The 50395-nt window shown below is 74.2% G+C and carries 46 protein-coding genes and 1 riboswitch; of the genes, 22 read left to right on the forward strand and 24 right to left on the reverse strand.

The genetic code is table 11. The annotated features are described in order from the left end of the window. Positions 1-357: pyridoxamine 5'-phosphate oxidase family protein (locus ACFXPX_RS26175; RefSeq protein WP_380643545.1), on the reverse strand; the 357-nt coding region annotated here is incomplete at its 3' end. 34 nt (positions 358-391) lie between these two features. Between ACFXPX_RS26175 and ACFXPX_RS26180 the strand changes: the two genes are divergently transcribed. Together ACFXPX_RS26180 and ACFXPX_RS26185 are read left to right on the forward strand one after the other, a co-directional pair. Continuing rightward, a complete protein-coding gene (locus tag ACFXPX_RS26180) occupies positions 392-1723 on the forward strand; it encodes an aminotransferase class I/II-fold pyridoxal phosphate-dependent enzyme (protein WP_380643548.1) in 1332 nt (443 codons plus the stop codon). A 158-nt stretch (positions 1724-1881) separates the two neighbouring features. Then, positions 1882-3084, forward strand: a complete 1203-nt coding sequence (locus ACFXPX_RS26185) for a GDSL-type esterase/lipase family protein (RefSeq protein ID WP_375893612.1) — start codon at positions 1882-1884, stop codon at positions 3082-3084. Between the two features lie 101 nt (positions 3085-3185). Here ACFXPX_RS26185 and ACFXPX_RS26190 read toward each other — a convergent pair whose 3' ends face one another. Next, positions 3186-4544 carry an NAD(P)/FAD-dependent oxidoreductase gene (locus tag ACFXPX_RS26190; RefSeq protein WP_380528719.1) on the reverse strand — a complete coding sequence of 453 codons (1359 nt, stop codon included), beginning with the start codon at positions 4542-4544 and terminating at the stop codon, positions 3186-3188. A 183-nt stretch (positions 4545-4727) separates the two neighbouring features. On the opposite strand from ACFXPX_RS26190, the gene ACFXPX_RS26195 reads away from it, so the two are divergent. The 4 genes from ACFXPX_RS26195 (at position 4728) to purB (ending at position 8041) form a co-directional block, all read left to right on the forward strand. Beyond that, positions 4728-5483 carry a HipA family kinase gene (locus tag ACFXPX_RS26195; RefSeq protein WP_380592457.1) on the forward strand — a complete coding sequence of 252 codons (756 nt, stop codon included), beginning with the start codon at positions 4728-4730 and terminating at the stop codon, positions 5481-5483. Beyond that, positions 5480-5896, forward strand: a complete 417-nt coding sequence (locus ACFXPX_RS26200; protein WP_375893616.1) for a DUF3037 domain-containing protein — start codon at positions 5480-5482, stop codon at positions 5894-5896. The genes ACFXPX_RS26195 and ACFXPX_RS26200 overlap by 4 nt, the downstream gene beginning before the upstream one ends. Before the next feature lie 152 nt (positions 5897-6048). Next, entirely contained in the window at positions 6049-6507 is a 459-nt protein-coding gene (locus tag ACFXPX_RS26205) for a MarR family winged helix-turn-helix transcriptional regulator (RefSeq protein ID WP_375893617.1), read from the forward strand. A gap of 103 nt (positions 6508-6610) precedes the next feature. Further along, positions 6611-8041: an adenylosuccinate lyase gene (gene purB, locus ACFXPX_RS26210; protein ID WP_380592455.1), complete on the forward strand. Its 1431-nt coding sequence runs from the start codon at positions 6611-6613 to the stop codon at positions 8039-8041. A gap of 7 nt (positions 8042-8048) precedes the next feature. Here purB and ACFXPX_RS26215 read toward each other — a convergent pair whose 3' ends face one another. Then, on the reverse strand, positions 8049-9590 hold the full coding sequence (locus ACFXPX_RS26215) for an MFS transporter (RefSeq protein ID WP_380643551.1): 1542 nt from the start codon (positions 9588-9590) through the stop codon (positions 8049-8051). A gap of 312 nt (positions 9591-9902) precedes the next feature. Beyond that, positions 9903-10085: riboswitch (cyclic di-AMP (ydaO/yuaA leader) on the forward strand. Between the two features lie 2 nt (positions 10086-10087). On the opposite strand from ACFXPX_RS26215, the gene ACFXPX_RS26220 reads away from it, so the two are divergent. After that, the gene (locus ACFXPX_RS26220) at positions 10088-11053 is read left to right on the forward strand and encodes a peptidoglycan DD-metalloendopeptidase family protein (RefSeq protein ID WP_380526637.1); all 966 of its coding nucleotides are present in this window, start codon (positions 10088-10090) and stop codon (positions 11051-11053) included. Positions 11054-11312: 259 nt separating this feature from the next. On the opposite strand, the gene ACFXPX_RS26225 is transcribed toward ACFXPX_RS26220, so the two are convergent. The 4 genes from ACFXPX_RS26225 to ACFXPX_RS26240 form a co-directional block, all read right to left on the reverse strand. Then, complete coding sequence (locus tag ACFXPX_RS26225) at positions 11313-12038, reverse strand: DUF2470 domain-containing protein (RefSeq protein ID WP_380643554.1); 726 nt, start codon at positions 12036-12038, stop codon at positions 11313-11315. A 190-nt stretch (positions 12039-12228) separates the two neighbouring features. Further along, on the reverse strand, positions 12229-12639 hold the full coding sequence (locus tag ACFXPX_RS26230; protein ID WP_375893625.1) for a RidA family protein: 411 nt from the start codon (positions 12637-12639) through the stop codon (positions 12229-12231). Between the two features lie 46 nt (positions 12640-12685). Then, positions 12686-13435: an IclR family transcriptional regulator gene (locus tag ACFXPX_RS26235; RefSeq protein ID WP_380643557.1), complete on the reverse strand. Its 750-nt coding sequence runs from the start codon at positions 13433-13435 to the stop codon at positions 12686-12688. A gap of 37 nt (positions 13436-13472) precedes the next feature. Then, positions 13473-14669, reverse strand: a complete 1197-nt coding sequence (locus ACFXPX_RS26240; protein WP_380643561.1) for a sugar kinase — start codon at positions 14667-14669, stop codon at positions 13473-13475. A gap of 153 nt (positions 14670-14822) precedes the next feature. Between ACFXPX_RS26240 and ACFXPX_RS26245 the strand changes: the two genes are divergently transcribed. The 5 genes from ACFXPX_RS26245 (at position 14823) to ACFXPX_RS26265 (ending at position 21497) form a co-directional block, all read left to right on the forward strand. Further along, on the forward strand, positions 14823-16160 hold the full coding sequence (locus ACFXPX_RS26245) for an amino acid deaminase (protein ID WP_380643563.1): 1338 nt from the start codon (positions 14823-14825) through the stop codon (positions 16158-16160). Beyond that, positions 16160-17794, forward strand: coding sequence for an amidohydrolase family protein (locus tag ACFXPX_RS26250; RefSeq protein WP_380643565.1), 1635 nt, complete (start codon positions 16160-16162; stop codon positions 17792-17794). Before ACFXPX_RS26245 ends, ACFXPX_RS26250 begins: the two co-directional genes overlap by 1 nt. Before the next feature lie 26 nt (positions 17795-17820). Further along, positions 17821-18498 carry a bifunctional 4-hydroxy-2-oxoglutarate aldolase/2-dehydro-3-deoxy-phosphogluconate aldolase gene (locus tag ACFXPX_RS26255; RefSeq protein WP_380643568.1) on the forward strand — a complete coding sequence of 226 codons (678 nt, stop codon included), beginning with the start codon at positions 17821-17823 and terminating at the stop codon, positions 18496-18498. A 176-nt stretch (positions 18499-18674) separates the two neighbouring features. Continuing rightward, the gene (locus tag ACFXPX_RS26260) at positions 18675-20267 is read left to right on the forward strand and encodes an alpha-amylase family glycosyl hydrolase (protein WP_380643570.1); all 1593 of its coding nucleotides are present in this window, start codon (positions 18675-18677) and stop codon (positions 20265-20267) included. A 165-nt stretch (positions 20268-20432) separates the two neighbouring features. Next, entirely contained in the window at positions 20433-21497 is a 1065-nt protein-coding gene (locus ACFXPX_RS26265) for a hypothetical protein (protein WP_380643573.1), read from the forward strand. A gap of 100 nt (positions 21498-21597) precedes the next feature. Here the strand turns inward: ACFXPX_RS26265 and ACFXPX_RS26270 are convergent, their stop codons facing one another. Next, a complete protein-coding gene (locus ACFXPX_RS26270) occupies positions 21598-22425 on the reverse strand; it encodes a (2Fe-2S)-binding protein (RefSeq protein ID WP_380643576.1) in 828 nt (275 codons plus the stop codon). Positions 22426-22720: 295 nt separating this feature from the next. Here ACFXPX_RS26270 and ACFXPX_RS26275 point away from each other — a divergent pair, with 295 nt between their 5' ends. Together ACFXPX_RS26275 and ACFXPX_RS26280 are read left to right on the forward strand one after the other, a co-directional pair. Next, positions 22721-23905: a sensor histidine kinase gene (locus ACFXPX_RS26275; RefSeq protein WP_380643578.1), complete on the forward strand. Its 1185-nt coding sequence runs from the start codon at positions 22721-22723 to the stop codon at positions 23903-23905. Between the two features lie 93 nt (positions 23906-23998). Then, positions 23999-24490: a hypothetical protein gene (locus tag ACFXPX_RS26280; protein ID WP_380643581.1), complete on the forward strand. Its 492-nt coding sequence runs from the start codon at positions 23999-24001 to the stop codon at positions 24488-24490. A 68-nt stretch (positions 24491-24558) separates the two neighbouring features. Here the strand turns inward: ACFXPX_RS26280 and ACFXPX_RS26285 are convergent, their stop codons facing one another. After that, complete coding sequence (locus ACFXPX_RS26285; RefSeq protein WP_380592435.1) at positions 24559-26154, reverse strand: purple acid phosphatase family protein; 1596 nt, start codon at positions 26152-26154, stop codon at positions 24559-24561. 191 nt (positions 26155-26345) lie between these two features. Between ACFXPX_RS26285 and ACFXPX_RS26290 the strand changes: the two genes are divergently transcribed. Then, the gene (locus ACFXPX_RS26290) at positions 26346-27023 is read left to right on the forward strand and encodes a response regulator (protein WP_375893646.1); all 678 of its coding nucleotides are present in this window, start codon (positions 26346-26348) and stop codon (positions 27021-27023) included. A 367-nt stretch (positions 27024-27390) separates the two neighbouring features. Here ACFXPX_RS26290 and ACFXPX_RS26295 read toward each other — a convergent pair whose 3' ends face one another. Beyond that, positions 27391-29073, reverse strand: coding sequence for a peptide-N4-asparagine amidase (locus ACFXPX_RS26295; protein WP_380643583.1), 1683 nt, complete (start codon positions 29071-29073; stop codon positions 27391-27393). A 158-nt stretch (positions 29074-29231) separates the two neighbouring features. Further along, positions 29232-30134: a LysR substrate-binding domain-containing protein gene (locus ACFXPX_RS26300; RefSeq protein WP_380526610.1), complete on the reverse strand. Its 903-nt coding sequence runs from the start codon at positions 30132-30134 to the stop codon at positions 29232-29234. A gap of 138 nt (positions 30135-30272) precedes the next feature. On the opposite strand from ACFXPX_RS26300, the gene ACFXPX_RS26305 reads away from it, so the two are divergent. After that, positions 30273-31280 (forward strand): pseudouridine-5'-phosphate glycosidase, encoded by a 1008-nt coding sequence (locus ACFXPX_RS26305; protein WP_380643585.1) that lies wholly within the window; start codon positions 30273-30275, stop codon positions 31278-31280. 3 nt (positions 31281-31283) lie between these two features. After that, positions 31284-32174, forward strand: a complete 891-nt coding sequence (locus ACFXPX_RS26310) for a carbohydrate kinase family protein (RefSeq protein WP_380526608.1) — start codon at positions 31284-31286, stop codon at positions 32172-32174. 74 nt (positions 32175-32248) lie between these two features. On the opposite strand, the gene ACFXPX_RS26315 is transcribed toward ACFXPX_RS26310, so the two are convergent. The 4 genes from ACFXPX_RS26315 to ACFXPX_RS26330 form a co-directional block, all read right to left on the reverse strand. After that, positions 32249-34048: a helix-hairpin-helix domain-containing protein gene (locus ACFXPX_RS26315; protein WP_380643588.1), complete on the reverse strand. Its 1800-nt coding sequence runs from the start codon at positions 34046-34048 to the stop codon at positions 32249-32251. A 115-nt stretch (positions 34049-34163) separates the two neighbouring features. Continuing rightward, positions 34164-34892: a hypothetical protein gene (locus ACFXPX_RS26320; RefSeq protein ID WP_380592427.1), complete on the reverse strand. Its 729-nt coding sequence runs from the start codon at positions 34890-34892 to the stop codon at positions 34164-34166. Between the two features lie 390 nt (positions 34893-35282). Further along, positions 35283-36086 carry a DUF6629 family protein gene (locus tag ACFXPX_RS26325; RefSeq protein ID WP_380643590.1) on the reverse strand — a complete coding sequence of 268 codons (804 nt, stop codon included), beginning with the start codon at positions 36084-36086 and terminating at the stop codon, positions 35283-35285. Positions 36087-36094: 8 nt separating this feature from the next. Then, a complete protein-coding gene (locus ACFXPX_RS26330; protein ID WP_380592424.1) occupies positions 36095-37060 on the reverse strand; it encodes a DMT family transporter in 966 nt (321 codons plus the stop codon). A gap of 283 nt (positions 37061-37343) precedes the next feature. Between ACFXPX_RS26330 and ACFXPX_RS26335 the strand changes: the two genes are divergently transcribed. After that, positions 37344-37607: a dsRBD fold-containing protein gene (locus tag ACFXPX_RS26335; protein ID WP_363437335.1), complete on the forward strand. Its 264-nt coding sequence runs from the start codon at positions 37344-37346 to the stop codon at positions 37605-37607. 201 nt (positions 37608-37808) lie between these two features. On the opposite strand, the gene ACFXPX_RS26340 is transcribed toward ACFXPX_RS26335, so the two are convergent. From ACFXPX_RS26340 to ACFXPX_RS26360, 5 genes are all read right to left on the reverse strand, one after another. After that, a complete protein-coding gene (locus tag ACFXPX_RS26340) occupies positions 37809-38276 on the reverse strand; it encodes a hypothetical protein (protein WP_380592422.1) in 468 nt (155 codons plus the stop codon). Between the two features lie 372 nt (positions 38277-38648). Further along, entirely contained in the window at positions 38649-40838 is a 2190-nt protein-coding gene (locus ACFXPX_RS26345; RefSeq protein ID WP_380643593.1) for a tetratricopeptide repeat protein, read from the reverse strand. Continuing rightward, the gene (locus ACFXPX_RS26350) at positions 40835-41245 is read right to left on the reverse strand and encodes a hypothetical protein (RefSeq protein WP_380643596.1); all 411 of its coding nucleotides are present in this window, start codon (positions 41243-41245) and stop codon (positions 40835-40837) included. The genes ACFXPX_RS26345 and ACFXPX_RS26350 overlap by 4 nt, the downstream gene beginning before the upstream one ends. A 106-nt stretch (positions 41246-41351) precedes the next feature. After that, entirely contained in the window at positions 41352-41960 is a 609-nt protein-coding gene (locus ACFXPX_RS26355) for a DUF6879 family protein (protein WP_380643598.1), read from the reverse strand. Next, positions 41953-42222, reverse strand: coding sequence for a hypothetical protein (locus ACFXPX_RS26360; RefSeq protein ID WP_380643601.1), 270 nt, complete (start codon positions 42220-42222; stop codon positions 41953-41955). The genes ACFXPX_RS26355 and ACFXPX_RS26360 overlap by 8 nt, the downstream gene beginning before the upstream one ends. Positions 42223-42541: 319 nt before the next feature. On the opposite strand from ACFXPX_RS26360, the gene ACFXPX_RS26365 reads away from it, so the two are divergent. Beyond that, the gene (locus ACFXPX_RS26365) at positions 42542-43273 is read left to right on the forward strand and encodes a hypothetical protein (RefSeq protein ID WP_375893669.1); all 732 of its coding nucleotides are present in this window, start codon (positions 42542-42544) and stop codon (positions 43271-43273) included. Between the two features lie 491 nt (positions 43274-43764). On the opposite strand, the gene ACFXPX_RS26370 is transcribed toward ACFXPX_RS26365, so the two are convergent. Continuing rightward, positions 43765-44625 (reverse strand): alpha/beta fold hydrolase, encoded by an 861-nt coding sequence (locus ACFXPX_RS26370; RefSeq protein WP_380643603.1) that lies wholly within the window; start codon positions 44623-44625, stop codon positions 43765-43767. Between the two features lie 157 nt (positions 44626-44782). On the opposite strand from ACFXPX_RS26370, the gene ACFXPX_RS26375 reads away from it, so the two are divergent. Next, the gene (locus tag ACFXPX_RS26375) at positions 44783-45247 is read left to right on the forward strand and encodes a MarR family winged helix-turn-helix transcriptional regulator (RefSeq protein ID WP_380531075.1); all 465 of its coding nucleotides are present in this window, start codon (positions 44783-44785) and stop codon (positions 45245-45247) included. On the opposite strand, the gene ACFXPX_RS26380 is transcribed toward ACFXPX_RS26375, so the two are convergent. Further along, complete coding sequence (locus tag ACFXPX_RS26380; protein ID WP_375893673.1) at positions 45244-46170, reverse strand: AEC family transporter; 927 nt, start codon at positions 46168-46170, stop codon at positions 45244-45246. The two genes, ACFXPX_RS26375 and ACFXPX_RS26380, sit on opposite strands and share 4 nt — an antisense overlap. 232 nt (positions 46171-46402) lie before the next feature. Here ACFXPX_RS26380 and ACFXPX_RS26385 point away from each other — a divergent pair, with 232 nt between their 5' ends. Next, positions 46403-46861 carry an HD domain-containing protein gene (locus ACFXPX_RS26385; protein ID WP_380643606.1) on the forward strand — a complete coding sequence of 153 codons (459 nt, stop codon included), beginning with the start codon at positions 46403-46405 and terminating at the stop codon, positions 46859-46861. 213 nt (positions 46862-47074) lie between these two features. Here the strand turns inward: ACFXPX_RS26385 and ACFXPX_RS26390 are convergent, their stop codons facing one another. Then, entirely contained in the window at positions 47075-47449 is a 375-nt protein-coding gene (locus ACFXPX_RS26390; RefSeq protein ID WP_380409915.1) for a transglycosylase SLT domain-containing protein, read from the reverse strand. A gap of 552 nt (positions 47450-48001) precedes the next feature. Beyond that, positions 48002-49636 carry a carboxyl transferase domain-containing protein gene (locus ACFXPX_RS26395; RefSeq protein WP_380643610.1) on the reverse strand — a complete coding sequence of 545 codons (1635 nt, stop codon included), beginning with the start codon at positions 49634-49636 and terminating at the stop codon, positions 48002-48004. 291 nt (positions 49637-49927) lie between these two features. On the opposite strand from ACFXPX_RS26395, the gene ACFXPX_RS26400 reads away from it, so the two are divergent. Beyond that, positions 49928-50320 carry a ribonuclease gene (locus ACFXPX_RS26400; RefSeq protein WP_375893679.1) on the forward strand — a complete coding sequence of 131 codons (393 nt, stop codon included), beginning with the start codon at positions 49928-49930 and terminating at the stop codon, positions 50318-50320. Positions 50321-50395: the final 75 nt, after the last annotated feature.

Raw genomic sequence — 50395 nt, forward strand, 5'->3', positions numbered from 1 at the left:
GGCGACCACCGAGCGGAAGTTCACCGAGTGGTTGAACGCGGACTTGGTCAGCACCAGGGCGTCGACGTGGGTGACCGTGAGGCACACCTGGAGGCCCTGGTCGTCGGCGGCGCCGCGCAGCGGGCGGCTGCCGGTGGAGCCGTGGACGTAGAGCCGGCTGCCGACCCGGGCGAAGACCGTGGGCAGGACGACCGGGGCGCCGTCGACGACGAAACCGAGGTGGCAGAGGTAGGCCTCGTCGAGGATGGCGTGGATCGCCTCGCGCTCCCAGGTGGCGCGGTCCTTGTAGCGGGTGGGGGTGGTGCGTGGGGTCCGGGCGTAGTCGGTGCCCTCGGTGTTCGTCGGCGTGGTCGACATGACAACCCCTATGTACTAGTGCATAATCTGGTTTGTGCTAGGAGACTATCCGCTGAAAGGGCGACGCGCCAGCGAAATCGCGGCCCACATCGAACAGGGCGTGAGCAGCGGACAGCTCGCGCCCGGAACCCCGCTCCCCCCGCTGCGCGACCTCGCCGTCGAACTCGGCGTCAACCCCAACACGGTGGCCGCCGCCTACCGGCTGCTGCGCGACCGGGGCGTGATCGAGACGGCCGGCCGCAAGGGCAGCCGGATCCTGCCCCGACCCGCGCTCACCCCCCGCGACCAGATCCGCGTCCCGGTGCCCGAACGCGCCCGCGACCTCTCCACCGGCAACCCCGACCCGGCGCTGCTGCCCGACCTCGCCCCCGCCCTCGCGGCCGCGGTCGCCCGGACCGGACCCGTGCTGTACGGGCAGTCGCGGATCGACCCCGGGCTGCTCGAACTCGCCCGCAGCTCCTTCGAGGCCGACGGACTGCCCGGCGGCCCGATCGCCGTCGCCTCCGGCGCGCTGGACACCATCGAGCGCACGCTCGGCGCCTGGCTGCGCCCCGGCGACGCGGTGGCGGTCGAGGACCCGGGCTGGGGCAGCCTGCTCGACCTGCTGCCCGCGATGGGGCTGCGCCCCCTGCCCGTACGGCTGGACGACGAGGGGCCGCTGCCGGAGGCGCTGGCCGCGGCACTCGCCGACGGGGCCCGCGCGGTGGTGGTGACCAGCCGGGCGCAGAACCCGACCGGTGCGGCGCTCGGCGAGGCGCGGGCCGCGGCGCTGCGGGCCGTGCTGGCCGAGCACCCCGGGGTGCTGCTGATCGAGGACGACCACGGGCACGGCATGGTCGACCAGCCGTACCGGCCGCTGGTCGGCGCGGGGCCGCGGCACTGGGCGGTGGTGCGCTCGGCGGCCAAGGCGTACGGGCCGGACCTGCGGGTGTCGGTGATGGTCGGCGACGAGGAGACGGTCGGGCGGGTCGCCGGGCGGCTGCGGCTCGGCGCGGGCTGGGTCAGCCACCTGCTGCAGCGCACCGTCGCCGAGCTGTGGCGCGCCGACGCGGCGCCCGCCGCGAGCGTGGCCGCCGCCTACCGGGAGCGGCGGGACGCGCTGCTGGCGGAGCTGGCGGCGCGCGGCATCGAGGCGCACGGGACGAGCGGGCTGAACGTCTGGGTGCCGGTGCCGGACGAGACCTCGGCGCTGGCGGCCCTGGTGCAGCGCGGCTGGGTCGCGGCGCCCGGGGCGCGGTACCGGATCCAGTCGCCGCCCGGGCTGCGGTTCACCGTCGCGGGACTCGACCGGGCGGGCGCAAGGGACCTGGCCAACGATCTGGCGGCGGTTCTGGGAACGGGCGGTGCCGACACCCGGCTGGTCTGAACCCGTCGGTAACAAAGCGGGAAACCTGCTGCACGTACCTAGCGGTAACCGGCGCGGCCATGCCATCTTTCGTGCGCCACCGGCGCCGGCGGCCTTCCCTCACGTACGCGTCTTCCCGTCCCCATCGCGCGGGGAGACCGAGCCGCAGGAGTTCCGCCGTGCCCGAAAACAGTTCGAGCAGCACCAGCAGCACCCCTGGACTCGGCCGTCGGCTGCTCACCGCAGCCGCCGCCCTGCCGCTGACCCTGGCGGGGCTGGCCCTCGCCGCGCCCGCCTCGGCGGCCCCGGCCGCGCCGGCCGCCGCGCCGGGCGGACCGACCGCGAGCGTCACGCTCGGCGACAGCTACATCTCCGGCGAGGCCGGCCGCTGGAAGGGCAACTCGGCCGACTCCAGCGGTAACCGGACCGGCACCGACCGGGCCTGGAACGGCAGTTCGTACGACCCCTCGCTGGTCTACGGCGCGACGGCGGCCGGCGGGTGCGACCGCTCCGACGTCGCCGAGGTGCTCGGCGCCCAGGGCGTCGCCCAGAAGCAGGTCAACCTGGCCTGCTCGGGCGCCGTCACCGGCAACGTCTTCCGCGCCTCCAACGGCGGGCAGTCCCTCAAGGGCGAGGCCCCGCAGGCCGACCAACTCGCCACCGTGGCGGCCCAGAACAACGTCAAGCTGATCACGCTGTCGATCGGCGGCAACGACCTCGGCTTCTCCGGGATCATCTCCAACTGCGTGCAGGACTACCTGGTCTGGTACTCCTACTGCCACAGCTCGGCGCAGTCCCAGATCGACTCCAAGATGCCCACCGCGATGGCCGGGGTGAGCAAGGCGATCGACGAGATCCGGGCCGTCATGACCAACGCGGGCTACGCGCGCTCCGACTACCGGCTGGTGCTCCAGTCGTACCCCTCGCCGATCCCGCGCAGCGCCGAGATGCGCTACCCGGAGAGCGGCTGGAGCCGGTCGGACACCGGCGGCTGCCCGTTCTGGGACGGCGACGCCGACTGGGCGCGCGACTCGATGGTGCCGCAGATCTCCAAGGCGCTGGCGGGGGTCGCGGCCGCCAAGGGGGCGCAGTTCCTGGACCTCTCCAACATGCTCCAGGGCCGTGAGGTGTGCTCCACCTCCGCGCAGCAGCCGAGCGCGGGCTCCGGCCCGTCCGCGACCACCAGCGAGTGGGCGCGCTTCCTGGACGGCGGTCTCAACACCAGCCAGGGCGCGGTCCAGGAGTCGATGCACCCGAACTACTACGGGCAGCAGGCGCTGGGCGCGTGTCTGGGGCAGCTGTGGACCCGGCCGACCGGCAACTACGCGTGCAACAACACGGCCGGGCGGGACGCGAGCGGGATGTACCTGACGGCGGAGTGAGGCGGACGTGCCGCCGCCCCTCGCCCGGAGTGTGCGGGTGGGGGGCGGCGGTGCGGCGCTCGGCTCGGCCTTCGGCTCGGCGCTCGGCTCGGCTTTCGGGTTCAGCCCTTGGCGAGCAGGGACTGGGCGTGGGCGCGGACCTGATCCTTCGTCAGATAGGCGTCGGTGTACTCGAAGTCCTGCAGCCGGGCGGGCTGGCGGGCCAGGAAGCCGGTGCGGACGAAGTCGTCCCCGGCGGTCGCGTTGAGCAGCCAGTTCGCCCCCACCCGGAACTTCGCCGCGTTGGTGCGCATCGCCATCAGGTGGTAGCCGCGGGCCACCAACTGGGCCGGAACACCGCGTAGTTCGACGCCCACCGGCTTGGAGACCGCGTCCTTGCCGCCGAGGTCGACCACCAGGCCGAGGTCCTTGTGGTAGTACGGCTCCAGCGGCTGGCTGCGCAGCGAGGCGATCACGTTGTCGGCCACCGCGCGGCCCTGGCGGGCCGAGTGCTGGGCGGTCGGCGGGCAGACCGCGCCGTCGCCCTTGGCCAGGTCGGGGACGGCGGCCGCGTCGCCGAGCGCGAACACGCCCTCGAACTGCGGCACCCGCATCTCCGCCGTCACCGCGAGCCGGCCGCGGACCGTCTCCGCGTCCAGGGTGGCGATCAGCGGGCTCGCGGCCACCCCGGCCGTCCAGATCAGGGTGCGGCAGGGGATCACCCGGCCGTCGGTGAACTTGACCGTCTCGGCGCCGACCTCGGCCACCGACACGCCGAGCGACACCTCGATGCCGCGGCCGCGCAGCACCTCCAGGGCCGCCGTGCCGAGGGCGTCGCCCAGTTCGGGCATCAGCTTGGGGGCGATGTCGATCAGGTGCCACTTGATCTGCTGGGCGTCCAGGCGCGGGTAGCGGCGGGCGGCGGCGGTGGTGAGGCGCTGGAGGCAGGCGGCCGTCTCGGTGCCCGCGTAGCCGCCGCCGACGACCACGAACTGCAGCCGGGACTCGCGCTCGTGCTGGTCCAGGGTGGCCGAGGCGAGGTCGAGTTGGGCGATCACGTGGTCGCGGACGTAGGCCGCCTCGGCGAGCGTCTTCATGCCGCGGGCGTAGTCGGTCAGGCCGGGGATGTCGAAGGTGCGGGTGACGCTGCCGGGGGCGAGCACCAGGACGTCGTACTTCTGCGCGACCACCTCGTCGGTGATCTTGCGGACCACGCACACCCGGGAGGCCGGGTCCACGCCGATGGCGCCGCCGGGGACGATGTGGGTGCGGCGCAGGCTCCGGCGCAGGGAGACCGCCACGGACTGGGGGGTGAGGACGCCGGCCGCGACGTGGGGCAGGAGGGGGAGGTAGAGCTGGTAGCTGAACGGCGTGACCAGCGTGATCTCGGCCTCCGACGGCGAGAGCTTGCGTTCGAGGCGGCGGGCGCACTCCAGGCCTGCGAAGCCGCCGCCGACGATCAGGATCCGAGGTCGTTCCATCGCTCATCCCTTTGCCGTACAGGTCGTACCGGAAGGCCCCCATTACTGTCCGCCACACTCGCACGGAGCAGCGGGGGCTGCCACCGGGATGGGGCGCAGGGGGGAGGAGGGGGAAGAGGGGTTCCTGAAGAGGGGCTCCTGTCGGGGGCCGGGGCGGGGCGGGGCACCGATAGGCTGTCGGGCGTGCTCCCCGAGGTGACGGCGATCCGGTACGTGACGCCACTGCGAGAAGGCGGCTCGATGCCGGGCCTGGTCGAGGCCGACGACCGGCGGCTGTACGCGCTGAAATGGATCGGCGCCGCGCAGGGCCGGAAGGCGCTGGTCGCGGAGGTGCTGGCCGGCGAGCTGGGGCGGCGGCTGGGGCTGCCGGTGCCGGAGCTGGTGACCGTCGACCTGGATCCGGTGCTCGCGCGCAGCGAGCCGGACCACCAGGTCCAGGACCAGATGCGGGCCAGCGGCGGGACCAACCTCGGGATGGCCTTCGTCAGCGGGGCGCTGAACTTCGACCCGCTCTGCTTCGAGGTGGACCCCGAACTGGCCGGGCAGGTGCTCTGGTTCGACGCGCTGATCGGCAACGTCGACCGGTCCTGGCGCAACCCCAACCTGCTGGTGGCGACCGGCGGGCTGCGCCTGATCGACCACGGCGCGAGCCTGATCTTCCACCACAACTGGCCCGGCGCCGCGGCCTGGGTGCGCCGCCCGTACGACGCCTCCGACCACGCGCTGCTGCGCGCCCGGCCGGACCTGGCGGCGGCGGACAAGGCGCTCGCGCCGATCGCGGAGGAGGCCGTCGAGGCGGCGGTGGCGCAGATCCCCGAGGTGTGGCTGGTGGACGAGTTCGGCTTCGACTCGCCCGAGGACGTACGCGCCGCGTACCGCGCCCAGCTGACCGGGCGACTGGCCGGTCCGCGGGACTGGCTGCCGGAGGTGTCCGCATGACCGGGCCGCTGTCGGCCGCGCTGCCGGCCGTCGTGGAGCTGCACGACTACGAGTACGCCGTGATCCGGGCGGTGCCGCGGGTCGAGCGGGGTGAGTGCGTGAACGTCGGGGTGCTGCTGTACTGCCGGCAGAGCGCCCACCTGGCCGCGCGGACCCACCTGGACCAGGCCCGGCTGCTGGCGCTGGACCCGGTCGCGGACGTGCAGGGGGTGCGCCGGGCGTTGCAGGGGATCGAGGCGGTCTGCCTGGGCGGGCCGCAGGCCGGTCCGGCGGCCTCGGACAGCCCCGGGCAGCGGTTCCGCTGGCTGACGGCGCCGCGCAGCGCGGTCGTCCAGCCGGGGCCGGTGCACACCGGGCTGACCGCGGACCCGGAGGTCGAGCTGCGGCGGCTGTTCGACCAGCTGGTGCTCTGACCCCGCCGCTCCGGGCCCGGCCCTGCTGCGCCTCCCGCGTCTCCGTCCCTCCTGTCCCTCGTGCCCCGAACGGGGTTACTGTGAGGCGGCTCGCCGACGTTTGCCGTGGTCAAAGCTTGAGTTAGTGAAGCACTCAGCCGTACGCTGACCCCATGGGTTCGATCTCGACGACGACCGTACCGACCAACGCCGAGCTGATGGAGGCGTTGGCCGCCGTCGGTGCCGCGTACTTCCAGGACTTCGCGGCCGCCGCGGCCCGGCACGGGCTGTCCTCCTCCCAGGCCAAGGCGCTGGGCTCGGTGCAGGAGCCGGTGCCGATGCGCGCGCTGGCCGGGCGACTGGGCTGCGACGCGTCGAACGTGACCGGGATCGTGGACCGGCTGGAGACGCTGGGCCTGGCCAACCGGGAGGCGGCCGCCGGTGACCGCCGGGTGAAGATCGTGGTGATCACGGCCGAGGGCCGGGAGATCCTCAACCGGATCCGCGGCGAGATGGCCCGAACCCACCAGGCCTTCTCGGCGATGACCGACGAGCAGCGGATCGCCCTGCACTCGATCTGCGGGCAGGTCCTCCCGGTGCTGGCCGGCCGGACGGGCGCCGCGCCGCAGTAGCGGCGGCCACCGGGCCCGCCGGTCGGGCCCGCCGGCCGGGTCGGTGCGGCCTCGCGCCATCCGCCGACGTTCGGCGTGACCTCGGCTGTTAGGCTTGCGAAGCGTGAGCGCGAAGCCCCAGATCCCCAATGTCCTGGCCTCCCGGTACGCCTCGGCGACCCTGGCCCAGCTGTGGTCCCCCGAGCACAAGGTGGTCCTCGAGCGCCACCTGTGGCTCGCCGTCCTGAAGGCCCAGCAGGACCTCGGTGTCGAGGTGCCCGCGGATGCCGTCGCCGACTACGAGCGGGTGGTCGACCAGGTCGACCTCGGCTCGATCGCCGCCCGTGAGCGGGTCACCCGCCACGACGTGAAGGCCCGGATCGAGGAGTTCAGCGAGCTCGCCGGCCACGAGCAGATCCACAAGGGCATGACGTCCCGGGACCTGACCGAGAACGTCGAGCAGCTGCAGATCCGCCAGTCCCTGGAGCACGTCCGGGACCGTACGGTCGCCGTCCTGGTGCGCCTGGCCAAGCTGTCCGCCCAGCACTCCGAGCTGGTCATGGCCGGCCGTTCGCACAACGTGGCCGCGCAGGCCACCACCCTGGGCAAGCGCTTCGCGTCGATCACCGACGAGCTGCTGGTCGCCTTCCGCCGTCTGGAGGAGCTGATCGCCCGCTACCCGCTGCGCGGGATCAAGGGCCCGGTCGGCACCGCCCAGGACATGCTGGACCTGCTCGGCGGCGACACCGAGAAGCTGGCCGAGCTGGAGCGCCGGGTCGCCGGCCACCTCGGCTTCGACCACGTGCTGACCAGCGTCGGCCAGGTCTACCCGCGCTCGCTGGACTTCGAGGTGCTCACCGCCCTCGTCCAGCTGGCCGCCGCGCCGTCCAGCCTGGCCAAGACCATCCGCCTGATGGCCGGCCACGAGCTGGTCACGGAGGGCTTCAAGGAGGGCCAGGTCGGCTCCTCCGCGATGCCGCACAAGATGAACACCCGCTCCTGCGAGCGCGTCAACGGCCTGGCGGTCATCCTGCGCGGTTACGCGTCGATGACCGGCGAGCTGGCCGGCGACCAGTGGAACGAGGGCGACGTCTCCTGCTCCGTGGTGCGCCGGGTCGCGCTGCCGGACGCCTTCTTCGCCTTCGACGGCCTGCTGGAGACCTTCCTCACCGTCCTGGACGAGTTCGGCGCCTTCCCGGCCGTGATCGAGGCCGAGCTGGACCGCTACCTGCCGTTCCTGGCCACCACCAAGGTGCTGATGGGCGCGGTGCGTGCGGGCGTCGGCCGGGAGACCGGCCACGAGGTCATCAAGGAGCACGCCGTCGCCTCGGCGCTGGCGATGCGCGCCGGCGCCCGGGAGAACGAGCTGCTGGACCGCCTCGCCGCCGACGAGCGGATCCCGCTGGACCGGGCCGGGCTGGACGCGCTGCTCGCCGACCGGCTGTCCTTCACCGGTGCGGCCGGGGCGCAGGTCGCCGAGGTCGTCCGACAGGTGGAGGCCGTCGCGGCGGCCTACCCGGAGGCGGCCAAGTACGCCCCCGGCGACATCCTCTGACGAGGAGTCAGTTCTCTGACGAGGGCCCTGCCGCCGTTCCGGTGGCGGGGCCCTCGCGCGTCCGGGGGCGGCCCGGGTCGAGCGGCGGGGTGGTGGTGGCGCAGGGCCAGTCGCAGTTCGGCTCGGCCACCGGGTGCTCCTCCTCCGGCGCCAGCACATTGCCCCGGACGGTGGCGAAGGCGATCAGCCCGCCGGCGGCCAGCAGCCCCGCGCAGATCAGCATCGCGGTGTGGAAGGCGGAGTCCACCGCGGAGGGCACCCGGTAGGCGTCGCCGCTCAGTCCGGCCAGGGCCGGCAGGGCGGCGACCGCGAGCAGGCCCGCCGCGCGGGCGGCGGCGTTGTTGACGCCGCTGGCGATGCCCGCGTGCCGCACCTCGACGGCGGCCAGCACGGTGGCGGTCAGCGGGGCGACCAGCAGCGTCATCCCGGAGCCCATCACCGCGACCGCGGGCAGCACGTCCGCCCAGTAGGAGGAGCCGGGGCCGGTGCGCAGCATCAGCAGCACCCCGACGGCGCACAGCAGCGGGCCGACGGTGAGCGGGACGCGCGGGCCGATCCGCTTGCCGAGCCGTCCGGCGCGCGCGGACAGGGTCAGCATCAGCACCGTGATCGGCACCAGGGCGAAGCCGGAGACCAGCGGGGAGAAGCCCGAGACGATCTGCAGCTGCACCACCAGCAGGAAGAAGACCCCGCTGAACGCCGCGTAGACGCAGAGGGTGACCAGGTTCACGGCGGTGAACAGCCGGGAGGAGAACAGGCCGAGCGGCAGCATCGGGTCGGGCGTGCGCCGCTCGACGGCCACGAAGGCGGCGGCCAGCAGCAGGCCGATCGCACCGGTGACCCAGACGGCGGGGGACAGTCCCTCCCCGGCGGCGGTGAGCGCGTAGGTGACGGCGCCGAGCGCGAGGGCGGCGAGCAGGGCGCCGGGCACGTCGAAGCGGCCGGCGGCGGACTCGTCCCGGCTCTCCGGGACGTAACGGGAGGTCGCCGCGATCACGGCGGCGGCCAGCGGCAGGTTCAGCAGGAAGATCCAGCGCCAGCCCGGGCCGTCCACCAGCCAGCCGCCGAGGAAGGGGCCGACGGCCGCCGACACCCCGCCCAGGCCGGACCAGAGGCCGACCGCCGCCGAGCGGTCGTCCGGGTGGAAGACCGCCTGGAGCATGGCCAGCGAGCCCGGGGTGAGCAGCGCGCCGCCGATGCCCTGGACGGCGCGGGCGGCGATCAGCACGTGGATGGTCGGGGCCGCGGCGCAGGCCGCGGAGGCGACGGCGAACCAGACCACGCCGATCAGGAAGACCCGGCGCCGTCCGTAGCGGTCGCCGAGGGCGCCGCCGAGCAGGATCAGGCCGGCCAGGGTGAGCAGATAGGCGTTCAGGGTCCATTGCAGGGAGGCGAGGGAGGCGCCGAGGTCGGCGCCGATCCGGGGCAGGGCGACGTTGACGACGGTGCCGTCGAGCATCGCCATGCTGGAGCCGAGCACCGTCGCGAGGAGTACCCAGCGGCCCTGCGCGGTGCCCAGGCGCAGAGTGCCGGCTTGAGAGGTGGCCACGGGCCGAATCCTGCGCCCGCCGGGGCGTACGTGACAAGGGTCACCGGGTGGTGTGTCGGTCGGTGGCGGTGCGTGAACGGACGGTCGCACGGGGGTGGTCCCGGCGGCGCAGGGTGGTGGATCAGTGGCGCCGGGTGAATGGATCGTGCACGGAGCGTGCAAGGGATCATTCGGAGGGTGACGGGGCCGCGGGGGTTGTTGCCGATTCAAGAGATCGACATTGCTTCACCCGAACGGATGAGTTTTAGTTCAGCGACCGCCCGGCCAGTCCGGACGGATCCACCGGGTGGAACGCCGAGTCCTGCCGCTGCCCGGTGGCTCGCACCGAACTCTGTACGGCAGGAGCGGGGGACCCACAGGTAAGTCGCCGGACCGGAGTTCGCGCCTTTTCGGGCGCGGACCACCAGGGCCGGCTTGGGGTGAAGCCGCACATGCGGCCGGGCAACTCCAGCCCGAACCCGACAGCTCACCTCGCAGGCGTCGGAGAGGAAAATTCCATGCCTGCACAGGCTCGTCGTATCGCCCTGCCCCGTGCCGCCCGCATCGGCATCGCCACCGCCGTCACCGGGGCCTCGTTCGTCCTGCCGCTCGTGACCGCGATGAGCGCCCAGGCGCACACCGCCCCGGCGGCCACCACCGCCCCGGCCGCTTCCGGGGCCGCCGCTCCGGCTGCCGCCCCGGCCGCCCAGCAGAGCTACCGCGTCGTCAGCGGTGACACCCTGTCGAAGATCGCCGACGCCAAGAACGTCGAGGGCGGCTGGCACGCGCTGTACGAGCAGAACCGCTCGGTGGTCGGCGCCGACCCGAACCTGATCTTCCCCGGTCAGCAGCTGGCCCTCGCCGGTCACGCCGCCGCTCCGGCGAAGCCTGCCGCCCCGGCCAAGCCGGCCGCTCCGGCGAAGTCCGCCGCGCCGGTCACCCAGGACACCTCCGCTGCCGCGGACTCCCAGGTGCAGGTCCGGACCGAGGCCGCCAAGCCCGGCGCCCAGGTGCAGACCCAGGTTCAGACCGCCGCCCCGGCCCAGGCCGTGACCGCGGCCCCGGTCGCCGCCACCTCCGGCTACGTCGCCCCGCTCGCCAACCCCGTGCTGGGCGAGGCCTACGGCGTGGCCGGCTCGATGTGGGCCTCCGGCCACCACACCGGCCAGGACTTCGTCGCCTCCACCGGCACCCCGCTGCGCGCCGTCGCCAACGGTGTCGTGGTGAAGGCCGGCAGCGACGGCGCCTACGGCAACGAGGTCGAGATCAAGCTCGCCGACGGCAAGTACGCCCAGTACGCGCACCTGTCCTCGATCGGCGTGAGCGTCGGTCAGACCGTCACCGCCGGCCAGCAGCTCGGTCTCTCCGGTGCGACCGGCAACGTGACCGGCCCGCACCTGCACTTCGAGATCCGTACCGGTTCCGAGTACGGCTCGGACATCGACCCGGTCGCCTACCTGCGGGCGCACGGCGTCGCGCTCTGACCCTCCGGGTCCTTCCGCAGGAACGTGTGAACCACCGCTGGTGCGGGGCGAATCGACGCCCGGGATGGTCATGTCGGGTGACCGCTCGACCGGGTGATCGCCGCACCGGTGGACCTGGGCGCGGGACACGCCCAAGGCCGGCCCGGCCGTACGGGACAACCTCTCGTACGGCCGGGCCGGCCGCTGCCGTTTTCCGCTCGGTCGTCGTGGTCCACGGGTACGTCTCGTATTCGCGCTGACTGCGCCGACTGCGGCGGCGTCAGGTGCGGCGGGCCGGGAGGCCGTGTTCGGCGGCGGCCATCAGGTCGTGCATCCGGTGGCCGAAGTCCTCGGTGTCGCGGGCGGGTTCGGGGAAGACCAGGCGGACGTCGCGGTGGCCGTGCGAGTGGTCCAGGCGCAGCACCAGGCCGTGGCGGTCCAGGGCGAGCGGGCGGACGGCCGGGCCGTGGGTGAGCAGCGCCGGGTCGAGCAGCCGGGTGAGCAGGTCGAGGGCGTCGGCGTGGTCGTCGGCCAGGTGGGTGAGCAGGGCGGCCTCGTGACGGGCCAGCGGGTCGGGGGCGGCGAGGGAGAGGTCGGCGGCGGTGAGCGCGCCGGTGCCGTACGGGGTGGCGAGGACGGCGTGGGCGACGTCGACCCGCAGGTGGACGCTGAGGCCGTCGTCGGCGAGGTGGGCCAGGTGCAGCCGGCCGGCCAGGGTGAGTCGGCCGCGGATGCGGTCGCGGACGGCCACGGGGGAGACGTCGGTGACGTCGAGCACGACGGCCAGGCCGTCGGTGGCGGTGGCGCCGGCGAGGGCCGCGACGAGCGGGGCGTCCAGCGGGGCGCGCAGGCGCAGCCGGGAGCCGTGGACGGAGACCGGGGTGTCCAGGTCGTGGTGCTCGCCGAGGGCGCGGACGGTGAGCGAGGAGGTCGCGCTGAGCAGGCTGCGGACCCGCTCGGCGGTGGTGGGCTCGGGCACCTCGGCGTCACCGGCGGTGATGCTCATGAACGGACCTCCTGTTGGTTAGGTGAGGCTAACCTAATGTCCCCCTGGAGGTGTGGCAAGTGGGCGGGCGGTGGCGCGGCGGCGTGGCGGGGAGGGGATGCGCCGAGGGCCCGGACGCGTTGGTGGCGTCCGGGCCCTCGGGGTGTCGCGGCGGCGGGTCGGGCCGTCAGGCGGTCAGGCGGTCAGGTGGTCAGCCGATGACGGCCTGGGCGTCGATCTCCACCAGCATCGGCTCCTGCGGCAGTTCGACGAAGATCGTGGTGCGGCACGGCTTCACCCCGCCGGGCTTGACGTTCTCCTCGATGAACTCGGCGTAGACCTCGTTCATCAGCGGGAAGTCGGCGCGCTTGGTGAGGTAGACGCGGAACATCACCACGTCCTCGATGGTGGCGCCGCCGGCCTCGACGATGGCCTTGACGTTCTCCAGGGTGCGGCGGGTCTGCGCCTTCACGTCGCCGTGGTGGAGGTACTCGCCGGTCGCCGGATCCTGCGGGCCCTGGCCGGAGACCTGGAGGATCGGGCCCTTGCGGACGCCCTGGGAGAACATCCAGGCCGGGGCCGGTGCGCCGTCGGTGCGGATCTCGGTCTTGTCGGAGGACATCGGGGTCGGGGCTCCTTGCGGTCGGGGACGGTGCGATGACGGTTCGTCAGTTGTGGTCGGGACGGCCGCAGTCGGCCGAGACCGCCCGGGCGGTCGCGAGCAGCTGCGGGAGGAGGTCCAGCACCTGCTCGTACGGGAGGAGGACGTCCGGGACGGAGATGGAGGCGGCGGCGACCACCCGGCCGCTCGCGTCCCGGATCGGGGCGGCGACGCAGTTGATGAAGGCCTCGTGCTCGGCGTGGTCCTGCGCCCAGCCCTGGGCCGCGACCTTCTCCAGCTCGGCGAGCAGCGCCTCGGGCGTGGTGAGGGTCCGTTCGGTGAGCGGGGTGAAGTCGATCCCGGCCACCACCCGGCGGCGCTCGGGCAGCGGGAGGTCGGCCAGCAGGACCTTGGAGACGGCGGCGCTGTGCAGGGCGGCGCGCAGGCCGATCCGGGAGTACATCCTGACCGGGTGGCGGGAGTCGAACTTGTCGATGTAGACCACCTCGCCGCCCTCGTAGGCCGCCAGGTGCACGGTCTGGCCGGTGGCGGAGTTCAGCTCGGCGAGGTGCGGGGCGGCGATCCGGCGGATGCCGCGCTGCTCCAGGGCGAGGCCGGACAGGGCGAACAGGCCGGCGCCGAGGTGGTAGCGGTAGGCCGCGTCGCGGTAGACGAACCGTTCCTCCTCCAGGCTCTGGAGCAGCCGGAGCACGGTGGTCTTGTGCACGCCGAGGACCTCGGCCAACTGGTCGAGGGAGCGCTCGCCCTCGCCGAGTTCGGCGAGGATGCGCAGGGCGCGGGTGACGGTCTGACTCATCGGGCTCGTGCTCCGGTCGGGTGGCGGGGGTCGGTGCTCATTGTGCCCGGGCCCGGTCGGCGCGCGCCCCGGCGGCCGCCTGGGTCGCCGCCCCGGCCACCGCCTGGGCCGCCTCCTGGGTCGCTGTCAGGGCCGGTGCGTCCGCGGCGGTCCGCCGCCAGGGGCGGGCGGCGGGCAGGGCCGGGGAGTCGATGCCCTCGGCGCTGACCCGGGTGGCGGCCCAGTCGGCGGGGGAGGCGTCGAGCAGGGCGGTCAGCACCGGGGCCGGCGGCAGTTCGGCCTGGTCGCCGTGCGCGGTCAGCGCGCAGGCCGCGCTCAGGTGGCCCAGCCGCAGCCGGCGGCGCTGGTCCAGGGCGTGGAGGGTGCCGGCCAGGTAGCCGGCGGCGAAGGCGTCGCCCGCGCCGGTCGCCTCCACCACCTCGACGGTCAGGGCCGGTTCGGCGACGGCCGTGCCGTCCCGCTCCAGCGCGGTGACCAGCCGGGCGGCGTCCTTGACCACCACGGTGGCGGGTGCGGGGAAGCGGCGGCGCAGCGCGGCGGGCTCGTCGGTGCCGAAGGCGGCCCGGGCCTCGTCGGCGCCGAGCAGCAGCAGATCGGCGGCGTCCAGCAGCGGCGGCAGCACGGCCGGGTCGCGGTCCCGCCAGAGCGCTGGGCGCCAGTTGAGGTCGAAGCTGACCAGCCGCCCCGGGCGGCGGTCGGCGAGCAGGGCGCGCAGCAGGGCCAGGCAGTCGTCGGAGAGCGCGGCGGTGATGCCGGACAGGTGCAGCAGGCGGGCGCCGGCCAGCAGGCCGGCGGCGGCCGGGTCGGTGAGCAGCGCGGGGGAGAGGGCGGCGGCCGCGGAGCCGCACCGGTGGTAGTGCAGCCGGCTGCGGCCGGGGCCGAGGTCGTGCCGGTGGCCGGTGGTGCCGCCGACCTCCTTGAGGTAGAGGCCGGTCGGGCGGTGCGGGTCGACGGTGACGCCGGAGACGTCCACGCCGCGGGCTGCGACCTCGGCGAGCAGGCGGCGGCCGAAGCCGTCGTCGCCGACCCGGCTGATCCAGGCGGTCGGCACGCCGAGCGCGGCCAGGGCCCCGGCGACGTTGGACTCGGCGCCGCCGACGGACAGCCGGAAGGTGTCCACGGACTCCAGCGGGCCGGGGCGGTCGGGCAGGAGCACGGCCATCGACTCGCCCACGCACACGGCCGTCGGGGGAGGGCCGGGGCGGTCCGGCCCCGGGTGGTCCTGTGGCGGCATCTGCTGGGCTCCTCGTCTGCGGCGGCGGTGTGTCGACCTCTGACGATGGGGTTCGACTCCGTTGACCGTGATCCGGCGCCGATGCTAGAACCGTGTTGCCAACATGTGCAACCCTCGTTGCGCATGTTGCAACATGGTGGATGGAGGAAGACGGTGGAGCAGACTTTCGCGGGCCGTGGCACCCTCGCGGGCAGTGGCGCCTTCGCGAGCGGTGCGGACGGGCCCGGCATCGCCGAGGGGGCGGTCGCGGCGCTGGCCGACGAGACCCTCGACTGGCGGTTCAAGGCCGCCCCGCCGGAGAGCTGGGGCCGCACCACGCGCGACTGGCTCGCCACCGGACCGACCCTCTCCTCCCTCGGCACCCCGCTGCTCACCCTCGACGGCGCCGCGCTCGACCACAACGTCCTGACCATGGCCGACTGGTGCGCCGAGGCGGGCGTCGCGCTCGCCCCGCACGGCAAGACCACCATGGCGCCCCAGCTCTGGCAGGCCCAACTCGCCGCCGGCAGCCACGGGATCACCCTCGCCAACCTGCCCCAGGTGCGGGTCGCCCGCGCCTTCGGCGTCCAGCGGATCCTGCTCGCCAACACCCTGCTCGACCCGGCCGGACTCGCCTGGCTCGCCGCCGAACTGACCGCCGACCCGGGCTTCGGCTTCCTCTGCTGGACCGACTCCACCGAGGGCGTACGGCTGATGGACGAGGCGCTGTGCGCCGCCGGGGCCGAGCGGCCGGTCGAGGTGCTGGTCGAACTCGGCGGCCCGGGCGGGCGGACCGGCGTGCGCGGCGTGGACGCGGCCGTCGAGGTCGCCGCCGCCGTGCTGCGCGCCCCCACCCTGCGGCTGGCCGGCGTCGGCGGGTACGAGGGCGCCCTCGCGCACGACGCCACCGCCGAAGGGCTGGCCGCCGTCCGCGGCTACCTGAACGCGCTCGGCGAACTGCACGGTCGGCTCGCCGGGGCCTACCCGGACGGCGCGCCACCGGTGGTGTCGGCCGGCGGAAGCGCCTACTTCGACCTGGTGGCCGAGGAGTTGGCCGCCCTGCCGGAAGCGCTGGTGGTGCTCCGCTCGGGTGCGTACATCGCCCACGACGACGGCTTCTACCGGGGCATCTCCCCGCTCGCCCGGGGCGGCGGGCCGACCCCGTTCCGCGCTGCGCTGCACGGCTGGGCCCGGGTGGCCTCCCGGCCCGAGCCCCAACTCGCGCTGCTGGACGCGGGCAAGCGCGACCTGCCCTTCGACGAGGGCCTGCCCGAGCCGCAACTGGTGCGTGGCGGTGCGGCGTTGACCGGCACGGCCACCCGGATTACCGCGCTCAACGACCAGCACGCCTACCTCCGCGACGCGGGCGACCTCGCACCGGTCGGCGCGGTGCTGCGGCTCGGCGTCTCGCACCCGTGCACGGCCTTCGACAAGTGGACCGCGATCCCGGTGCTGGACCGCGCGGACGCGGCCGAGCCGCAGGTCACCGGGCTGATCAGGACGTTCTTCTGATGGCGGCGGGGGAGAGAACCACTGCCTTCCCGGGGGCGACCGTCTTCAAGGGGGCCACGGTCGTCGACGGGACGGGCGCCGACCGCTACCGGGCGGACGTGCGGATCGCCGACGGCGTGATCACCGAGATCGGCGCGGGCCTCGGCGGGGGCGCCGTGGTGGACGCCGACGGCCTGGTGCTCGCCCCCGGCTTCATCGACATGCACGCCCACTCCGACCTCGCCCTGCTGCTCGAACCCGAGCACCCGGCCAAGGTCACCCAGGGCGTCACCTGCGAGGTGCTCGGCCAGGACGGCCTGTCCTACGCCCCGGTGGACGACACCACCCTGCCCGCGCTGCGCCGGCAGCTGGCCGGATGGAACGGCGATCCGGCGGGCTTCGACTGGGACTGGCGCGACGTCGGCGGGTACCTGGACCGGATCGACCGCACCCGGGTCGCCGTCAACGCCTGCTACCTGGTCCCGCACGGCTCGCTGCGGATGCTCGCCATGGGCTGGGACAACCGCCCGCCCACCCCGGGCGAACTCGACCGGATGCGGCAGGTGTTGGCGCAGGGCCTGCTGCACGGCGCGGTCGGCATGTCCAGCGGGCTCAGCTACACCCCCGGGATGTACGCGGACACCGCCGAGCTGGCCGCGCTGTGCACCGTGGTCGCGGCCTACGGCGGCTTCCACGCGCCGCACCAACGCTCGTACGGGAAGGGTGCGTTGGAGGGCTACGCGGAGATGGTGGAGATCGCCCGGCGGTCCGGCTGCGCGCTGCACCTGACCCACGCCACGATGAACTTCGGCGTCAACCGGGGCCGGGCCGGCGAGTTCCTGGACCTGGTCGACCGGGCGCTCGCGGACGGCGTCGACCTCACCCTGGACAGCTACCCCTACCTGCCCGGCTCCACCACCCTGGCGGCCCTGCTGCCGAGTTGGGCCACCGAGGGCGGCCCCGGCGCCACCCTGGCGCGGCTCGCCGACCCGGCCGCGTGCGAGCGGATCCGGTACGCGATGGAGCGGACCGGCAGCGACGGCTGCCACGGCGTGGTCGCCGACTGGGCGACCGTCCAGATCTCCGGCGTCCGCTCGGCCGACCTCGCGCCGACGGTCGGCCGGACGGTCGCCGACCTGGCCGCCGAGCGGGGGACCGGCGGGACGGAGGTCTTCCTCGACCTGCTGCGCCGCGACGAGTTGGCCACCACCGTCCTCCAGCACGTCGGGCACGAGGAGAACGTCCGGGCGGTGATGCGCCACCCCGCCCACACCGTGGGCAGCGACGGCCTGCTCGTCGGGGCCCGGCCGCACCCGCGGGCCTGGGGCACCTTCCCACGCTACCTCGGCCACTACGGACGGGAGTTGGGCGTGCTCACCCTGGAGCAGGCGATCACCCGGATGACCGGCCGGCCCGCCGCCCGGCTAGGGCTGGACCGGCGCGGCCGGATCGCCCCCGGCCACCACGCCGACCTGGTGCTGCTGGACCCCGAACGGGTCCGGGACACCGCCACCTTCGAGCAACCCCGGCTGCCCGCCGAGGGGATCCAGTACGTGTACGTCAACGGCACCGCCGTCGTCCGGCAGGGTCGCACCACCGGCGCCCGGCCCGGGCGCGCCCTGCGCCGCACCGATCGAGGAACGCTGGCCCGATGAATGTTGGCCCGATGAACGCTGGCCCGATGAACGCCACGAACGCCACGAACGCCACGAACGCCACGAACGCCACGAACGCCACGAACGCCCTCGCCGAGCTGCGGAACGACCCGGTGATCGCGGTGGTCCGCGCACCCCGGATCCCGGACGCCGCCGCACTGTGCGCCGCACTCGCCGAGGGCGGCATCAGCTTCACCGAATTCACCTACACCACACCAGATGTGACGGACCATCTGGAGCTTGCCTCGGCGGCCGGGTGGCGGGTCGGGGTGGGGACGGTGCTGACCGCCGAGCAGGCCGGGCGGGGGATCGACGCCGGGGCCTCCTTCCTGGTCACCCCCGGCTGCCGGCCCGAGGTCGCCGAGGTCGGACGGGCACGCGGGGTGCCGGTGGTGCTGGGGGCGCTGACCCCGACCGAGGTGGCCCGGGCGGTCGACCTGGGGGCGGCCGCCGTCAAGATCTTCCCGGCCCGGTCGTTCGGCCCCGGCTACTTCAAGGACCTGCGCGGCCCGTACCCCGACGTGCCGTTGGTGGCCTCGGGCGGGGTGAACGCGGGCAACGCGGCCGAGTTCCTGGCACAGGGGGCGCTCGCGGTGTGCGCGGGGACGGACGTGGTGCCGCCGGCGGTGGTGGAGGCGGGGGACTGGGCGGAGATCACCAGGCGGGCCCGGGCGTTCACCCGGGCCTGCGCGGCGGGGGCGTAGCGGCTTCCTGTGGAGCGGGGGACTGGGCGGCGCCGGCCCGGCGGCGGTTCGGTGAAGGTGCGCGGCGGGCTGTCGGGACGGCCGGGATCGGACGAGAATCGGTGGCACCCGGCCCACCCCGGGCCCCTCGGCCCCCGGCCCGGGCGGCCCCCGGACCCGACAGGAGGACCCGCCCCATGACCTCGACCCGCCCCGGCCCCGACTGGTTGGCCGACGCCGTCCTCTACCAGATCTACCCGCAGTCCTTCGCGGACTCCGACGGCGACGGCATCGGCGACTTCACCGGCATCACCGAGCACCTCGACCACCTCGCCTGGCTGGGCGTGGACACCGTCTGGCTCAACCCCTGCTTCGCCTCGCCGTTCCGCGACGCCGGGTACGACGTCACCGACTACCTCACCCCGGCCCCGCGTTACGGCCGCACCGAGGACCTGGTCGCGCTGGTCGAGGCCGCGCGCGGCAAGGGCATCCGGATCCTGCTGGACCTGGTCGCCGGGCACACCTCCGACCGCCACCCCTGGTTCCTGGCCTCCGCCGAGGACCCGGCCGACCAGCGCTACATCTGGTCCGACCGGCCGGTGGACGGCTTCGTCGCCTCGCCCGGGAGCCGGCCGGGCTGGTACCGGCCGAACTTCTTCGACTGTCAGCCCGCCCTCAACTTCGGCTACGCGCGCACGAGTTCGTCGGAGCCCTGGCGGCAGCCGGTGGACGCCGAGGGCCCGCGCGCCAACCGGGCGGCACTGCGCGACATCATGGCGCACTGGCTGGGCCTCGGCGTGGCCGGCTTCCGGGTGGACATGGCGTACTCGCTGGTCAAGGACGACCCGGGCCGGGTGGAGACCGCCAAGCTCTGGACCGAGCTGCGCGACTGGCTGGACCGCGCCCACCCCGAGGCCGCGCTGCTCGCCGAGTGGGGCGAACCGGCCGCCGCCGTCGCGGCCGGGTTCCACGCCGACTTCTTCCTGCACTTCGGCGGGGACGACCACGGCCTCCCGCTGCGGTCGCTGTGGAACAACGGCGGCGGGACGGTCGAGGAATTCTGGCAGCAGGGCCCGTGCTACTTCGAGGCCGAGGGGCGCGGCACCCCGCAGACCTTCCTGGACGCCTGGCGCTCCGCCGCCGAACTCACCGAGGGCAACGGGCACATCGTGCTGCCCACCGCCAACCACGACTTCTCCCGGCTGGCCACCGCCCCGCGCTCCGGGGAGCAACTCGCCCCCGCCTTCGCCTTCCTGCTCACCTGGCCGACCCTGCCCGCCGTCTACTACGGGGACGAGATCGGCATGCGCTACCTGCCCGGACTGCCGGACGTCGAGGGCAGCGTGCTCGGCCCGCGCTTCAACCGGGCGGGGTCGCGGACCCCGATGCAGTGGACGCCCGGCCCGTCGGCCGGATTCTCGACGGCCGCGCCCGAGCGGTGCTACCTGCCGCCGGACCCTGACCCGCACCGCCCGGACGTGCTCTCCCAGCGCGCCGACCCGACCTCGCTGCTGCACACCGTCCGGCGCCTGATCGCGCTGCGCCGCGCCCACCCCGGGCTGGGCGCCGCCGGCGGGGTGGAGGTGCGGCAGGCCGGGTACCCGCTGGTGTACGTGCGGTCCGGGCGGTACCTGGTGGCGGTGAACCCGCGCCGGGAGCCGGGGGCGGTCCGGCTGGCGGGCCTCCCGGGCGGGGGAGCGGTGCGGCCGCTGGAGGTGCAGGGGGTGCGGGTCGTGGACGGTGAGCTGCGGGCCGAGGGGTTCTCGTACGGGGTGTTCGAACTGGGCTGAGCCGGGCTGCCGGTTGCCGGTCGTCGGGCCGTGCTCCGGGCGGCCCGGCTTCCTATCGATGTCAAATAGTTGTAAGCTACATCCATAGATGGTTGCATTTGCCACCCGAATCGGTTGTATGTGCCACCATCATCGAAGAGATCGCCGGAGGACGGTACGAACGCCATGAGCACACCCCAGAACCCCACCGCGGCGCCCACCCCGGGGCACGCGCTCAAGCACCTCGCCGTCCACCTGCTCACCCCGCTGCTGATGTGCCTCGGCATGGCCCTCGCCTACCAGGGCGCCTTCCACCAGCCCGAGCCCCACCACCTCAAGGTCGGCGTGGTCGGCGCCGGACCGCAGGCCCAGGGGCTGGCGCAGACCATCCAGGGCAAGGCCGGTGCCGCGCTGGACGTGCGGACCGTCGCCGACCGCTCCGCCGCCGAGCAGCTGCTGCGCGACCGCGACCTGGTCGGCGCCTTCGTCCCGGACGCCCGGAACCCGGAGCTGATCGTGGCCAAGGGCAACTCCGACACCTCGGTGGTGGCCGCCACGGCTGTGTTCACCAACGTCACGGACCGGCAGGGCGTCCCGTTGCACTTCACCGACCTCACCACCCCCGCCGAGGGCGACCCGACCGGCCAGGGCCTGTTCTTCCTGCTGGTCGCGCTGAGCATCGGCTCCTACGCCAGCGTCGCGGTGATCGGCGCGGCCGGCGCCGGGCTGCCGATGCGGATCCGGGCCCTGGTGGGCGTGGCCGTCTCGCTGGTGGTCAGCGTGATCGGGATCGCCACCGCCGGTCCGCTCTTCCACGTGGTCGATCACGACTACGCCGCCGTCTGGGCGCTCGGCTGGCTCTACTCCGCGGGCATCGTGCTGATCGGCACCGGCCTGCACAGCTTCTTGAAGAAGTGGACCACGCTGGCGCTGATGGTGCTGTTCGTGATGCTCAACTTCACCTCCTCCGGCGGCATCTACCGGCCCGAACTGCAGAACGGGTTCTTCGGGGCCCTGCACGGCTTCTGGACCGGAGCCGGCTACCTGGAGGGCGCGCGGGACATCCTGTACTTCGACGGCGGCGCCGGCCTCGGCGGGCACGTGCTGACCCTGGTGGTCTGGCTGCTGCTGGGCGGGGCGGCCCTGGTCGCCGCGGCGGCGTACGAGGGCCGCGGGCGCCGCGCGGTGGCGGCGCGGGCCGAGGCGGCGGCCGAGGCCGAGGAGGAGATGGAGGAGGCGGTCGCGGTCTGAGGACCGTCCACCCGAAGGGACTTCACCCGGTGCGAGGGCATCGGAACCGGGTGGGGAACAAGTGGCCCGCACCCGGCTCCGGACAAGCCGGGTGCGGGCCTCAGCGGGTCTCCGGTGCGTTCCGCCGGGCCGGCGGCCGGGTGAAGCAGCAGTCCCCGCAGAGCCCGGCGCCCGGTCCGGTCCGGTAGTAGAGGCAGCAGCTCGTCCGGCGGAACGCGGCCCCGCGCGGGCCGGTGTGCAGCGTGCCGGAGCCCGCGAGTGGCGGACGGTCCAGCAGCCGCGTGACCAACTCCCGGGCCGGGAGCGACGCCCGGGGGCTCAGTACCCGGAGCGTCCCGGCCAGCGCGGAGGCCGCGTTGCCGCGCAGCAGGCGTGCCGAGAGCGGCACGGCGGCGCGCACTGCTGCGGCCAGTGGCTCCAACTGCCCGATCAGGACGGATCGGTGGAGCTGATCGACGAGGTCCCCGGGCTCCGGGCGGACCGGTTCCGGCGGCGTCCAGAGGTCGATCGGTCCCTGGTCCGGGATCCGCACCCAGGCGTGGTCCAGGGTCGGGACCGTCCCCAGCAGGACGGCCGAGCCGATGCCCACCGACCAGAAGCGGGCGGCCAGGCCGAGGTGCAGGATCGAGGCGGCGACCCGGAGTTCGGCCGTGCCCAGGCGCTGCGCCACCACCCGGATCCGGGCGGGGAGTGGCGCGTCCGGGCCGGTGCCGTACAGCTCCGGCAGCGGGCGGAAGCCGGGCGGCGGGGGGCCGGCGGGGTCGGTGTCGGGGGCGGTGTCGAGGGCGAAGTACGGCCCGAGGGCGGCGAGTCGGGCGTAGTCGGACTGCTGCCGGTCGGCCTGCGGCCGGTCGGGCCGAGGCTGGTCGGGCCGAGGCTGTTCGGGTTGCGGTTGTTCGAGTTGCGGTTGTTCGGGCGCGGGGTTCAACGGCCCTCCCCGGTAGGGTCGTTGAACCCCGTGCCGGCTTCGGTCGGCCCGGTCGGGATCGGGCGGTCGGGGTGCATCTGCTTCTCCAGAGGGCCGGGCCGGTCGTGCGGATGAACGCTACCGCGCCCTGGCGCTCGGAGATCCACGGTGATCCGTCCTCCGTTGCGGGGGTTGTTCCGACGGCATCGAGTCTGGCCCGTCCGAACCGTCCTGACCTCCCGCTGTGGAGGGGAGTCGCCTCCTGCGCGGGGAGGAGCGGGCCTCCCCCGGGAGAGCGGCCCGTAGGCTCGGCGGAGTGCGCACCGACCGTCAGTCCCGCCCCGCCCGGCGCCGCCGTTGGCCCGCCGTCGCCACCGCTCTGCTGCTGCTCGCGCCCGTCGTGCTCGCTCATCCGGGGGAGCGCGGGGCGGCCCTGCTGCTCGCCCTGACGGCCGCGTTCGCAGCCGCGGTGGCGCTGCTGCCCTGGCCGCTCGGCCGCGTCACGCTCGCCGCGGCGGCGGCCGGCGCGGCCGGGGTGTCGCTGCTGGTCGACCTGGGCTACCCGGGGCCGTACCGGCTGCCCGCGTTCTGGCTGCCCCTGGAGTGGCTCGCGCTGCTGGGCGTGCTGTACCGGGCCGTCCGCCGGTTGCCCGAGCGCTGGGCCTGGCCGGTCGGCGGGGTGGTCTCCCTCGCGGCCGTGCTGCTCCCGTTGCGGTTCGTGCTCCGGATGCCGCAGGGCGGTGCGGCCGGGCCGGTGGGCGGCGTGCTGTTCTCGCTGCTGCCGGTGCTCGGGGTGGCCGGGGCGAGCCTCTACCTGCGGGTGCTGGACGTCCGGCGGGAGCGCGCCGTCGAGCGGGCGCGGCGCGAGCAGCGGCTGGACGTCGCCCGCGGGCTGCACGACTTCGTCGCCCACGAGATCACCGGCATCGTGCTGGAGGCCCAGGCCGGCCAGCTCCCGGGCCAGCAGGCGGAGGAGACGGCCGCCCTGTTGCGCCGCCTGGAGGAGGCGGGGCTGCGGGCGCTGGACTCGATGGACGAGATGGTCGGAGCGCTGCGCGAAGGCCGGGCGGCGGCCGGAACCACCCGCCGGGTCGGCCTGGCCGACCTGCCGGAGCTGGTGGAGCGCTTCGGCACGACGGGTGGCCCGCGCGCCACCGTGGAGCTCGCCCCGGAGGCGCTCGGACTGCTCGCCGCCGAGGCCGGGGCCACCGCGTACGCCGTCGTCCTGGAGGCCCTGACCAACGTCCGCCGGCATGCCCCGCAGGCCACCGCGGTGACGGTCCGGGTGGCCGCCGAGCCGGACGGCCGGGCGGTGCGGGTGACCGTCGGCGACACCGGCGGGCCGGCCGCCCGACGGCCCCGGCTGCGCCGCCGCCCGGGCGCGGGCGGTACCGGTCTGGCGGGCCTGACGGCCCGGGCCGCCGCCCACGGGGGCACCCTGACCGCCGGCCCGTCCGGTCCCTCGGGCTGGGAGGTGTGCTGCACCCTGCCGGGGCGGTGACGCGGGGGTACCCCCCCGGCTTTCCGGGCGACGGTCGGAGCGCTATGTTGAACACGTTCAAATCATCCGCGGGGTCGTTCTCAGGGGGTAGGGATGAGCGAGTCACTGCCGGCGCAGCCCGGTTTCGCGGCCGAGGCCGCGTTCACCGACCGGCCGAGGGAGCCACGTGCCACCCTGGTCCGCGGCCGGGTCCGGACCAGTGGGCGCGTCCTCGTCGCGCTGGCCGGTGTCGCCTGGGTGCCGTGGGCCGTCGGCGGGGTGTGGTGGGGGGACGGCAACGCCTGGTTCTGGGGCCTGTACGTCGGATTCCTCGGGATGACGGTGCTGCCCCTGGCCGTACCGCGCGAGCCGGGCTTCCGGCGTGCCTGCCTCACGGTCGGCTGGTTGCAGCTCGGCGTCCAGGCCGTGTGCTCGGTGCCGTTCCTGCTGCTCCCGTTGCCGGTGTTCGTCTTCGCCCTCCCGTCCGGCGTCATGCTGCTGCTCACCGGCCGGCGCAACCGCGGCCGGGTGGGGACGGCGTTCGCCGCCCTGCTCCTCGCGGGTCCGCTCGGACTCCTCGCCAACGGCGGGTGGACCCACATCTAGGAGTGCCCAGGGGTGCCCAGGGGTGCCCGGGGGCGCCTGAGCGCGCCCCCGGGCGTGGGCGGGGAGGGTCAGCGCCCCCGGCCGCCGCCGCGCAGGCCGCGCGGGCGGGTGAGGGTGAAGCGGTCGACCGGGACGAGGTCGCCGTACGGGCCGCTCACGGAGTAGTACGTGACGGCGATGCTGGTGCGGCCGCCGCGCTCGCCCGGGTCGACCTCGAAGGCGGCGAAGCCGTACGGGTTCTGGGCGTCGCGGAAGGCGGACCAGGGGGCGTCCTCGATCACGTAGACCGGGGGTCGCTTGCCGGTGGCCTGGTCCACCGGGCCGACGCCGGTGATCACCCGGGCCTTGGGCGGGGTGAAGAAGAGGTGGTTGGAGGGGGCGGAGGTGCCGCCGCCGCCGATGACCATGTGGACGGTGCCCTGGGTGGTGTCGACGGTCTCGGTGCCGGTGGCGACCGGGATCGGGGTGCGGGTGTCGGTGGGCTGCTGGCCGCGGATCGGGTGGGAGCGCTCGTAGTGGTGCTCGTGGCCGCAGACCACCAGGTCGACGCCGTACTTGTCGAACAGCGGCACCCAGGCCTCGCGGACGCCGAGGTCGGCGCCGTTGAACTTGTCGGCGGTGGAGATCACCACCTGGTGCATGCAGACCACGATCCAGTCGATCCCCGGGTCCGCGTTGGCGGCGATCAACTCCCGCTCCAGCCAGCGCTGCTGGGCTCCGCCGGAGTAGCCGTGCACATAGCTGTTGCCGCCGTCCTGGTAGGCGACGTCGTCGTTGTTGAGGCTGATGACGCGCACCGAGCCGGCCGTGAACGCGTACCAGAGGCCGCGCAGTTCGTCGTCGGCGTCGGAGTCCGGGAGGTCGAAGTAGGCCTGGTAGGCGCCGTAGCCGATCGGGCCGTTGCCCTTCTCGTTCTCGTGGTTGCCGGCGGCGGGCATCCAGGGGCGGTGGCGGGCCGAGCGGGTGTTGTTCTCGAACCAGTCGGACCAGGTGCGGACCCGGTCGGTGGAGAGGTTGGCGTAGCAGAGGTCCCCGTTGAGCAGGTGGAACAGCGGGGCGACCCGCTCGACCCCGGCGGTGGTGTCGCCCGCGGCCGGGCTGCCGAGGTTGTCGTTGGCGTAGCCGTTGGCGGTCTGCTTGCCGAGGGTGGGGGTGCCCTGGTCGCCGAAGCTGGTGAAGGTGAAGGCGGCCCGGCCGCGCGGGGCGGTGCGGACGGTGCCGAGTTCGGGGGTGGCGCCGTCGTGGACGGCCGCGTACACGTAGTCCGTGTCGGGGTGCAGGTCGCCGATCCGGGCGTGGTGCACCTGGACCTCGGTGCCGGAGTTGGCGTCCCGGTAGGTGCGGGTCTCGGCCTGCTCGGTGCGCCCGAAGCCGCCGTGCGAAGTCCCGTACATCACCCGGGGGTTGGAGACGGACGCGGTGGTGTGCCAGGAGACCGTGACCTCGCGCGAGGCGTCCGAGCCGAACTGCAGGTGCAGTCCGCCGACCCGCGGGGCGCCGGAGCGCTCCGGCCGCTCCCACAGCAGCGGGGAGGCGGCGGCGGGAGTGGCCGCGACGCCGGAGAGGGAGACGGCGCCGCCGAGGCTCAGGCCGGTCGCCCCGGCCAGGAGCCCGCGCCGGCTGACGGAGGGGGTGACGGGCGGACGTCCACTGGAAGCGTTCATGGCGGTCAGCTTCACCGGGCGGAGGTGAACCGCGCCGGACCGGCCGCGTGAACTTTCCCGGCGCCCTCTCCCGGCCTCCCGGCCTACCCGCCGTCCTCCCGTCGTATCCCAGGCTCTTCCGGCCTCTCTCGGCCCCTCCCGGCCCCTCCCGGCCTTTTCCGCCCGCCGGTCGGTGCGGGAGACTGCCCGGTGTGACGAGTGCGAACGGTGAGTGCCCGCGGGTGATCCGGGTGTTGGTCGCGGACGACCAGGAGGCCGTCCGGCGCGGTGTGCGCCGGATCCTCGACGCCCAGCCGGACATCGAGGTGGTGGGCGAGGCCGTGGACGGTGTCGCCGCGCTGGAGCTGGCGGCCCAACTGCGGCCGGACGTCGCCCTGGTGGACATCCGGATGCCGCGACTGGACGGGCTGGAGGTGACCAGGCGGCTGTCCGGCTCGGTGCGGGTGGTGGTGCTGACCACCTTCGACCTGGACGAGTACGTCTATCCGGCGCTGCGGCACGGCGCTTCCGGGTTCCTGTTGAAGCGCTCCGGCCCGGCCCTGCTGGCCGAGGCGGTACGGGCGGCGGCGGACGGGGAGAGCCTGATCAGCCCGTCGGTCACGGTGCGGCTGCTCCAGCACGTGACGGCGCCGCGGCGGCCCGCGCGTCCGGCCGCGGCGGGGGTGGTGGTGCCGCTGACCGAACGGGAGGTGGAGATCGCCGGTCATGTCGCGGCGGGCCGCACCAACGCCGACATCGCGGCCGAACTGTTCATCTCCGCGGGGACGGTGAAGACCCACGTGGCCAGCATCCAGCGCAAGCTGGGCGTGTCGAACCGGGTCGGTATCGCCGTGCACGCCTGGGAGATGGGGTACCCGGTGCCGCGGTAGCGGGCGGCAGGGCGCGAGGGGTGCGAGGGTGCGGGGGCGGCAGGGCGCGAGGGCGCGTCCACGGGGCCGAGGGGATGCTCCGTGGACGCGCGGAACCTGCGAGGTGGGGGTGGCCTCCGGACATCCCGTCCTCCGGCCGGTAGTTCGATCGTCGACCGAGGTAGTACCAGCGGCAGACCCTGATCCGTCTCGACCTGTCGCCACTGCCTCCTGCGGTCGAACTTCCTTCAGCTACCTCGCAGGTCCACCTCCCATCATGCGCTTCCTACGAGCCGTGCACCAGGGGTGAACGGTCCGAAATCGGGCGAATTTCGCAAGTCGGGCCCCCGGGGGTCCCGGGGGCCTCGGGGGCCTCGGGGGGAGTGCCTCAGGGCTTCGGCCACCCGTCGACGAAGCTCAGCGTCCGGTGGTACGGCCCGTCCGGCCCGGTGCTGCGGTAGTCCTCGGTGCTGCTGCCGGTCCGGACGGTGCGGTCGCCGTCGTGGCGGGTCGCGGTGGGCCGCAGGGTGTGGTCCACCGTGCTGCGCCCGGTGACGTGGCCGCCGGTCGCGGTGGTGGCCTCGCGGTGGTAGCCGAGGTCCATCGCGGTGTTCTGGTCGGTGTTCCCGGCCGCGTCGTGGGTCACCTTGTAGGTGACGTCCAGCGGTTCGCCCTCGTGCACGGTGGTGGTGCGGTGCGGTCCGCCGCCCCAGGTGGCGGTGGTGCGGGTGAGGTCGGTGCCGTTGTGCAGCGTCACGTCGTTGCCGCTGTCGCGCAGTTGCTGGGCGGAGCTGAACGCGAGGTCGTCGCGGACCTCGGTGGTGATCCGGCCGTGCGAGGTCTGCACCCAGCCGCGGGCCAGGTCGTGCCGGGCGGCGGTGACGGTCCAGTCGCCGCTGCCGCCGCCGTGGTCGGTGAGCCGGGTGGTGACGGCGGCCTCGGGGGCGACCCGGTAGTCGGTGAGCTGCCCGGAGGTGCGGGCGGTGTCGTGGTCGACCTCGGCGAACAGGTTGACCTGGCCGGTCCAGACGTCGTTGCTCTGCGCCTCGGAGGCGTTCACCTCGATGCCGACGCTGTGCGGGCGCCCGTCGAGCAGCAGACCGACGTACGGGGTGAGGTCGAGCCGGTAGGCGGGCAGGTCGAAGGCGAAGATGCCGGGGACCGGCCGCCACAGCAGCGGGTCCCAACCACCGGTGTAGATCACCGGGTACGGCCAGACGGCGCCGGCCACCCGGCCGTCCACGGTCAGCCTCAGTTCGCGGAACGGGCCCTTGCCGCAGGCGCCGATCGACGGGTTCGCGGCGACGAAGGCGTCCGGCGCGGAGGCGTAGGCGAACTCCTCGCAGGCGCCGCCGCCCCGCGCGTACACCTCGGCGGTCAGCCGTTGCAGGTTCTGCGGGAAGGTGAGGTCCTTGGCGGTGCCCGGAGCGGCCTGGGTGAGCGAGAACGCGCCGGTGGTGAGCACCTGGTCGGCGCCGTGGGCGGCGGGCCAGCGGTCGTTCGCGGTGTAGAAGGTCAGGCCGACCGAGACCTTGTAGACGCCGGTGTAGGTGGCGTCGGTGACGTTGGCGAGGTCGAGCGAGAACGGCTGCGGTCCGGCCGCGAACAGCGGGGCGTAGCGGGTGAGATCGCGTTCGACGTTCCACTGGATGCCGTCCGGGGACGGCTCCGGGGTGGAGGACAGCAGGACCTCGACACCGCCGACGCGGACGCTGAACATCCGGTCGAACTGCCGCCCGGCGACCTGCCCGTGGAGGTCGAGGACCACGGCGGACCAGGGGCCGGCGCAGTCGGCGGGCGGGGTGAGGGTGGCGGTGTACGGGGTGTCGGGCGGGTTGCCGTAGCCGTTGCGGAATTCCCGGTCGTGCATCACCTCGACGGTGCAGGAGCGGGTGTCGGGGCGGGTGAGCGGCTTGGTCGCGGTGACCGGGTCGTGGTAGCCGCGGCCGAAGTCGGCGTGGGCCGGGGCGGCGGCGGTCAGGGTGCCGGCGAGGGTGAGGACGGCGGCGCCGAGCAGTCCGGCGAGGCGGCGCAGCGGGCGGCGCGGGGAGCGCCGGGGGAACAGGGCCAAGGTGGGTCCCCGGGGTCGGGCGGCCCGTCGGCGCGCGACGGGCCGGGTGGCTGATCCGGGCATCCTTCCGGCGCTGGCATGTGACCGTCAAGAGTTGCTTTCGGGCCCTCCGGCGGGGCGTCGGTCCGCCCTCCCGGAACGGGGGCGGGCCGTTGCCGCTACCACTCCTCCAGGGCCGCGGCCTCCTGGCGGATCAGGTTGCGCAGCGTCGCCATCGGGGGGCGGCGGTCGTCCGTGCGCCACTGCATCTCCAGCGGCAGGGTGGCCCGGCCGTCCAGCCGTACGGTGGCCACGTCCTCGGTGAGGTGGCCGGTCATCGAGCCGGGCACCAGGGAGAAGGCGCGGTTGCGGGCGAGCAGGTAGAGCCGGGAGCCGACGATCCGCGGCGGGCTGACCAGCACCGGCGGGTCGACGCCGTGCTCCGCGCACAGGCCGAGCACGTGGTCGTAGTACCGGGGGTGCTGCTCGCGCGGCCACAACAGCAGGGGCAGGTCGCGCAGTTCGGCCAGCCGCAGGGTCGTCCGGGCGGCCAGCGGGTGGTCCCGGCCGAGGGCGACCCGGACCGGCTCGTCGGCGATCCGCTCCAGCCGGTAGCCGGGGACGTCCTCCAGGAAGCGGCCGAGGCCGATGTCGGCGAGTTCGCCGGCCAGGGTGGCGGAGACCTGGCCGGTGTCGACGGCGAGTTCGGCGGTGTCGAGCGCGGGCAGCTCCTGCTCGGCCCGGCTGACCACGGCGGGCAGCAGCCGGTTCGCCACGCTCGGGGAGGCGACGATCCGGGCCGTCCCCAGCCGGGACTCCTCGTGCAGCCGGACCCGGGCCAGCATCGCGCCGGCCTGCTCCAGGAGTCTCGCGCTCTCGGTCGCCATCACCTCGCCCGCCTCGGTCAGCGCGACCGAGCGGCGGCTGCGGTCGAACAGCTCGACCCCGACCGTCCGCTCCAGTCGGGCGACCTCCTGGCTGACCGTCGGCTGCGAGATGTGCAGCCGCTCGGCGGCCCGGCCGAAGTGCAGCGTCTCGGCGACGGTCAGGAAGACCTCCAGCTGCCGCAAGGTGAAGCCCATGCGGGTCATCCTAGTGCGAACCAATAGCTGACCGGCTATCGGAAACCCCAGGACTCATTCTGGTTTCCGATCCGAACCGTCCATACGCTGAGCGTCACGTTGCCCCACCGCAGTGGCATCTCACAGGAAGCTCCCGCCATGACCGGACAGCCCGCCAGCACCCCCGCCATCCAGATCTCCGAGGAGGTCGCCCGGGCCGTCGCCGACGGCCGTCCCGTGGTCGCCCTGGAGTCGACGATCTTCACCCACGGCCTGCCGCGACCCCGCAACCTGGCGGTCGCGCTGGAGGCCGAGCAGCAGCTGCGGGCGGCGGGCGTCGTCCCCGCCACCATCGGCGTGCACGCGGGCGTCCCCACCGTCGGCCTGAGCACCGAGCAGATCACCGAACTCGCCGCCACCGACGGCCTGGACAAGGTCAGCCTGCGCGACCTGCCGGTGGTCGCCGCGCTCGGCCGGCACGGCGGCACCACCGTCGCCGCCACCGCCTTCCTCGCCCACCGCGCGGGCGTGCGGGTCTTCTCCACCGGCGGCCTCGGCGGCGTCCACTTCGGTGCCGCCGAGAGCTTCGACGAGTCCGCCGACATGACCACCCTGGCCGCCACCCCGGTCACCGTGATCAGCGCCGGGGTGAAGTCGATCCTCGACATCCGGGCCACCCTGGAGCGCTTCGAGACCCTCAACATCCCGGTCATCGGCTACCGCACCACCAAGTACCCCGGCTTCTACGTCACCGACTCCGGCCACGAGATCAACTTCGCCGTGCAGTCCGCGACGGAGGCGGCCGCGGTGATCGACGCCCGCGACCGGCTCGACCTGCCGCAGGCCGTGCTGATCGCCAACCCGGTCGACCCGGCCAAGCAGCTGCCGCCGGAGGAGCTGGACGGCATCCTGGCCCGCGCCTGGGCCGAGGCCGAGCGCCGGGGCATCACCGGCAACGCCTCCACCCCGTTCCTGCTCGACCACATCCAGCGCGACACCGGCGGGCGCAGCCTGGAGGTCAACGTCGAGGTCTACCGCGGCAACGTCCGCCTGGGCGGGGAGATCGCGGTGGCGCTGGCGGCGCTGGGGGGTGGGGCCGGCAGGGCCGGTAGGTCTGCTGGGGCCGACCGGGCCGACGGGTCCGCCGCCGCGACCGCCGGGGCCTGACCCGTGCTCGGGGTGCTCGGCGACCTCGTCGAGGACATCGTGGTCTGGGTCGACGGGCCGCTGCGCCACGGCACCGACTCCGGCGCCCAGGTCTTCCGGCGGCGCGGCGGCAGCGCGGCCAACGTCGCCTGCTTCGCCGCCGGACAGTACCCGGCCCGCTTCCTCGGCTGCGTCGGCGCGGACGCCATCGGGGACGGCATCGTGGCCGAACTCGGCGGCCACGGCGTGGACGTCCGGGTGCAGCGGCACGGTCGGACCGGCAGCATCGTGGTGCTGATCGACCGCGACGGCGAACGGACCATGCTGCCCGACCGCGGCGCCGCCAAGCTGCTGGAACGCGTCCCGGACGACTGGTTGGGCGGACTGACCCACCTGCACGTGCCCGCCTACTCCTTCGACGGCGAGCCGGTCGGCCGGACGGCGGTCGACGCGCTCGACCGGGTCCGGGAGGCGGGCGGCACCACCTCGGTGGACGCCTCCTCCACCGGGATGCTGGAGCAGTACGGGCGGGAGCGCTTCCTGGCCCTGCTGGCCGAGTTGGCGCCCACCTTCGTGTTCGCCAACCGCTCCGAGTCCGCCTACCTCGGGCTGCTGGTGGACGGCCTGCCCGGGCCGGAGCGGGCCCGGCTGGCGGCCTCGACGGTGGTCACCAAGGCGGGTGCCGAGCCGACCACCGTGGACGTGCCGGGGGACGGGCTGTTCACCGTGCCGGTGCCGCCGGTCGCCGAGGTGCGGGACCTCACCGGGGCCGGGGACGCCTTCGCGGCGGGCTTCCTGGCCGGGTTCCTGGACACCGGGGACCTCCACCTGGCGGCCGGGCTCGGGCACCGCAGCGCGGCGCGGGTGCTGGCCTCGCCGGGGGCTTCGACCGGGGGAATCGACCGGGGGGTGTGAGGGCGGGGGTAGGAGGGCGGGGGTAGGAGGGTGGGGCACTGCGGGCTCGGCAACTACGGAAGTAGTGCGGGGCACTACTTCCGTAGTGCGTCCTTGCGGAGGAACTGCTTCAACCGTTGCCACGTCCAGGCGTTGACCACGTCGTCGACGGTGAGCCACCCGCGCTGCGCCGTGCCGATGCCGAAGCGCGGGTAGCCGAGCTGGCCGGTGGCGTGGGCGTCGCTGTCGACCGCGAAGCGCACACCGTGCCGCTTGGCCCGCAGCACGTCCTCGTCCCGCAGGTCGAGCCGCTGCGGGGAGCTGTTGATCTCGATCGCGGTGCCGGTGCGGGCGGCGGCCGCGAACACCGCGTCCAGGTCGACGTCGATCGGCCCGCGCCGGCCGATCCGCCGGGTGGTGAGGTGGCCGATGACATGGACGTACGGGTTCTCGCAGGCCCGGACCAGCCGGCGGGTCTGGGCGGCGCGGTCCAGGGTGAAGTGCGAGTGGACGGAGGCCACGCAGACGTCGAAGCCGGCCAGGAACTCGGGCGGCCAGTCCACCCCGCCGTCCGGGCCGATGTTCAGCTCGGTGCCGTGCAGCAGGCGCAACTTCTTGTGACGGTCGGCGAGTCGGCGCAGCTCCTCGCGCTGGGCCAGCATCTTCTCGTCCGTCATCCGCTGCATCACCAGGTCCGGCGCGTGGTCGGTGACGGCGTAGTAGGAGTAGCCGCGGGCCGCCGCCGTGTCGACCATCTCGGTGAGGGTGGCCAGGCCGTCGGTCAGGTCGGTGTGGGTGTGGAGGTCGCCGCGCAGGTCCGACTCCTTGATCAGCTCCGGGAGTTCACCGTTCAACGCGGCCTCGATCTCGCCCCGGTCCTCGCGCAGCGGCGGCGGGATCCAGGGCAGCCCGAGCGCCGCGTACACCTCCTCCTCGGTCGCGGACACCACCTTGGCGCCCTCCTCCTTCTTCCTCGGAGCCTTTCCGTTCCCCGGGCCCTTTCCGTTCCCCGGGCCCTTGCCGGTGTCGCCGGCGGCCTCGAACAGCCCGTACTCGGAGAGCTTGAGGCCGGCCCGCACCGCCCTCGTGCGCAGCTTGATGTTGTGCGCCTTCGACCCGGTGAAGTAGACCAGCGCGGCGCCCCAGTCCTCCTCGGGCACGACCCGCAGGTCCACCTGGATCCCCCCGGTGGTGCGGACCGAGGTCTTGGTCGGCCCGCTGCCGATCACCTCGGCCACGTACGGGAGTTCGGTGAGCGCGGCCATCAGCGGGGCCGAGTCGGCGGCGGTCGCCAGCACGTCGATGTCGCCCACCGTCTCGCGCATCCGGCGCAGCGAACCCGCGTACGCGCAGCGGGTGCAGCCGGGAACGGCGGACAGCGCCTCGACCAGCTGCTCGGCCAGCTCGGTGGCGGCGTCGAGCAGGGTCCGGCCGCCGGACTGCCGCATCAGCTCGATGCCGTGCAGGATCTTCTCGCCGCTGCGCTCGCCGAAGCCCGCCACGCCGGACAGCCGGTCGGCGCGGATCGCGTCGGCGAGTTCGTCCACCGAGCCGATCCCGAGGTCCCGGTAGAGGGAGAGGGCGCGCTTGGGGCCGACGCTGGGGACGGCCGTCATCTCCCGTACGCCGGACGGGATCTCGGCGCGCAGGGCCTCCAGCGCGGAGATCCTCCCGCCGGCGAGGTACTCGGCGATCTTCTCGGCGGTGGACCTGCCGACGCCGGGGATCTGCTGGAGTCCCTTGACGTCCAGACCGGCCAGGTCCTCGGGGTGGCCGCCGACGGCCCGGGCGGCCTTCTCGTAGGCGCGGGCCCGGAAGGCGTCCCCGCCGGTGATGTTGATCAGGTCGGCGTACTCCTGGAGCAGCTCCCTGACCTGGTCGTTGAGCCGGGGCATGGGGCAAGTCTAGGTTCGGAGCGCGCCGTTCGCCGTGCGGTGGGCGCCCGGGGGCGGTCGGGGGTGGCGGTGGCGGTCGCCGGGAGTGTGGCTGGGGCGGTGGCCGGGGCGTGGCTCAGTCGTAGGCGACCCCGAGCAGCAGCACGACCGTCATGCCGCCACCGGGGGTCGGCTCCACCGCGAGCCGGCCGCCGGCCGCCAGCACCAGGCTGTGCAACGCCGGTCCCACCGGTCCGGTGCTCCGCACGCCCGCCAGCAGCCACTCGCGGGCCTCGGGCGGCTCGTACGAACCGCGGTCGGAGATTCGTATCTCCACTCGCTCCCGGCCGTGCCCGGTCGTGCCGTGTCCGGTCACGCCGTGGCCGGTTGCGGTGCGTCCGGTTGCGGTGCGCGGTGCCGACGGACCCGAGCGCTTGACGTCCGCGCGGACCAGCACCCGGCCGCCCAACGGGCTGCGCCGGATCGCGTGGTCCAGCAGCCCGGCGATCGCGGCCTCCATCCGGCGGGCGTCCCCGGCCACCACCGGCAGGCCCGGTGCCAGCCGCAACGTGACCGCCGCCGCCCGGCCGCCGCCGCGCACCACCCGGCGGACCACCTCGGAGACCTGCACGTGCCGCGCCTGGGGCTCGCACCCGGCCTGGCGGCCGGTCCAGCTCAGCCGGTCCAGCTCCGTACGGGACAGCGGCCGGGGGCCGGCCATCGAGATCGGCGGATACGGGCCGAGTCCCTCCGCAGTGCCCCCGCCGCCCTTGCGTTCGGCGCCGCCCGCGCCGTTCGCGCCGCCGAGCGCGCCGAGCGCCCGGGCCCCCGACGCGACGTAGCCCCAGAGCTTCCCGCGTGCCATTGCCCTGCCCCTCGTGCCTGACCGACGGCCGTCATCTGTTCCGCGGCCGACCGGGGCGGGCCGCTTCCCTGGCCCTCCTGCCAGCCTGCGCCTACTCCGCCCGGGTGACAATCCGGCTCCGGGACGCGAACGGCTGCGGGGACCCCGCCGAGCGGGGGGTGGCGGGGGCGCCGAGTGGCGGGGGCCGCTGCGCGGGGCTTTGGTTCGGGGGTGGGAGGTCGCGCGGGGGCGTGACGCCGCCGGGGCGTCCGGGGGGGGCGGCGGCGGGGGGGGGGGGGCCGGGGGGGGGGTTTTGGGTGGGGGGGGGGGCTCGGGGGGGGGGGGGGGACGCCGGGGGCGGTTCCGGGGGTGGCAGCTCCGGGGGCTGGATGATTTTCCGACCGCCGACCCTCATCGAGGGGGGTTGAGACCGTTGGCGGTCTGAAAATCATCCGCAACGCCCCCTTCCGCAGCCACCCCCTCCACCGCCCCCTCCCGCAGCGCGTCCCTCTCGCCTGGGGCGGGTGGTGGGGGTGGTGGGTGGAGGGGGAGGGGTGGTGCGGGTGGGTGTCCGGACCAGTGGAGGAGGAGCAGGCTGGCGAGGGCGGCGAGGGCGCACCAGGTGGAGATGAAGGCGAACCTCCAGAGCAGGGCGCAGGCGAGGGCGCCCGCTGCCGTGAGGAGGCCGAGGCGGCGGAGCAGGTGGTCGGCGCTGAGGAGGAGGGAGCCGACGGTGGTGAGGAGGTAGCCGGTGAGCAGCAGGGCGGGGTGCGGGACGCCGGTTCCGTAGCCGAGGGTGTGGCCGTGCCGGGTGGCTGTCACCGGGTGGGTGGCGACGGCGACCGCGAGCGGTACCGCCACCGCTGCACCGAGCAGGGCGAGGAGGGCGAGCAGCCGGCGACGGGCGGGGGTGGCGGGGTGACCGGGTTCGCGGGCCGCGCACCACACCCCGGCCGGCACCAGGGCGGGCAGCAGCGGCAGGGCGATCACCGCCCAGGCGGTGCGGGCCGCCCCGGCGGGGCCGGCGGGCAGCTCGCCGTCCGTGCCGAGCCAGACCAGGGATTCGACGAGCTGGTGCACGCCGAGTACCAGCGGGAGCGCGGCGAGCGGCAGGCGCTGCGGTCGCCCGGACCGTCGGGCGCGGACCAGGCAGGCCACGCCGACGCCCGCGACCACCGTGCCGGCCACGGCGTCCGCCTGGGCGCTCCAGCACATCGGTGGGCCTACTCGGCTCTGCGGTCGGGGTCGGGGTCGGGGGCGGCATTGGTGTCGCTGGTGTCGCTCTCGGCGCTGCCGGGTCGGTCCTCGGGTGGCGCGCCGATGGACTCCAGGGTCTCGCGGACGCTGCCGGGCATCGCGGGGTGCCGTCCGATCACGATCACCCCGATCACGATCGCGACCAGCCCGGCCGTCTGCCAGGCCAGTGCGCCCGGGGTCACCCGCAGCCGGTCGCCGAGGAAGCCGACCGCGCAGGCGATCCCGGACAGCGGCTGGGCGGCGGTCAGCGCGGGGAGGGACATCCGCAGCGGGGCGGCCTCGAAGGCGCTCTGCACCAGCAGCAGCCCGACCACGCCCGCCACCACCACCGCGTACGGCTGCCAGGTGCGCAGCACCACCGCCAGCCCGTCGTGGTCGAGGCGTTGGGTGGTGGTGCGGGTGAGCGCGTCCTGGAGGCCGTAGAGGAGTCCGGCGGCGAGGGCCAGCAGGGTGGCCTCCTCGAACAGCGGCAGCCGTCGGGCGAGGGTGACCAGCAGCAGGGTCAGCCCGACCACCGTGCCGACCACCAGCCAGTGGCGCAGCTCCCCGGCGGGCGGACCGCCGCCGGTGGGCCGCCCGGCCACGATGAACGCCGTCACCCCCAGGCCGAGCAGCAGCACCCCGGCCCAGCCGGAGCGGCCGAGGGTCTGACGGGTCAGCACCCGGGACAGCGCCATGGCGAAGATCAGGTTGGTCGCCAGCAGCGGCTCGACCAGGGACACCTCGCCCTGGTTGAGCGCGAGCGCGGACAGCAGCAGGCCGCTGACCATGAACCCGGTGCCGAGCAGCCACTCCGGCATCCGCATCAGGTCCAGCAGCAGGCGCCAGTGCAGCATGTCGGCACGGGGGGCCCGCTGCGCCGCGTGCTGCTGGAGGACGAAGCCGAGTCCCAGACAGCAGGCCGCGCTCAGAGCGAGGAGGAAGACCGCCACGGAGGGACCACCAGGTTGTCGCTGCCCCGCGCCGCGCCGGCGGTTCCGGGGGAGGGACGGCGATCGCGGCGCGCTTGTGTCAGCGTACCGCCGGGGCGGCGGCCGGGCCGAGCGGGCGCGGCGCCGGGCACCGCCCGTGGCCACGGGCCCGCGCTTGCCGCCACGGGCCCGCGCTTGCCGCCACCGGCGGGGCGGGCGCACGCTGGTGTGAGCGGCCGCCACGGGCCCACCGCCCGGGTCGGCCGGGACCGGCGCGACGGGGGCCTGCGCCAGGAGGTGTGGCATGCACAACCAGTGGGACGTGGAGCTCAGCTTCGACGAAGACGGCGTGCACACGGTGTGCGACGCCAGGTTGACGGGCGCGCGGGCGCCGGGCCTGAGCGCGCACGGCGAGGCCGAGAAGAGCGCGGAGGACCGCCCGCTCGCCAGGATCGGCGAGGAGGTCGCGGCCTCCCGGGCCCTGGAGGAACTGTCCCGCAAGCTGCGGGCCCAGGCCACCGGGGAGATCGACGACGAGGGACACCGCCCGGGCTACCTCATCTACTGAACCCGCGTACGCCGAACCCGGCACGGGCCGCCCGGGCGGTTGCGGAACGTCGTCCCGGCCGGTCAGGTCCGAGCCGGCCGTCGGGGCCGTGCCCCCATGCCCGTACCCACCGGGGCGGCTGATCGCCATCGCCAAGTAGCGTGTGGGGAGCGGGACTTGGATGACGGGCCGGCCACTGGGCGTCGGGGTGCCCTCCCCGGGCTACCGGATCGGCGCCTCGGTGCGGCACAGCCGTTCGGCGGCGGAGCGGACCCCCTCCATCCAAGCGCGGTACTGCTCGGTCGGGCCTTCCACGCGGACGTCCATCAGGTACTCGGGCCCGATGGCGTCGATGAACGCCTCCTCCGCCTCGGTGTCCCCCCTCATGGCGAGGAACCAGACCTCTCCCGCCACCGTGGCCGGTGCGAGCTCCCCAGCCGCCAGCAGGCCCGCCAGGTGGTGGATCAGGCAGCGGTCGGCCGTCCGCTCGTCCGGCAGGGCCTTGCCGAGCTCCGCCAACGCCTCGCGGAAGACCTCGGCGGTGTCGTCGTTCGGGGCTCGGCCGGCCAGGTCCCGCAGGGCGGGGGAGTCGAAACCGGCGACGAGCAGGTGGGCGGCGGCCATCGGCAGCTCCGCGGGCTCGACGCGGCCCGCGACGTACTGCCAGGTCAGAGTGGTCAGCTGGTCCATCCGGACATTCTGCCCATAGCCGTCAGCCGCGCCACCAGGAGGCCCGGATCCCGGCATCGGCTCGATGGTGCCCGCAGGCCCCCCAGGACATGGTCCCCGTCCCGGCCGGGTCGATGCGCAGCGCGAACGCTGCTCCCCACCGGTGTGGGGAGGACGGATGAGGACCCCCCTGTCACCGGCGCCCGGTCCTCCGTACGATGCCGTGCGTGATCAAGGAAACGCCTGCCCGGCAGCCCCGGGGACCACAGCTGTCCGACGGGTCTCCCGTCGACCGCGCCGACCGTGCGGCGAACCGTCGAGGACGGCGATGAGGGCCGTCGCCTCGCCACCGCGATCGCGGCGCCGGGCCTGACGGGTCGTCCGCCTCGGGTGTCAGGGGTGGGGTTCGGGTCCGCCGTCGACGTCCCGCCGGCTCGCCCGGAGCCGTCCCTCGAGGCGTTCCAGTGACCAGGCCGTCCACGGGTGGTCGGGGCCGAGGACCCGCGCCCGGGTGTCGGCCACCAGCTGGGCCTGCGCCACCGCTTCCTCGTGCAGGCCCAGCTCTCCGAGGGCCCGGCTCAGCAGGGAGCGGGCGGCGAGGGTCTTGGGGTGGTCCGGGCCGTAGGTGTCCTCGAAGGCGGCGACCGTGCCGCGGACGAGGGGCAGGGCCCGGGGCTGGTGGCCGCCTTCGATCAGGGCGTAGCCGTGGTTGAGCTCGGCGGCCAGGGTGATCGGGTGGCCGGAGCCGAGTGTGGCGCGGCAGTCCGTCAGGAGTTCGGGGCCGCTGTCGGGGTCGAGTCCGGGGCCGACCGTGAACTCCAGCAGGTAGGTCCGCGCGATGAGCGTCGAGGGATGGGCGGCGCCCAGTTCGGCGGCCAGGCCCTCGACGGCCCGTCGCATCAGGGCGGCCGCCTCCGCCTTCCGGTCGAATCCCCAGAAGAGCACCGCGGACAGCCCCACGTGGCTCTCCAGCGTCTCGACGGCATCCGCGCCGAACGCGGTGACGCGGTCCGCGAGGGCGCGGCGGTGGGCCGTCTGCGCCTCCTCGTAGCGTCCGAGCCGGTAGAGGGCCCGCCCGATCCGTTGGCGGATCGCGAGCAGCGCTGGGTTGCTCGCGTCGGGTGACCGCGTTCCGCGTGTCACCGCGTCCTGTGCCACCGACAGTGCGGACGCGTAGTCGCCGGCTCGGTGCAGGCCCACGACGAGCCGCAACGCGCAGTCCAGGACGCGCGCCACGGCAACCGGGCCGACCTCGGTCCACTGGCTCGCCCTGCGTAGCAGCGCCCGGACGTGCGGTGCGAACGGGGCGAGCGGCGGTTCCTGACGTGTCCACGGCCGCGTCACCTCGGGCAGTACCGCGCGGATCAGGTCGGCGGCGGCGACGACGAGCGGGCCGCGGTCACCTGCCGGGGTGCTCCGGGCGATGCTGTCGAGGAGCACCCCGTGGGTGCGCACACAGCGGGGCGGACCGGGCACGAGGCGGGTGAGTGAATGGTCCAGCAGCCCGCGCAGCGCCGTCTCGACCCGGGCGCGGGGCAGCACCGCGCCGATGCCGGCGCCGGCCAGCAGGTGGAGCGGGAGCGGGTCGTCGGACCAGCAGGCGAGGAGCCGGATCAACGCCGTGGCCTCGGGAAGCCCATGGGCGCGCAGCGCGTCCAGCGACAGCTCCCAGGTGCTGCTGGCGAGGTGGCGCGAGTCCTGGCCACCGCCGTACTCGGCGCCCTGGTCCAGCAGGTCGATGGCGTCCGCCTCGGTCCCCCGGTCGAGGGCCCGCCCGTACTCCGCCATGCTCCACGGATCGATCACCTGGTGTGCCAGGTAGCCGCCCGCGAGAGTGAGCGCCAGGGGCAGCCGTCCCAGCCGGTCCGCGACCTCCGCCGCTTCCTCCATCGTCCCGCTCTCCGGCGCCAGGTCGCACAGCACCCGCGCCGCGTCCTCCCTCGGCAGCACCCCCACGTGGTGCAGCTCCGCACCGGGCCACCACCGTGCGGCGACCTGTCGGGTGGTGACCACGGTGGTGCCGCGCGGGCTGGTGCGCAGCCAGCCGCCGTCGCGCAGGATGGCCGGGTCGTCGGCGTTGTCGATCACCAGCAGCCACGGCTGCTCGGACCGGTCCAGCCGGTCCCACACCAGGTCCGCGGCTGCCCGCAGCCCGCTGCGCGCGGCGGTGAGCTCGCCCTCGCCCGCCCCGCGGTCCGCGGCGACGGCGAGCATCCCGGCGCGCAGTGACGTCAGGTCGGAGGCGTTGACCCACAGTCCGATCCGGCCGCCGCCGGTGGTCGCGGAGCGGAAGATCTCGGAGGCGACGGCGGTCTTGCCGCAGCCACCGAGGCCGTAGAGCACGTAGACCTGATTGGCCCTGCCGTCGTCGAGGGCGGTCCGCAGCCGTGCCAGCAGTTCCACCCGGTCGCGCAGGACGACCGGGGAGCTCCCCACGGCCGGTAGCCGTACGGAGCTCGGCGCCGTCCAGTGCCCGGAGTTCCAGGCGTCACCGTGGTGGTGGTGCTCGGTGATGTGCTGGTCCCCGCGGGACTGGTAGACCCGGCCGTTGTCCTCCGCCCGGCCCTCGGTCGGTCCGCTCATCGCTCGGTGGATCGCTCGGTGATACGCAGGTCGCGTCCGGCCTGGTAGATCCGGGACTCGCCCGAGCCGGTGGCGTGCTGTGTGACGGCGGGGGCGGCAGGTGCCGTGGCGGGGGCGAGTTCGTGCAGCAGGTCCCGCAGTGGGACCGCTGCCTCGGGGTGGCCGGCCAGCAGGCGTCTGATCCGGCCCTGCCATTCGGCCGCCAGTTCACCTTCGGCGGCGGGATCCGTTGCCAGGTCCTCCCTGGTGTTCTCCAACTCGGCGGCCACCGCGTCCGCCCGTTCGGGCACGGCCCGTCGCCAGAGGGCGACGACTCCGTCCCTGGCGCGCTCCCAGGCGTTGGTCGCCATCAGCGTGACGAGGGTCAGGCTCGCGCTCCGCGCGAGCGTGGTCAGCTCCGGATCCATGGTGCGTGCACGCTCCTCACGCTGCCTCGCATCGGTCGATGTATCGGATGTGTCAGACGTATCAGGGGTATCGAGCACGCCGTGGGTACCAGGTGTGTCAGGGGTGTCAGCGGACGGTGGGCGGTTCGAGCGGGGCGATCTCCCGCGTGAAGAACTCCGCGAACTCCTCGCCCCGGCGGTACAGGGCCTCGAACTCGGTGATCGTCGCCGCGATCTGCCCGGGATCGGTGAACCGGCGCGCGCCCGCGCCTTTCAGTTCCTCGTCGTAGATCACGGCGTACATCACCGCGTTCCCGAGGACGACGACCTCGGGCAGCGGGCCGCCGCGCTCCAGATCGGCAATCTCCCGGGCGTCCAGGACCCGGATCCGCTCGCCCAGCTCCGACCGGAGCCGGAAGGAGTTCATCTCCCACTGGAGGTACGGGGTCACGGGGAGTTCGACGATCCGGAGCCTGCGGAACACCAGGCCGCGTCCGGCGAGGTCCCTGAAGTACGCGGCGACGGAGTCCCGTTCGGCCTCGATCAGACGCAACGCGCCGGCCCAGTCCCCCGAGTCGAACGCCTCCCAGCTCGGTGAGCCCTGCTCCCTGAACGTCTGGCCGCGTTCGATCTTGTCGAAGAGACGGATGTCGCCCCCGAAGAACCGGTCGAAGTCGTCGAGGTACTCCGTTCTCTCCAGTACCTCGCCTGCACCGTCACGGAAGCACTCAAACACCAGGGATGTCCCCTTTCGCCGCGATGAGCATGCTGCGGGGGATGACCACGAGGCGCTCGTCCCGGCCGATGGTGACCCCGTCCGGCAGGCGGGCGCCGAGGGAGTCACTGAGGTCCCGGCCGATCACAGCGATGTCGCCGTTCTCCAGTTCCCAGATGTCCGGGCACTCGGGGCCGCTGTTGGTCGCGCCCAGTTCCAGGGCCGACTTGCCCAGACGCCGCTTGAAGCTCGTGTCCGGGTCCGCTTCCCATGGCCTGCCCATGCTGTCCCCCTGCTGTACGGTGCCCTAACCTAGCAGTGACGAGCGCTCAAATCCCCTGCATCGTAAGGGTTTTGCTCTGATCGGGTGAAGGGCTGGGAGGTAGTGCGGCCGAACCGCGTGCCTTGTTGACCGCTTATGTGCGCACCGACGCCTCTGCGAGCACGCCGGAGCGCGGCCGGCTTGCGGCCTGGTCCCATGGCCGCGGCTCGACCACGGAAACCGGGTCTCCGGCTGCCGCTGCGGCCCAGGATCCGGGGGTCGGGTGTCCGGTCGATAATTGGGTGTCATCGGTCGGTTCGGGGCTGGTAGCGTCCCGGGCGTGGCAAAGCTGAACCAGATCATCGCCGTTGAAAAGGGCGTCAAGTCCAAGTCCTTCCAGGAGCTGACGCAGGCCCACCAGGACCTGCAGAAGCCCGCGTTGCTGGCCGGGATCTCCCGGACCTACCAGCCCAAGGACGAGGAGGGCGAGCAGCTGCCGCCGGAGTCGACCCGGGTGCAGCTGAAGGCCGAGGACATCCTGCGGTCCACGGCGAACACCCTCACCCGGCTCTTCGACGTGACGGCCACCAAGGACTGGGCGAACATCGGTGCCAGCGCGGACGTGGTGGTGGACGGACAGGTGCTCCTCACCCAGGTGCCGGTGCCGTACCTGCTCTTCCTGGAGAAGCAGCTCACCGACCTGTCCACCTTCGTGAAGAAGCTCCCGGTGCTGGACGCCTCCGAGTCCTGGAACCTCGACCCGTCCACCGACTCCTGGAAGACCGAGCCGGTGCGCACCATCCGGACCAAGAAGGTGCCGCGCAACCACGTCAAGGCCGAGGCCACCGAGAAGCACCCGGCCCAGGTCGAGGTGTACTACGAGGACATCGCGGTCGGCTACTGGACCACGGTCAAGTTCTCGGGCGCGCTGCCGGCCCGCCGGGTGAACGAGCTCGCCGAGCGGGTGGAGAAGCTCCAGCAGGCGGTCAAGTTCGCCCGCGAGGAGGCCAACGCCGTCGAGGTCACCGACCGGCGGGTGGGCGACGCCGTCTTCGGCTACCTGTTCCGGTAGCCTCACGATCGCCCGCCCGGGGAGCCGGGCGGGTGCACCGAGCGCGCCGAACCGTCCTGGGAGACCGGGCGTGTGCGCTGCACGGTGCGAAAGCTGACACTGACGTTGAAGCTGACCAGGGGTCACAGTGGAGGTTCGAATCCTCCCCCCGGCACCACCGGCCGGGGTAGCCCAAGCCAGGCAGAGGCAGGCCCCGTGAATCTCAGACTCTCGCTCAAGTCTCAGCATTCGCCGCCGAACACCGGATCGACCGGGTGCGGACGAATATCGACGAATGCAGGTTCAAGTCCTGTCTGTGCCGCTCCGTGGCACGGTAGTTCAAAGGTAGAACGCGTCGATTTCAAGCTGATCCGCGACCCTTAAACGTGCCGGTGTGCGCAATTGGGCGGCAAACAGGGGCCCGGGAGCTGGCTACGCTCCCGGGTCCTCTCATGTTTTCCACGGCGTGGCGCGGAGGGCTCTCCCTGGGCTGGGGGGTCAGGGCTGGGGGGTCAGGGGCGGGTGAGGAAGGCCAGGACGTGGGGGTTGACCTGGGGGGCGCCGGCGCTGGGGAGGGTGTGGTGGGAGGTGGCGGGGACGGTGGTGACGGTGGCGTGGGGGAGGGCGCGGCGGGTGGCTCCGGCGGTGCGGTGGGGGTCGTGGGTGCGGGTGCGGGCGGCGTAGAGGGCCAGCACCGGGGTGGTGAGGGTGCGGAGCCGGGCGGGGGTGGGGCGGGGGCCGGTGACGACGGGGGAGGCGGGGAAGTCGGCGTAGCCGAGGGCGTACAGCTCGCGCCAGTCGGGGTCGACGGCGGGGCCGGGGCCGGATTCCCAGTCGAGGTAGGAGCGGGCGCGGTCCGGGGTGCGGTGCGGGAGGAAGAGGGGCAGGGCGCGCAGGAGGTAGCCGGGGCGGAAGCCGGTGAAGCACTGGGTGGGGTCGAGGAGGACGAGGCGCCCGACCCGGGCGGGGGCGTGCAGCGCGTACTGGAGGGCGGTCCAGGCGCCGTAGGAGTGGCCGCAGAGGTCGGCCTCGTGGACGCCCAGCCCGTCGAGTACGGCGTCCAGCCAGCCGAGCAGGCCGGGGACGTCGCGTAGCGGGGCGCCGTCGTGGACGCTGCGCCCGGGGTCGCCGATCAGGTCGACGGCGAGGACGCGGTGGCCGGCCGCGGCCCAGGTGCCGGCGTTGGCGAACCACATGGCGGAGGTGGCGCCGCCGCCGTGGAGGAGGACGAGGGGGCGGCCGTCGGCGGGGCCGCAGGCGTTGACGCGGGTGGTGCCGTGGACGGTCCGGACGGTGAGGGGTTCGACCGGTACGGGCCAGCGGGCGAGGAGCTCGTCGTAGGCGGCGAGGAAGGGCGCGGTGCGGGCGGACATGGTGGGGCCTCCGCGGGTGTGGTGTGATCGCGTGCGGGCGGGCGGGTGATCGCCCGCCCGTAGAATCACTCGTTGGACAAGTATCTCGTTGAACGAGAGAATAATGGCACGGGAGTGCCCGAGGAAGGATGAGAGGGTGTCCGAACGCGAGGAGCTGATGCGGCTGGTCCACCTGCTGCGCGGTCTGACGGTCGAACTCGACCTGTTCGGGGCCGAGTTCGCGGCCCGCAGCGGCCTGCACCCGACCGATCTGCGGGCGCTGATCCACCTGCTGGACGCGGCCCGGGCCGGGCAGGTGGTCACCCCGGGGCGGCTCGGTGAGGCGCTCCGGCTGAACTCGGCCGGGACCACCGGCTTGGTGGACCGGTTGGAGCGGCTCGGGCTGATCCGGCGCGAGCGCGACCCGCAGGACCGGCGCCGGGTGCGGCTGGTGGTGGAGGAGCGGGCGATGGAGCTCGGCGAGGGCTTCTTCGGCGGGCTGATCGGCGACCTGGTCGCGGCGATGGGCCGGTTCGACCCGGCGGAGCTGGCGACGGCCCGCCGCTTCCTGGAGGCGATGACCTCCGTGGTGGCCGCCGCCCGGCAGGACGACCCTCGGGGCGCGCCCGAGGACGGAGCCTAGGCGGGGCCCAGGGTCCAGGCGATCACCGAGAGGGTCGCCATCGACACCAGGGTCGACCAGAGCACGGTGTCCCGGGCGAGGTCGGTGCCCTGTCCGTACTCGCGGGCGTAGGTGTAGATGTTCTGCGCGGTCGGCAGGGCGGAGAACAGCACCACGGTGAGCAGCTGGTGGGTGGGCAGGTGGAGCACCGGGCCGGCCACCAGCAGGGCGACGAGCGGCTGGACCAGGGTCTTGATGGCGACGGTCAGGCCGACCTCGGCGCGGCGCGAACGGCCGTCGGCCGCCGGGCGGTTGTGCAGCGACATGCCGAGGGCGACCAGGGCGGTCGGCACGCCGGCACCGCCGAGCAGGTCGGCGGAGTGGTGGAGTTCGGCGGGCAGTTGGAACCCGGTGGCCGAGGCCACGGCGCCGAGGGCGGTGGCGATCAGGATCGGGTTGCGCAGCGGCAGGGTGACCAGGGCGCGGCGGCCGGCCGCGCCGCTGTCCAGCACGGCCAGGACGGCCGGGGTGACCACCAGGATCTGGAAGAGGACCACCGGGCCGACGAAGGAGGCGTCGCCGACGACCTGCATGGTCACCGGGATGCCGAGGTTGGCGGAGTTGACGTAGCCGGAGGCCATCGCGCCGATCGCCAGTTCGCCGCGCTTGCGGCCGAACAGCCGCCACCCGACGAGCAGTCCGAGGCCGGTGGAGACGGCGGTGCCGGCCACGAAGGCGAGCATCGACGGGTTGGCGAAGTGTCCCAGCGGGGTGCGGGAGATCATCAGGAAGAGCGCGGCCGGCATCGCGACGTGGAAGACGAAGCGGGTCAGCACCAGCTCCGCCTGCGGTCCGAGCAGCCCGGCGCGGGCGACGACGTAGCCGACCGCGGTGAGGGCCCAGATCGGGGCGAAGGCGGACAGCAGCGGGTGGAGGTCTGGCATGGTTCCTCGGATCGCTCGGACGGGTCTGCCGGGTGCGGCGGGGATCGCCCGCCGGAGGGCCCCGGAACACCGGTGCCGCCGAGAACCCCCCGTGGCAGTAAACCAGTGGCCGTCCGGGTGTTGATCAAGGGGGCCCGGGTCCTGGGGTGGGATCCGGACCGGTGACCGGGGTGGGATCCGGGCCGGTGGCCGGGGCTGCGAGGGCGCCGCGGGGCGGGCCTACGATGAGCGGGTGGAGGACCAGTACCTGAGCCTGTCCGAGGTGGAGGCCGTCGCCCGCCGGGCCCACGAGGGGCAGGTGGACAAGAACGGGCACCCGTACGCCGAGCACATCGCGGCGGTCGCGGGCGGGACGGCGGCGCGCGGCGGCAGCGAGGCGCAGATCGCGGCGGGCTGGCTGCACGACACCGTCGAGGACGACCGGCTGAGCCGGGAGTGGCTGGCGGGGGCCGCGCTGCCGGAGGCGACCAAGGCGATCGTGGACGCGCTCACCCGGCGGCCCGGGGAGCCGGTGGAGGCGTACACCGCGAGGATCCTGGCCACGCCGGGCGCGCTGCTGGTCAAGCGGGCGGACCTGGCGCACAACTCGGACCCGGCGCGGCTGGCCGTGCTGGACGGGGCGACCGCCGAGCGGCTGGCCGCCAAGTACGCGCGGATGCGGGAGCTGCTGGGGCTCACCGGGGAGCTCTGAGGGCGCGGAGCGGCACGGGCGCGGACGGAAACGCAGAGGCGGACCCGCAGGGGCGGGAAGGCATGGGAGGGAACGCACGGGAGGGCCCGGGCCACGCGGATCGCGCGGCCCCGGCCCCTCCCGGGTCACCCCGGTGGTCCCTGTCCGACCCCCGGGGTGAGGGGGAGTGGTCAGGAGACGGGTGTCACGTCGGTACGCCGGTGGTCGGTCGGCTTAGTACCAGTGGTTGGCCTGCCAGAAGTTCCAGGCGGCGTTCGGGCTGCCGTAGCGGGTGTTCATGTAGTCCAGCGCCCACTTGATCTGGGTGGCCGGGTTGGTCTTCCAGTCCGCACCGGCGGAGGCCATCTTGGAGGCCGGCAGCGCCTGGCCGAGGCCGTACGAGCCCGAGCTCGGGTTGGTCGCCGTCACGTTCCAGCCGGACTCGTGGGAGATGATCTGGCTGAACGAGGCCAGCTGGTTCGCCGGGACGATCTGGGCGGCGATGGCCTGCGGGGAGGCGGTCGCGGCGTTCGCGGTGGCGGGCAGGACGCCCGCGCCCAGGGCGGTGAGACCAGCGGCGCCGGCGAGAATCGCGGCGGAAGTGCGCATACGGAGCTTGAAAGTGGGCATGTAGAACAGGACCTCAATCAGGTTGGGCCGAGTCGCGCCCCACCCAGGACCACGGGCCGGACAGGGGCCGTTGCGGTTGTGGGGCGCGACTCGGCGGTAAGCCGTCGACCGGTGGGACAGGAACCGGTGCGGCTGACGACGAGAGCCATTGTTGCCAGACGGGATCGGCCGCCGCCAAGACCCCCTCGTTACGACGCACCGTCGTAGGCGCGAGGGTGGCCGTGGATTCGAAGGGCGGCTCGGGCGGGGTGCTCGGACCGGGGCCGAGTCGGGCGGACGGCGGTCGGCCGACGGTCGGCCGACGGGAGGTCAGGGGGTGCGGCGAGGGGCTCCCGGCCACCACTACCCGCCGTCGTAGCCGCTTTTCGGCTGTGAGCGCACTCACCGTTTGGGCGGCGCGGCCGTCACCGGACGGTCCGGTCACAGCACTTTGGGTACTGACGATCTGTGCCCGGCGCCACAGGAATCGACCACGATGCGTGACCGTCCCCTGATCGGAGGTCACCGAAGGCCGTCAAAGGCCGCCGGGGATCACCGAAGGTCGCCGAGACGGCGGTGCCGGAGCGCCCGGGCGGCGAGCCGGTCCGCCTCGCCGGCGGCCGACAGCTCGCCGAGCGCCCGCGCGACCGCCGCGCCCAGCCGCTCGCAGAAGGCCGCCGGCTCCTCGGCGGCGTCCGGCAGCTCGGGGACCACCTCGTCCACCAGGCCGACCGCCGCCAGCTGCCCGGCGCCGATGCCCTGCGCCCGGGCCAGCTCGGCGGCGTGCGCGCCGTCCCGGTGCACGATCGCCGAGGCGCCCTCCGGCGGCAGCGGTGCCAGCCAGGCGTGCCCGGCGGCCAGCACCCGGTCGGCCGGGAGCAGCGCCAGCGCCCCGCCGCCGGACCCCTGGCCGAGCAGGACGGCGAGGACGGGCGTGCGCAGTGCCAGCAGGGTGGTCAGGCAGTGCGCGATCTCGACCGCGATGCCCTCCCGCTCGGCCCGGGCCGACAGTTCGGCGCCGGCCGTGTCCACCACGGTGACCAGCGGCAGGCCCAGTTGCTCGGCCAGTCGGGCGCTGCGCCGGACGGCTCGCAGGTCGGCGGCGGTGAAGGGGCGCTCGTGGTCGCCGCCCTGCCGCTGCCGGTCGTCGCCCTGCCGTTGCTGGCCGACGACCAGGACGGGGTGGCCGCCGAGCACGGCGAGGGCGCGGACCAGGGCGCCGTCGTGGCCGCCGGGGGCGTCGAGCAGGACCAGTTCCTCGGCGGTGCGGCGCAGCAGCTCGCGGGTGCCGGGGCGGTCGGGGCGGCGGGTGCGGCGGACGGAGTCCCAGGCGTCGGGGGGTGTGGCGGTGGGAGGCTCCGTAGGGAGGAGCGGGGCGTCCTGGTGAGGGGCGCCCTTATAAGGAGGAGGGACGGTCCCGAGGACGGCGAGCGTGCGGCGCAGCAGTTCGCGCAGTTCCCGCGGCGGGACCACGGCGTCCACCAGCCCCTGCCCGGCCAGGGTCTCGGCCCGCTGGACGTCCGGCGGCAGCTGCACGCCGCGCAGTTCCTCGTACACCCGGGGACCGAGGAAGCCGAGGCGGGCGCCCGGCTCGGCGAGGACTAGCTGGCCGAGGGTGCCCCAGGAGGCGAAGACCCCGCCCATGGTCGGGTTGCGCAGGTAGCTGAGGTAGGGGAGGCCGGCCGCGCGGTGGGCCTGGACGGCGGCGGTGATGCGGAGCATGCAGAGGAAGGCCGCCGAGCCCTCCTGCATCCTGGTGCCGCCGGAGACCGGCAGGGCGATCAGCGGGAGGCGTTCGGCGGTGGCGCGCTCGACGGCCCGGGTGATCCGTTCGGCGGTGGCGACGCCGATCGAGCCGCCGAGGAAGCCGAACTCGGAGGCGACCAGGGCGACCGGCCGGCCGTCGATCAGGCCGCGGCCGGTGAGCACGGCCTCGTCCAGGCCGGTGCGGGCGCGGGCCCGGTCGAGCGAGGCGCGGTAGTCGGGGTCGGCGGTGGGGAAGGCCGGGGGTTCGTCCCAGCTGTGGAAACCGCCCGGGTCGACCAGCAGGCCGATCAGCTGGTGGGCGGTCAGCGCGGTGGCCCTGGCGGTCGGCGTGCCGCCGCCCGTGCCGTCGCCCGTGCTCGCCCCTGAGCCCGCGCCCGTGCCGCCGCCCGTGCTCGCCCCTGCGCTCGCGCCCGTGTCCATGTCCACCCCGTCAGTGATCGTTCCGGTCCGGCACGGTCCGTCACTCTATGCGGCGCGGGCGCGGCGCTGTGGGAGTGCTGTGAAGGTGTGAGGAGCCCGACAGCGGGGGCGGACGGAAGTTCGACAGCGGTCGACCCAAGGGTGGCGCGGACCGTTCGTGGACGGCTTCGGCGGGCCGGCTCCGGCGGCCGGCGTACGGGTGAAGTCGCAGATGGGACAAGCGAGTTACCCGTCGGTAAAAAGTTGATTCAAGCCTTCCGGAGTTGTCGGTGGCCCGCCACACTGATGGACATGACCCGCACTCTACGCGCGTGGAAGACCCGCGCTGCCGCCATCACCGCCGTCGCCCTGATGACCCTCGCCCCCGTCGCCGTCGCCACCGAGGCGCACGCCGACGTGAGCGGCACGGTGTGCCTGTCCGCGCTGCCGTCGCAGGCCACCGACACCCTGAACCTGATCGCCTCCGACGGGCCGTTCCCGTACTCGCAGGACGGCGTGGTCTTCCAGAACAGAGAGGGCGTGCTGCCGAGCCAGTCGTACGGGTACTACCACGAGTACACCGTCATCACCCCGGGCGCCCCGACCCGCGGTGCCCGCCGGATCATCACGGGCGAGTCCTCCCAGGAGGACTACTACACCGGTGACCACTACGCCACGTTCTCGCTGATCGACCAGACCTGCTGACCTGCTGACCTGCTGATCTGTTGATCGAGTCCCGGTACGGCTGAGTCCACGTGCGGCTGAGTCCCGGTACGACGG

Source organism: Kitasatospora sp. NPDC059146 (genome assembly GCF_042786665.1).
In the GTDB taxonomy this organism is placed as follows: Bacteria; Actinomycetota; Actinomycetes; order Streptomycetales; family Streptomycetaceae; genus Kitasatospora.

What these genes read in the sequence shown, in the direction of transcription:
- ACFXPX_RS26190 (WP_380528719.1), bottom strand. Translation starts at nt 4,544, where the DNA reads ATGGAACGACCTCGGATCCTGATCGTCGGCGGCGGCTTCGCAGGCCTG.
- ACFXPX_RS26200 (WP_375893616.1), top strand. Translation starts at nt 5,480, where the DNA reads ATGACCGGGCCGCTGTCGGCCGCGCTGCCGGCCGTCGTGGAGCTGCAC.
- ACFXPX_RS26205 (WP_375893617.1), top strand. Translation starts at nt 6,049, where the DNA reads ATGGGTTCGATCTCGACGACGACCGTACCGACCAACGCCGAGCTGATG.
- ACFXPX_RS26220 (WP_380526637.1), top strand. Translation starts at nt 10,088, where the DNA reads ATGCCTGCACAGGCTCGTCGTATCGCCCTGCCCCGTGCCGCCCGCATC.
- ACFXPX_RS26225 (WP_380643554.1), bottom strand. Translation starts at nt 12,038, where the DNA reads ATGAGCATCACCGCCGGTGACGCCGAGGTGCCCGAGCCCACCACCGCC.
- ACFXPX_RS26230 (WP_375893625.1), bottom strand. Translation starts at nt 12,639, where the DNA reads ATGTCCTCCGACAAGACCGAGATCCGCACCGACGGCGCACCGGCCCCG.
- ACFXPX_RS26235 (WP_380643557.1), bottom strand. Translation starts at nt 13,435, where the DNA reads ATGAGTCAGACCGTCACCCGCGCCCTGCGCATCCTCGCCGAACTCGGC.
- ACFXPX_RS26240 (WP_380643561.1), bottom strand. Translation starts at nt 14,669, where the DNA reads ATGCCGCCACAGGACCACCCGGGGCCGGACCGCCCCGGCCCTCCCCCG.
- ACFXPX_RS26250 (WP_380643565.1), top strand. Translation starts at nt 16,160, where the DNA reads ATGGCGGCGGGGGAGAGAACCACTGCCTTCCCGGGGGCGACCGTCTTC.
- ACFXPX_RS26255 (WP_380643568.1), top strand. Translation starts at nt 17,821, where the DNA reads ATGAACGCCACGAACGCCACGAACGCCACGAACGCCACGAACGCCACG.
- ACFXPX_RS26260 (WP_380643570.1), top strand. Translation starts at nt 18,675, where the DNA reads ATGACCTCGACCCGCCCCGGCCCCGACTGGTTGGCCGACGCCGTCCTC.
- ACFXPX_RS26265 (WP_380643573.1), top strand. Translation starts at nt 20,433, where the DNA reads ATGAGCACACCCCAGAACCCCACCGCGGCGCCCACCCCGGGGCACGCG.
- ACFXPX_RS26280 (WP_380643581.1), top strand. Translation starts at nt 23,999, where the DNA reads ATGAGCGAGTCACTGCCGGCGCAGCCCGGTTTCGCGGCCGAGGCCGCG.
- ACFXPX_RS26285 (WP_380592435.1), bottom strand. Translation starts at nt 26,154, where the DNA reads ATGAACGCTTCCAGTGGACGTCCGCCCGTCACCCCCTCCGTCAGCCGG.
- ACFXPX_RS26300 (WP_380526610.1), bottom strand. Translation starts at nt 30,134, where the DNA reads ATGGGCTTCACCTTGCGGCAGCTGGAGGTCTTCCTGACCGTCGCCGAG.
- ACFXPX_RS26305 (WP_380643585.1), top strand. Translation starts at nt 30,273, where the DNA reads ATGACCGGACAGCCCGCCAGCACCCCCGCCATCCAGATCTCCGAGGAG.
- ACFXPX_RS26315 (WP_380643588.1), bottom strand. Translation starts at nt 34,048, where the DNA reads ATGCCCCGGCTCAACGACCAGGTCAGGGAGCTGCTCCAGGAGTACGCC.
- ACFXPX_RS26320 (WP_380592427.1), bottom strand. Translation starts at nt 34,892, where the DNA reads ATGGCACGCGGGAAGCTCTGGGGCTACGTCGCGTCGGGGGCCCGGGCG.
- ACFXPX_RS26325 (WP_380643590.1), bottom strand. Translation starts at nt 36,086, where the DNA reads ATGTGCTGGAGCGCCCAGGCGGACGCCGTGGCCGGCACGGTGGTCGCG.
- ACFXPX_RS26335 (WP_363437335.1), top strand. Translation starts at nt 37,344, where the DNA reads ATGCACAACCAGTGGGACGTGGAGCTCAGCTTCGACGAAGACGGCGTG.
- ACFXPX_RS26340 (WP_380592422.1), bottom strand. Translation starts at nt 38,276, where the DNA reads ATGGACCAGCTGACCACTCTGACCTGGCAGTACGTCGCGGGCCGCGTC.
- ACFXPX_RS26345 (WP_380643593.1), bottom strand. Translation starts at nt 40,838, where the DNA reads ATGAGCGGACCGACCGAGGGCCGGGCGGAGGACAACGGCCGGGTCTAC.
- ACFXPX_RS26350 (WP_380643596.1), bottom strand. Translation starts at nt 41,245, where the DNA reads ATGGATCCGGAGCTGACCACGCTCGCGCGGAGCGCGAGCCTGACCCTC.
- ACFXPX_RS26360 (WP_380643601.1), bottom strand. Translation starts at nt 42,222, where the DNA reads ATGGGCAGGCCATGGGAAGCGGACCCGGACACGAGCTTCAAGCGGCGT.
- ACFXPX_RS26370 (WP_380643603.1), bottom strand. Translation starts at nt 44,625, where the DNA reads ATGTCCGCCCGCACCGCGCCCTTCCTCGCCGCCTACGACGAGCTCCTC.
- ACFXPX_RS26375 (WP_380531075.1), top strand. Translation starts at nt 44,783, where the DNA reads ATGCGGCTGGTCCACCTGCTGCGCGGTCTGACGGTCGAACTCGACCTG.
- ACFXPX_RS26380 (WP_375893673.1), bottom strand. Translation starts at nt 46,170, where the DNA reads ATGCCAGACCTCCACCCGCTGCTGTCCGCCTTCGCCCCGATCTGGGCC.
- ACFXPX_RS26390 (WP_380409915.1), bottom strand. Translation starts at nt 47,449, where the DNA reads ATGCGCACTTCCGCCGCGATTCTCGCCGGCGCCGCTGGTCTCACCGCC.
- ACFXPX_RS26395 (WP_380643610.1), bottom strand. Translation starts at nt 49,636, where the DNA reads ATGGACACGGGCGCGAGCGCAGGGGCGAGCACGGGCGGCGGCACGGGC.
- ACFXPX_RS26400 (WP_375893679.1), top strand. Translation starts at nt 49,928, where the DNA reads ATGACCCGCACTCTACGCGCGTGGAAGACCCGCGCTGCCGCCATCACC.